Annotated in this window: 44 protein-coding genes and 2 CRISPR repeat arrays (1 of these 46 running past the window's edge); of the genes, 38 read left to right on the top strand and 6 right to left on the bottom strand. The window is 51.6% G+C overall.

Annotation, left to right across the window (positions count from 1 at the left end; genetic code table 11):
* The 6 genes from RW092_RS13690 to RW092_RS13665 all read left to right on the top strand — a co-directional run.
* A protein-coding gene (locus tag RW092_RS13690; RefSeq protein WP_016313886.1) for an ABC transporter permease crosses the window boundary here: on the top strand, positions 1-912 show its 3' portion. 33 nt of this gene lie to the left of the window's left edge; the window shows 912 of its 945 coding nt (coding positions 34-945); the start codon falls outside the window, past its left edge; the stop codon is at positions 910-912.
* Positions 913-924: 12 nt separating this feature from the next.
* Positions 925-1854 (top strand): carbohydrate ABC transporter permease, encoded by a 930-nt coding sequence (locus RW092_RS13685; RefSeq protein WP_016313885.1) that lies wholly within the window; start codon positions 925-927, stop codon positions 1852-1854.
* Positions 1855-1915: 61 nt separating this feature from the next.
* Positions 1916-3430 carry an ABC transporter substrate-binding protein gene (locus RW092_RS13680; protein WP_028538592.1) on the top strand — a complete coding sequence of 505 codons (1515 nt, stop codon included), beginning with the start codon at positions 1916-1918 and terminating at the stop codon, positions 3428-3430.
* A 134-nt stretch (positions 3431-3564) separates the two neighbouring features.
* Positions 3565-5292 (top strand): sensor histidine kinase, encoded by a 1728-nt coding sequence (locus RW092_RS13675; RefSeq protein WP_085169396.1) that lies wholly within the window; start codon positions 3565-3567, stop codon positions 5290-5292.
* Positions 5293-5299: 7 nt separating this feature from the next.
* The gene (locus RW092_RS13670; RefSeq protein ID WP_016313882.1) at positions 5300-6061 is read left to right on the top strand and encodes a response regulator transcription factor; all 762 of its coding nucleotides are present in this window, start codon (positions 5300-5302) and stop codon (positions 6059-6061) included.
* 27 nt (positions 6062-6088) lie between these two features.
* Positions 6089-7609 (top strand): ABC transporter substrate-binding protein, encoded by a 1521-nt coding sequence (locus RW092_RS13665; protein ID WP_316010469.1) that lies wholly within the window; start codon positions 6089-6091, stop codon positions 7607-7609.
* Between the two features lie 55 nt (positions 7610-7664).
* Here RW092_RS13665 and RW092_RS13660 read toward each other — a convergent pair whose 3' ends face one another.
* Positions 7665-10727 (bottom strand): endo-1,4-beta-xylanase, encoded by a 3063-nt coding sequence (locus RW092_RS13660; protein WP_316010468.1) that lies wholly within the window; start codon positions 10725-10727, stop codon positions 7665-7667.
* A gap of 382 nt (positions 10728-11109) precedes the next feature.
* Between RW092_RS13660 and RW092_RS13655 the strand changes: the two genes are divergently transcribed.
* From RW092_RS13655 to RW092_RS13635, 5 genes are all read left to right on the top strand, one after another.
* Positions 11110-11946 (top strand): YitT family protein, encoded by an 837-nt coding sequence (locus tag RW092_RS13655; protein WP_316010485.1) that lies wholly within the window; start codon positions 11110-11112, stop codon positions 11944-11946.
* 236 nt (positions 11947-12182) lie between these two features.
* On the top strand, positions 12183-13691 hold the full coding sequence (locus tag RW092_RS13650) for a sugar ABC transporter ATP-binding protein (RefSeq protein WP_316010467.1): 1509 nt from the start codon (positions 12183-12185) through the stop codon (positions 13689-13691).
* Positions 13692-14711 carry an ABC transporter permease gene (locus RW092_RS13645; protein WP_127575568.1) on the top strand — a complete coding sequence of 340 codons (1020 nt, stop codon included), beginning with the start codon at positions 13692-13694 and terminating at the stop codon, positions 14709-14711.
* Positions 14712-14754: 43 nt separating this feature from the next.
* Entirely contained in the window at positions 14755-15753 is a 999-nt protein-coding gene (locus tag RW092_RS13640; RefSeq protein WP_316010466.1) for a sugar ABC transporter substrate-binding protein, read from the top strand.
* Between the two features lie 38 nt (positions 15754-15791).
* Entirely contained in the window at positions 15792-16829 is a 1038-nt protein-coding gene (locus tag RW092_RS13635; RefSeq protein ID WP_316010465.1) for an NAD(P)-dependent alcohol dehydrogenase, read from the top strand.
* Positions 16830-16917: 88 nt separating this feature from the next.
* On the opposite strand, the gene RW092_RS13630 is transcribed toward RW092_RS13635, so the two are convergent.
* A complete protein-coding gene (locus RW092_RS13630; protein WP_316010464.1) occupies positions 16918-18045 on the bottom strand; it encodes an ROK family transcriptional regulator in 1128 nt (375 codons plus the stop codon).
* Positions 18046-18512: 467 nt separating this feature from the next.
* Positions 18513-21082: direct repeats of the CRISPR family, unit length 32 nt; unit sequence GTCGCACCTCATGTAGGTGCGTGGATTGAAAT.
* A gap of 315 nt (positions 21083-21397) precedes the next feature.
* On the opposite strand from RW092_RS13630, the gene cas3 reads away from it, so the two are divergent.
* The 9 genes from cas3 (at position 21398) to RW092_RS13585 (ending at position 33549) form a co-directional block, all read left to right on the top strand.
* On the top strand, positions 21398-23815 hold the full coding sequence (gene cas3 / locus RW092_RS13625; protein ID WP_316010463.1) for a CRISPR-associated helicase Cas3': 2418 nt from the start codon (positions 21398-21400) through the stop codon (positions 23813-23815).
* A gap of 97 nt (positions 23816-23912) precedes the next feature.
* Positions 23913-24626: a type I-C CRISPR-associated protein Cas5c gene (cas5c, locus tag RW092_RS13620; protein WP_316010462.1), complete on the top strand. Its 714-nt coding sequence runs from the start codon at positions 23913-23915 to the stop codon at positions 24624-24626.
* Position 24627: 1 nt separating this feature from the next.
* A complete protein-coding gene (gene cas8c / locus RW092_RS13615) occupies positions 24628-26508 on the top strand; it encodes a type I-C CRISPR-associated protein Cas8c/Csd1 (RefSeq protein ID WP_316010461.1) in 1881 nt (626 codons plus the stop codon).
* A complete protein-coding gene (gene cas7c, locus RW092_RS13610; RefSeq protein WP_316010460.1) occupies positions 26505-27356 on the top strand; it encodes a type I-C CRISPR-associated protein Cas7/Csd2 in 852 nt (283 codons plus the stop codon). The genes cas8c and cas7c overlap by 4 nt, the downstream gene beginning before the upstream one ends.
* On the top strand, positions 27346-28005 hold the full coding sequence (cas4, locus tag RW092_RS13605) for a CRISPR-associated protein Cas4 (RefSeq protein WP_316010459.1): 660 nt from the start codon (positions 27346-27348) through the stop codon (positions 28003-28005). The genes cas7c and cas4 overlap by 11 nt, the downstream gene beginning before the upstream one ends.
* The gene (gene cas1c, locus RW092_RS13600; protein WP_316010458.1) at positions 28002-29033 is read left to right on the top strand and encodes a type I-C CRISPR-associated endonuclease Cas1c; all 1032 of its coding nucleotides are present in this window, start codon (positions 28002-28004) and stop codon (positions 29031-29033) included. Before cas4 ends, cas1c begins: the two co-directional genes overlap by 4 nt.
* A gap of 10 nt (positions 29034-29043) precedes the next feature.
* A complete protein-coding gene (gene cas2, locus RW092_RS13595) occupies positions 29044-29334 on the top strand; it encodes a CRISPR-associated endonuclease Cas2 (protein ID WP_316010457.1) in 291 nt (96 codons plus the stop codon).
* A gap of 178 nt (positions 29335-29512) precedes the next feature.
* Positions 29513-30347: direct repeats of the CRISPR family, unit length 32 nt; unit sequence GTCGCACTCCTTGTGAGTGCGTGGATTGAAAT.
* Between the two features lie 224 nt (positions 30348-30571).
* Positions 30572-31168, top strand: a complete 597-nt coding sequence (locus RW092_RS13590; RefSeq protein WP_316010456.1) for a type II toxin-antitoxin system PemK/MazF family toxin — start codon at positions 30572-30574, stop codon at positions 31166-31168.
* Positions 31169-32428: 1260 nt separating this feature from the next.
* Positions 32429-33549 (top strand): IS3 family transposase gene (locus tag RW092_RS13585; protein WP_316010455.1). Its coding sequence is split into 2 segments (ribosomal slippage): positions 32429-32678 and positions 32678-33549, totalling 1122 coding nucleotides; the frame shifts between segments, so codons are not numbered across the junction.
* Positions 33550-33627: 78 nt separating this feature from the next.
* On the opposite strand, the gene RW092_RS13580 is transcribed toward RW092_RS13585, so the two are convergent.
* Both RW092_RS13580 and RW092_RS13575 read right to left on the bottom strand, forming a co-directional pair.
* Positions 33628-33918 carry a nucleotidyltransferase family protein gene (locus RW092_RS13580; protein ID WP_316010454.1) on the bottom strand — a complete coding sequence of 97 codons (291 nt, stop codon included), beginning with the start codon at positions 33916-33918 and terminating at the stop codon, positions 33628-33630.
* Between the two features lie 7 nt (positions 33919-33925).
* The gene (locus tag RW092_RS13575; protein WP_316010453.1) at positions 33926-34309 is read right to left on the bottom strand and encodes a hypothetical protein; all 384 of its coding nucleotides are present in this window, start codon (positions 34307-34309) and stop codon (positions 33926-33928) included.
* A 317-nt stretch (positions 34310-34626) separates the two neighbouring features.
* Here RW092_RS13575 and RW092_RS13570 point away from each other — a divergent pair, with 317 nt between their 5' ends.
* On the top strand, positions 34627-34902 hold the full coding sequence (locus tag RW092_RS13570; RefSeq protein WP_316010452.1) for a DUF6809 family protein: 276 nt from the start codon (positions 34627-34629) through the stop codon (positions 34900-34902).
* 89 nt (positions 34903-34991) lie between these two features.
* On the opposite strand, the gene RW092_RS13565 is transcribed toward RW092_RS13570, so the two are convergent.
* Complete coding sequence (locus tag RW092_RS13565; protein ID WP_316010484.1) at positions 34992-36290, bottom strand: arsenic transporter; 1299 nt, start codon at positions 36288-36290, stop codon at positions 34992-34994.
* Between the two features lie 430 nt (positions 36291-36720).
* On the opposite strand from RW092_RS13565, the gene RW092_RS13560 reads away from it, so the two are divergent.
* The 17 genes from RW092_RS13560 (at position 36721) to RW092_RS13480 (ending at position 56994) form a co-directional block, all read left to right on the top strand.
* A complete protein-coding gene (locus RW092_RS13560; RefSeq protein WP_260070114.1) occupies positions 36721-38397 on the top strand; it encodes a TIGR02677 family protein in 1677 nt (558 codons plus the stop codon).
* Positions 38398-39606: a TIGR02678 family protein gene (locus RW092_RS13555; RefSeq protein WP_009223784.1), complete on the top strand. Its 1209-nt coding sequence runs from the start codon at positions 38398-38400 to the stop codon at positions 39604-39606.
* Between the two features lie 38 nt (positions 39607-39644).
* Positions 39645-43850, top strand: a complete 4206-nt coding sequence (locus RW092_RS13550; protein ID WP_009223785.1) for a TIGR02680 family protein — start codon at positions 39645-39647, stop codon at positions 43848-43850.
* 11 nt (positions 43851-43861) lie between these two features.
* On the top strand, positions 43862-45298 hold the full coding sequence (locus tag RW092_RS13545) for a TIGR02679 domain-containing protein (protein WP_316010451.1): 1437 nt from the start codon (positions 43862-43864) through the stop codon (positions 45296-45298).
* A gap of 290 nt (positions 45299-45588) precedes the next feature.
* Positions 45589-45834: a hypothetical protein gene (locus tag RW092_RS13540; RefSeq protein ID WP_254899822.1), complete on the top strand. Its 246-nt coding sequence runs from the start codon at positions 45589-45591 to the stop codon at positions 45832-45834.
* A gap of 442 nt (positions 45835-46276) precedes the next feature.
* Positions 46277-47413: an ABC transporter substrate-binding protein gene (locus tag RW092_RS13535; RefSeq protein ID WP_028538576.1), complete on the top strand. Its 1137-nt coding sequence runs from the start codon at positions 46277-46279 to the stop codon at positions 47411-47413.
* Positions 47414-47509: 96 nt separating this feature from the next.
* Positions 47510-48430: an ABC transporter permease gene (locus RW092_RS13530; RefSeq protein WP_316010450.1), complete on the top strand. Its 921-nt coding sequence runs from the start codon at positions 47510-47512 to the stop codon at positions 48428-48430.
* Positions 48430-49239, top strand: coding sequence for an ABC transporter permease (locus tag RW092_RS13525; protein ID WP_316010449.1), 810 nt, complete (start codon positions 48430-48432; stop codon positions 49237-49239). The genes RW092_RS13530 and RW092_RS13525 overlap by 1 nt, the downstream gene beginning before the upstream one ends.
* The gene (locus tag RW092_RS13520; protein ID WP_316010448.1) at positions 49236-50279 is read left to right on the top strand and encodes an ABC transporter ATP-binding protein; all 1044 of its coding nucleotides are present in this window, start codon (positions 49236-49238) and stop codon (positions 50277-50279) included. Before RW092_RS13525 ends, RW092_RS13520 begins: the two co-directional genes overlap by 4 nt.
* Positions 50280-50284: 5 nt before the next feature.
* Positions 50285-51070: a DeoR/GlpR family DNA-binding transcription regulator gene (locus RW092_RS13515; protein WP_316010447.1), complete on the top strand. Its 786-nt coding sequence runs from the start codon at positions 50285-50287 to the stop codon at positions 51068-51070.
* Between the two features lie 20 nt (positions 51071-51090).
* Positions 51091-51927 carry an alkaline phosphatase family protein gene (locus tag RW092_RS13510; RefSeq protein WP_009223796.1) on the top strand — a complete coding sequence of 279 codons (837 nt, stop codon included), beginning with the start codon at positions 51091-51093 and terminating at the stop codon, positions 51925-51927.
* Between the two features lie 17 nt (positions 51928-51944).
* Complete coding sequence (locus tag RW092_RS13505) at positions 51945-52964, top strand: PHP domain-containing protein (RefSeq protein WP_316010446.1); 1020 nt, start codon at positions 51945-51947, stop codon at positions 52962-52964.
* A 77-nt stretch (positions 52965-53041) separates the two neighbouring features.
* Positions 53042-53191, top strand: a complete 150-nt coding sequence (locus tag RW092_RS13500) for a hypothetical protein (RefSeq protein ID WP_016313858.1) — start codon at positions 53042-53044, stop codon at positions 53189-53191.
* A gap of 185 nt (positions 53192-53376) precedes the next feature.
* Positions 53377-54066 carry a PspA/IM30 family protein gene (locus RW092_RS13495; protein WP_316010445.1) on the top strand — a complete coding sequence of 230 codons (690 nt, stop codon included), beginning with the start codon at positions 53377-53379 and terminating at the stop codon, positions 54064-54066.
* Positions 54067-54106: 40 nt separating this feature from the next.
* Positions 54107-55138, top strand: coding sequence for a TFIIB-type zinc ribbon-containing protein (locus RW092_RS13490; RefSeq protein ID WP_028538570.1), 1032 nt, complete (start codon positions 54107-54109; stop codon positions 55136-55138).
* Positions 55135-55938 (top strand): TPM domain-containing protein, encoded by an 804-nt coding sequence (locus RW092_RS13485; RefSeq protein WP_316010444.1) that lies wholly within the window; start codon positions 55135-55137, stop codon positions 55936-55938. The genes RW092_RS13490 and RW092_RS13485 overlap by 4 nt, the downstream gene beginning before the upstream one ends.
* Positions 55939-55959: 21 nt before the next feature.
* The gene (locus tag RW092_RS13480) at positions 55960-56994 is read left to right on the top strand and encodes an SPFH domain-containing protein (protein ID WP_316010443.1); all 1035 of its coding nucleotides are present in this window, start codon (positions 55960-55962) and stop codon (positions 56992-56994) included.
* A gap of 62 nt (positions 56995-57056) precedes the next feature.
* Here the strand turns inward: RW092_RS13480 and mscL are convergent, their stop codons facing one another.
* Positions 57057-57452 (bottom strand): large conductance mechanosensitive channel protein MscL, encoded by a 396-nt coding sequence (mscL, locus tag RW092_RS13475; RefSeq protein WP_009223803.1) that lies wholly within the window; start codon positions 57450-57452, stop codon positions 57057-57059.
* Positions 57453-57671 lie beyond the last annotated feature (219 nt).

The raw sequence follows: 57671 nt of genomic DNA, 5'->3' as shown, positions 1-57671 counted from the left end.
ACGCGTTGGCGCAAGCAAGACACGGAGCTGACCTTGTTGGCTTTGCCAACTACAATCTGGTACATCTTGTTCAGCTTCCTGCCGATGTTCGGTATCATCATTGCCTTCAAGAACTTCAAAATCACCGGCGGTTTTCTGAGCAATGTATTCAAGAGCCCATGGGCAGGTCTCAAGAACTTTGAGTTCCTATTCAAGTCCAACGATGCCTGGATCATTATCCGAAACACGATCGGCTACAACATTATTTTTATCGTTCTTGGAATTGTGATCCCTGTAGCCTTGGCATTGATGATCGGGATGCTTCACAACCGCAAGGCAGGCAAGGCGTATCAAACGATGATGTTCCTGCCGTACTTTCTCTCCTGGGTTGTCGTCTCGGCTGTGGGCTGGGCGTTCTTGAGCTTCGATAAAGGGATTTTGAATCAAATGCTGGCCGGTTGGGGAGTAGATCCCATTAACTGGTACATGGAACCGCAATATTGGCCTTACTTCTTGATTTTTATGAATGTGTGGAAGGGACTCGGCTACGGCATGGTTGTGTATTTGGCGACCATCGCGGGTATCGATAAAACTTACTACGAAGCGGCCGTCATCGACGGCGCCACCCTTTGGCAACAGACCCGGTTCATTACGCTTCCCCTGATGAAGCTGGTCATCGTCATGATGTTCATCCTGGCGGTGGGACGCATTTTCTATACCGATTTCGGGCTGTTCTTCCAGGTGCCGCGGGATTCCAACTCCCTGTTTAATGTGACCACAACCATTGATGTTATGGTTTACAAGCAGTTGAAAACCGCAACGGTGGGGATGGCCTCGGCAGCAGCCTTCGTACAGTCGGTTCTGGGCTGTCTGATGATTCTGGCCGCGAACTGGACGGTTCGCAAAATCGATCCTGACAGCGCGATGATTTAAGGAGGTGCAGATATGGCAGCAAGAACGGTGTATGAAAACGGCCTGGACCGATTTAATCGTCCAAGTAAAGGGGTGAACGTGCTCCTTCATCTCCTTTTCTTCTTCCTGGCTTTGATATGCGTCGTGCCGATGCTGGTGGTGTTGTCGATCTCGCTGTCCAGTGAGCAATCGATCCGGGAGAACGGGTATCACCTGATCCCAACGGCGTTCTCGGGAGAGGCTTACGGGTATATCGCCAAGCAAGGAACGGTCATTTTGCAGGCGTTAGGGATCTCGGTCTTCGTTACGATCGTCGGAACGGTGCTGGGCATTCTGCTCACCACCTCAATGGGGTACGTTCTGTCCCGGCCGAACTATAAGCTGAAGGGGTTCCTGACTTGGGTCGTTTTTATTCCGATGGTGTTTAACGGCGGTTTGGTCTCCAGCTACTATATCAATGCGAATATGCTGGGTTTGAAAGATACGGTATGGGCGTTGATTCTGCCTCTGGCGGTCTCCTCGTTTAATGTCATCATCTGTAAAACGTTCTTCAAAAGCACGATTCCGGATGGGTTAATTGAATCCGCGGAAATCGACGGGGCCGGCCAACTCCGGATCTTCTTCTCGATCATCCTGCCGATCTCGTTGCCGGTGATCGCTACGATTGGTTTGTTCCTATGCTTTGGTTACTGGAATGACTGGTTCCAATCGATGTTGTATATCAACAATCAGGACCTGTATTCCTTGCAGGCGCTGCTGAATAACTTGATGAGCAACGTTGACGCGCTGGCTCGAAATGCCTCGAGCCTGGGGATCAGCTACGCCGAGCTGGTGGCCACGATGCCTAAGGAATCGGCCCGGATGGCAGTAGCTATCGTTATCGTGCTTCCTGTCGCCTTTGCGTATCCGTTCTTCCAACGCTACTTCATTTCCGGGTTGACGGTAGGTGCGGTCAAAGGCTAATGCGAAATAAGCTGAGCTTGTCTCAGTTTATGAAATATATATTCAAAGGGAGGATATATCTATGAAAAGGTCTTTGAAGCTCATCTCTACTCTATGTGCTGTGATGCTTTTCTTGTCCGTTCTTGCGGCTTGCGGCGGCGGTTCAAACTCCAATTCTTCGTCGTCCAGCAATACGCCATCGGACACTTCTTCCAACACCTCTACAGATAACTCGACAACAACAGGTTCTGGGGAAATCCCGACCTTGGTGTGGTGGACGATTGGCGGACAAATTCCGGATAACTTCGAGAAAGCCGTCGAAGCGATGAATGAATACACTGCAGAGAAAATTGGCGTTAAAGTAGATATCAAGGTAGCCAGCTGGGGCGAGTGGGACACCAAAATCAATACGATTGTAAATACGGGTGAACCTTTCGACATTCTGTTTACCAACGTCTCCAAATACAATCAGCAAGTGACGATGGGCGCATTGGCGGACATCACCGAGCTGGTGCAAAGTGAGACGCCGGAGCTGTACAACTTCATTCCAGAGAAAGTATGGGATGGGACGAAGGTTGACGGCAAAATCTATGCTGTGCCAACCTATAAGGATTCTTCGATGACCCAATACTGGGTGTTCGACCACAAATATGTTGATAAATACGGCATCGACTTAAGCAACATCAAGACGTTGAAGGATCTGGATAAACCGTTCCACGATATGAAAGCAGGCGAAGGCAAGAGCTTCTATCCGTTGCCACTGACGCAAGGCGATGGGTTTAACGGATTCTTCAACCGGTACGATGATCTTGCACTGGGCTTCCCTCCGGTTGGCGTGAAGGTAGACGACGCTTCCCGTCAGGTCGTATCCGTACTGGAACAGCAAGATATCATGGATGAATTGAAGATTTTGCACCAATGGTACAAGGATGGCATTATCAATCCAGATGCTCCAACCAAGCCTGAAGCCGACAAAGGCCGTCCATTCTTCAGTGCGCAAGGCTTCCCAGGCGCGGATATCACTTGGCAAATTAACGAAGGTGTCGAAAAGTACGATATGACGCAAGTTTATGGTCCGCTCTATACGACGGCTACGATTCAAGGTTCGCTCAACGGAATCTCGGCGAACTCGAAGTATAAGAAGGAAGCTCTGAAATACCTGGAGCTGGTGAATACGGATCCGAAGCTGCGTAACATGCTGGCCTTTGGTGAAGAAGGCGTGGACTATGTGAAAGTAGATGGCGAGAAAGTGGTTGAACGGATTTCCGATACTTGGCCGCTGGCCGCTTATACGCAAGGCACATTCTTCAACATGGCAACAACCAAAGGGGCTCCAGAAGATCAATGGCAACAAGTTCAAAAGCTGAACGAACAAGCAACAGCTTCGGCCTTGCTGGGCTTCTCGCTCGACACAACGAATCTGCAAACGGAAGTGGCGAACGTAAAAGCAACATGGGATAAATACCGTTACGAGTTGCTGACGGGCGCATCCGATCCGGAGAAGATGGTACCGAAGATTGTTGAAGAACTTAAGAAAGCCGGGATGGATACGATCATGAAGGCAGCTCAAGAGCAAATCGATGCCTTCTTTCAATAAGAAATAAAGCCCGAGTAAGTGAGCCCGGACGGAGGAGGATTCCCCGTTCGGGCTTTCCCATATGATGATATAATGGGAATGAATGAGGGCAATGGAATCAGCGCCGCAAGACTAACGGTGAAGGAGGCGCGGGAGTGGGTTCCTTTTGGCAGATTAAAATCTATCGCAACAAATTCATTGCCTATACGGTGTTTGTCGTAGCCATCGGTCTCGTGCTGGGCCTTATGACCTGCGCGGTGCTCATCTATCAGTGGATCGAGGGGGCTCGTAACGAGGCGGTCAGCGCCTTCGGCCGGGTCGAGAGCGAACTGCAGTATGATACCGATCGTATTGAGGCTTATATGCAGCGGATCTATTCCAATGACCGCTTGATGACGGATGTCCGATATTTCTTGGGAAACACGGCGGAAGGGTATCTGACGAGCAGACTGGAATACAGCTTGTATAATGAGCCGTTGGTTTCCTTCCCTGAAGATATGAGGGCCTTCTTATACAGCTCGATGAAGGGGGATCTCACGCAAGTCAGTTTGCATACCGAGAACGGGGCCAACCTCGTGCGGTTTAGCAACAGCGGCAATGTCAGCTTTCGGTTTGGCGTTCCGAATACGGATGAGATTTTTCGCGAGAAATTGGAGAAAGGATTTGTGTACCGGAAGAAGCTGTCCGATCCAAACCAAATCTCTCGTCAGATTGGGGAATTTCGCTTCCTGATTGGCAGCGAACCGTTATTCCGAAAGATTCTTGGCTATAAATTGGATATCGCCGCTGCCGTCAGTGGTACGGGTGAAGTGTACATGATCACCGGGATGGATCACGGAACGCAGGAGATGATTCTGCGCGCCGCTGAAGAGACCCGCAACAGCGGATTTTCTTCCCTTGGCGGATTAAAAAATGTCTTCTTCATGAACTTCCATTCCACGAAGTTTGATTACCGTTTGATCATGCTTGTGGACTTGTCCCATCTGATGCGTGAGAAAGCGGGCATACTAGCCACCATCGTTGGCAGTGTCTTGCTGGCCATGATCAGCGTTCTGATGCTCATCAGCTACAACATGCGAGACGACGCCAGATTTTTGAAGCATATTATCAATTCCATTAAACGGGTCAAAACGGCCGATTTCACACCGAATTCCCCTGCCCGATATCGCCGTAACGAGTACGGGATGATTGCCCGGGAATTGGACGATATGGTTCATGAGCTGGACAAACATATCCGTACGGAATATTTGCTAAAGCTCAAGCAGCAGGAAACCGAGATGAAAGCGCTTCAGCATCAGATCAACCCGCATTTTCTCTATAATACGCTGGAGTCGATTCGATCTACCGCGTTGTTGCACAAGGACGTGGATACTGCGGATGCGATCGCGACCCTAGGCTCCTTGTACCGCGATATCGTCCACAAAGATAATATTATTACGATCGGCGAAGAACTGGAGCTGCTGCAGAAATTTTTAAGCATCATGGAGCTCAAATATCCGGGAAGATTCTATTATCAAATTGATGTGGAAGAGCCGCTGCTTGCCATATCCACGGTGAAATTTTGGATGCAACCGCTGGCTGAGAACTTCTTCGTGCATGGCTTTAATCCGAGCAGTGAATTTAATTTGCTCGTCGTGAATGGCTGGGAGGAGGAAGGGCGCTTCGTTCTGGAATTTGTGGATAATGGCAAAAGTATACCTGAAGCGCGCTTGGAGGAAGTGAGACGATGTCTTTACAGCAGAGAGGATGCCCCCGTTCGGAGCATTGGGCTAAGGAATGTGTATACTCGGCTGAGCTTTTTCTATGGGGACGCTTTTCGGATGGAAATTGAGAATAATGAGGAAGCAGGAGTCAAAATTACCGTAATCATCTCAAAGGGGTGACTGCAGGATGTACAAACTTCTGATCGTAGATGATGAACCGCAGATTCTGGAGGGGATGAAGCGAACCCTGAATTGGGAAGAGTACGGCTTCCACCTGATCGAGACGTGTGAAACGAGGGAAGATGCGATCGCTAAATCTGTGGAGATTATACCGGACATCGCTATCTTCGACGTACGTATCGGCCCGGATCTCGGTTATGAGATTATCCAAAAGCTCAATGAGCTGCGTCTTCCAACCCAATATATCATTATGAGCGGGTACAGCGAGTTTGAATATGCCCAAGCGGCGATCCGTTGCGGCGTGAAGGACTATCTGCTCAAGCCCGTCGATCGTTCCAAGCTGCAGACGGTGATTGAGAAGATCATTGTGGAGGACCTGAACGGGGACTTGGACGGGATTCACAAGCAAGATCTGAATATAGACCCGATCCTGGGCATTCCTTACGAGGAACTGTCCAAGCTTACGAACCGCATATTGCTGATGGTGAAGGCGGAATACGCTCAGAACATTACCCTGAAGTCGGTAGCTGAGCGGTTTCGCATGAACAGCACGTACCTGGGGCAGCTGTTTCTAAAGGAAACCCGCATGAAGTTTTCGGAGTATTTGATGGCTTACCGGATGCTGCAAGCGAAGGAACAGATCCTGACCACCAACGAGAAGATTTCCAGTATTGCGCATAGTGTCGGGTATCCGAATTTGAATTATTTTTATACCCAGTTTCAAGGATACTTTGGCATGTCCCCATCAGATTTACGGAAAAAAAGCTAGTCTCCTCGTAGCGGAAAGGAGGATGTTATGCAGCAGCCCTCTTGGTTCAGACACCTGACCCTATGCGCGGTGGTCGCCGGATTGTTGGCCTTGTTGGCCGTGGGTTGTTCCCTATTTTCGGATAAAGGGGCTACGGCGCCCCATGGGGACATGGTCAATCTGGTCTACTATACGATTGGAGAGCCGGATCCGGATCTGGAGTTGGTGAATGCCAAAATCAATGAAGTGTTGGCCAAGAAAATCGGCATCACGATCACCTATAACAAGGTCGGATGGCAGGAATACGAAAACCGCCTGAACGCCATGGTATCGGCAGGAACTCCCTTCGACATCGCATACGCCCCTGAGTTCACGACATATGTCAAACGCGGGGCCTGGCTGCGGCTGGATGACTATCTGTCCAATACGGGCAAGGATATGTATGATGTGATTGACCCGATCTTTTGGGAAGGGGTGCGCATGGACGACGGGGGGATCTACGGGGTGCCGACCAACAAGGAACTCGCGGTCCGCCAACAATGGATGTATCCGGAAGAGCTGGTGAGCAAGTATAACCTCGATATTACGAAGTACAACACGTTGGAATCCCTGGAGCCGTTGCTGCAGATGATCCAGCAGAAGGAACCTGAGTATCTGCCAATGGAGCTGGATAAAGACTCCCATAACTTCTTCGCTTTACATGGTTATGAGTATGTTATTGATAAGGAGCTCCCGCTGATGGTGCGGTCACTAGAGCCGGCCCCTCAGGTTGTGAACATCTTCGAAACGGCGGAAGCCCGGCAGGTGATGGATACGCTGCGGCATTATTATCAGGCCGGCTACATTAATGAGGATGCGGCTTTGCGGGAAAGCCAGGAGCTGGAGCGGGGCAAAAAGGTGTTCTGGAAGGCGTCGAGCGGCGGACCCTTGTCCGATCATAGCTGGAGTAAGGATCGCGGCTATAAAGTGGTGGCGCATCCCGTGACGACCGAGGTGGTCACGACCGAGGATGTGCGGGGAGGCGTTATGGCAGTGAGCGCCGATACGAAGTATCCGGTCGAATGTATCAAGTTCCTGAATCTGCTGAATACCGATCCTGAGGTGCGGAACCTGTTCAACTATGGGATCGAAGGCGTGCATTACACGATAGACAAGAACGGCCAAGTCGTGCTGATCCCAAGGAAGGATGCCGACGGTAACCCGATCCCGGACGCATTGCCGGGGTACACGGGCGTGACCTATACCCAAGGCAACTGGTTCATTCTGAAGACGCGAGGCGGAGACGATCCAGAGCCGTTAAACAAATGGGAGGAGTTCCGCGCCTCGAACGCCCGGGCCGTGAAGTCCAGCACGTTTGGGTTTACGCCAGATTTATCGATGATGCCGATCCAGATCCAGAACATTAAGATGGTATGGCAAAAATATTATCCCAGCCTCATGACCGGCAGCGTAGACGTCGACACGGAGCTGCCGAAGTTTAATGAGGAGCTGAAGCAGGCGGGGCTGGACGAGGTTCGGGCCGAGATCCAGAAGCAGCTGGATGCCTGGAGTGCCTCGAAGCAACAGTGAGTCTGAAAAAACGGCGGTGCAAGGAGTTGGAATCCCTGCACCGCCGTTTTTGGTATTATTTTTTCCCTTTCGGGACTTTGACTGTGGCTTGAGCCGTCGTCTTATTGCCCGCCTTGTCGGTTGCTTCGTAGGTGATGGTGTAGATTCTTCCGTTTCCATTGCCCGAACGTTCGGCTCGAAGCAAGAACTCTTGATCCGCCGTCCCATAGTCTGCGCCTTGAATGTCGTTGGCCGTGTTGCCATCGCCCACCCCGTTATCGCTCTCGTTGCTGGTGATGGATACCAGCTTGATCGTATCAATGCCGGATCCTTCGTCGCTGGCTTTCCAGGTAACCTTGATCGGAACCAGCTTGTGATTAGGCGTGGAGAGGACGGATGGGCTGACGGTCAGCTCCAAGACCGGCGGTGTTGTATCGACAGGGCCTTTGCCTGTCAGCGTCAGCACGCCGAAGACGGAAGGGTCCTGATACCCGTTGCCGGTGGTGTCGTTCCAGGCAGCTACACTTTGGCGCGCGCCGTCTTTGGCATCGTTGATCTGCGCGTCAAAGCCGATTTTGACATCGTTCGCCGGGGTGATAGTTTTGAGCGGGATCTTCATTTCGACCGTATAGTTTGTCCCGTTGACCCGGACTGCCGATACGAAGCCTTCGGCGATGGACTCCGGATTAAAGCTGGTCTCATTGGCGTAGTTCACGCGGTATTGTCCATCATCGCTTTGATAGAACGAGGTCTTGGCGTTGTTTTCGTCCAGGAACACCTCGACAGAGTCCTGCTCCCAAGGGTTGGGGTTGTTCTTATCCAACTGCGCGTCATTGACCTGGATCAGGACGTACAGGTTGTGGTCGTCCCAGAGCGCTTTGGCCGTACCGGTTGCGCCTTGCCAAGCGGTCTGGTACCGCTCGATCGGCATCGCCGGCGCTTGATTCCAAATCGCGTCGACGGCTCCGTCTACGGCAGGTGTGCCATAGAGGGCGGTGGATTGATTCGCCTCCGACACGTCCGGCTGGTGCTCTTCGATAAATTTGGCGGGGTCAATTACGCCGTAATAGGCTGGTTTGGCTTGCAGGTTCTTGTCGAACAGCAACGGGTTGGTCGAGGAGCGCCAGCTTGTGCCGTCATCCAATCCCCAGAAGGTCACGCGTGCAATATGATCCGCATGGGCTTTGAACAGCTGCATCAACTGCGCGTACAAATACCCCTGCGCATTAGCCAGCTTCTCCGACAGCTCATAGTTGCTGCCGGCTTGGATGTCCAGCTCGGTGATGCTGATTTCTACGCCCAAGGAGATGAAGCGCTCCAAGGAGAGCCGCACATTCTCCGGATTCGTGTTGACATTATAGTGACCTTGCATGCCGATGCCATCGATGAGGAGTTTGCCGGGATGGGTTAGTGCATATTTGTCGTTCAGCGCTTTGACCATGTGGTAGATGGCCTGGGCTTTGTTCTGGTTATCTTCGTTGTAATCGTTGTAATACAGCTTGATATTCCATTCCGGATGCTGGTCGAGCACTTCTCTGGCGGCGAGGAAGGCCTGCTCGACGTAATCTGCGCCGATCGCGGTTTTCCATGGGGTTTCCCGCAAGGAAGCTTGCCAATCGCTAGGGTTCCCCGGGTTATCGTTCATCGCTTCATTCACGACGTCCCAAGAAATCACGCGGTCGCCGAAATGCTCCATAACGGTTTGAATATGGGTGCGCAGGTTAGCCAAGGCTTCTGCCCGGCTTAAAGGCACCGTGTTACCTTGCGCATCCGTTGTTGTGTTCATCCAGGCTGGTGACTGCTGATGCCATACTAAGACGTGGCCATGCATCTGCATGCCTTCGGCAAGAACTTGATCCACCAAGGCATCCGCTGCGGTAAAGGTGAAATTGCCTTTTGTTGGCTGCAGGCCATCGGGCTTCATCGCATTACCGGCGGTAGCAACATTGTGGTGCATGTTAAGCAGCTCCAGACGTACGCCTTCCAGATCCTCCGCCGAGATGGCGCTGCCGATCAAGAAGTCGTCTTGGTATGCTGTTTTGATCGGGACGAGATCCTTCTGAATTTCGATCGGGCCGGATCCAGTGGGCTCGAAACGGATGTCGTCAATGTAAAAAGAAGCGGTGGCATTGTTCGAACTCTCCACATAGATCGTTAAAAACTCGCCGCCTACGCTGTTATAACGGTAGGTGCCTTCAAATTGAACCCAATCGTCCCCGGTGTTGATCGTTTTGGAGGAGAGTTGGACGTAATTGGCGCTGCTGCCATCACCGATTTGCGTGGACAGCTGGATTTGCGAGCTGGCAGGCTCAATCAGCTTCACCCAGGCTGAGATTTTGTATTCTGCACCTTGGTCGACGTACTTCTCAACACGCAGCGATGGCCCGTGCCAGGTGTTGGTGCGGCCTTCCACCTTCAGCGCATAGGCACCGCCCGGTGTATGATTCGCTTCGTTCGTTACCGTCAACGTTTCTGTACCCGCCCGGCCTGTGAAGCCTCCGGTGGTCTGGTCTTCAAAGGTGATCGTGGTGAAAGGAAGGGCCGGGTCTCGAGGCGGTTGTTCGCCGCCGCCGGAGCTGTCTGCTTCTGTGATGCGAATATCTCCAATGTAATAAGGAACCGCAGCGCCTGCGGCGTTGGAGTTAATGCGCAGCGCTCGATCCGCGCTCGTATCTACGGTGAATTCCTTCGTCAACGTCACCGCTTGCCCTGCGACATAATCTGTCTCGGCATAGTTGCCATAACTGTCTACGGTTTGGAGCGCGGCTTTCGCGTCGGCTGGCAAACTAACGTCAGCGTCTACGTAAATCGTCACGTGTGCCGTATAGGTCTTACCGTTCGTGAGGCCAATGTCGCTAAACCGAAAATCAGCAGCGTCCCAGTTGTTGACCCGATTGCTGATATACAGGGCGCCTCCGTCCTCATTCCCAGTAAACACTTTGCCGCTGACATACGTTAGGGTCGCGCCCCCCGATTGAACCGCTTGGCCAATTCCACTCGCGAAGTCCTCATGATACACCGTCACCGTGTCGTCCGAAGCTGCGGTTCCAGCCTTCGTTACGTTGACTGGCCATCCTGCAGGCAGCAGCAACATCGCGGCGATCAGCAGCATGAAGGCGCGCTTCATCGTTTGATTCATGGACTCACTCCCCTTAGACATGGAATAGTTTTGTTAAGCGCTTTCATTTTTTCTTATTAGAAGGCTCCTCCTTTCTTGCCACAAATCATACCATTCTGCTGTGAGCTTCGGCTTTCTCGAAATTAAAGAACTTTCCTTGGTTATTTTAGAAGGTGAAGGTGCGTTTAAGAGTTCTGTCTTCTTCAGCACAGAGGTTAGAAAATGGCCCCTATTTAGGCACTCATGGGTTTGACTGCTCTTAACCATCCTAACGCGTAAATCCAGCCCTGTATTAACGATCTAACTTGTTAAAGTCATCTTGACTTTCAAAATCCGAATCGCTACGATGTTCTGGTTGTGAAAGCAGAAACATGGTGGAGAGAGGTTTGAAGTTGGAATGAAGATGAGGAAGTATGCCGCGGATATTGCGGTCTTAATTGTAGGGGCCTTTTTGTTTGCGCTCGCCGTCAACTTGTTTATTATTCCGAACGACTTTGGTGAGGGGGGCGTTACGGGGGTCACGATCATTTTGTACTACCTGTTTCAGTGGTCGCCGTCGCTGGTCAATATCGTGATCAACGGGTTGCTGCTGATTGTGGGATACAGGTTCCTGGATCGGCGGACGACGATTTATACGGTGATTGCGGTGGCATTTAACTCGTTGTTCCTGCATTTGACGGAAAACTGGCGGATCGATTCGCACGAGCCCACCATCAATGCGGTGTTCGCCGGCGTGATCGTAGGGGTAGGCATTGGCCTGATCGTACGGGTCGGCGGGACGACGGCGGGAACTGTCATTCTGGCGCGGATCGCCAATAAATATCTCGATTGGAATATCAGCTATGCGCTGCTGTTTTTCGATCTGATCGTGGCGTTGTCTTCCTATTTCATCATTGGCGCGGAGAAGCTGATGCTGACAATCGTGATCCTATATGTAGGCACGAAGGTGATGGACTTCATGATCGAAGGACTCAATCCCAAGAAAGCCGTCACTATCATTTCCGAGAAGCAGGACGACATCGCCGAAATGGTCGTCACCGAAATGGAGCGAGGCGTTACCGTCCTCTCAGGTCATGGTTACTATACGAAGAACCCGAAGGAGGTCCTTTATATCGTGATCAGCAAGCAAGAGGTATCCACCTTGAAAAAGATCGTCCGCTCTATCGACCCCTCCGCCTTTCTGACGATCCACGATGTGCGGGATGTGTTTGGGGAAGGTTTTTTGGATATTTCGAAGTGAGAATTATAGTTAGATATTTGAAGTGGTTGAAATATATCCCTAAAATGAACCGTCAGGATAATCTTCCTGATGGTTTTTTTCTTAAAAACACAATTTTGATGTATTGACAACGAATAGATAATAAATATACTTTTATTAAAATCATTTAAAAAAGTATTATTTAAAATGAAGTTCAAAAGAACGAAGGATAGCGAACTTGGAGAAACCGCAAAAATGAAGAAGCGGGGAGGGAGAGTATGGGAGAACCCATCAAGCTTAGGGTATCTCAAATTGAAAAGTCATTTCCCGGGGTCAAAGCGCTGAATAAGATCGATTTTTCCGTCAAGAAGGGGACGGTGCATGTTCTTTGCGGCGAGAATGGAGCGGGGAAATCCACGTTAATGAAGATCATCAACGGTGTGTATCAGCCGGATGCGGGTGAGATTTATCTGGATGGGAAGCTTGTGAAAATTGGCAGTCCGCTGCAGGCGCGCCAACTAGGGATATCGATGATCTTCCAGGAGTTGAATTATGTGGCGGAGATGTCCGTGGAGGAAAATCTTTTCCTGGGTAGGCTGCCGGTCAATCGCTTAGGGAAGGTCAACTGGAAAGAAGTGACCCGTCAAACCCTTCAACTGCTGCAAGCAGAACAGCTGCCCTATGACCCGAAGACGTTGCTTAAGGACTTGACGGTTTCGGACATTCAGATGCTGGAAATTATGAAAGCGGTATCAAACCAGGCGGAGCTCATCATTATGGACGAACCAACATCGGCCATCACGCAGAAGGAGGTCGACCGGCTGTTTGCGAAGATTCGTGAGCTCAAAGCCAGAGGCGTCAGCATCATTTACATCTCGCATAAGCTGGACGAGATTTTTCAGATTGCCGATGAAATCACCGTGTTCCGTGACGGGACTGTCGTGGACAGCAGACCCAAGGAGGAGCTGGATATTGAGACCGTGATCAGCTTGATGGTCGGACGTCAGTTGAAGGATACGTACCCGAAGGTGAAGGCGGCGATCGGGGAGGAAATTCTCCGAGTCGATGGACTATCTCGCAACGGGGTATTTCGCGATGTCAGCTTCTATGCACGGAGAGGCGAAATCATTGGTTTCGCGGGGCTGATGGGAGCGGGACGGACCGAGGTGATGCGATCCCTGTTTGGTCTCGATCCGTTAACCTCCGGGACGATCCGGATTAAGGATGAGGATGTGACCAAGCCCACTGTACAAGGCAGTTTAGAGAAAGGGATGGTCATGCTGTCGGAGGATCGACGGCGCTACGGAATTATTCCGGTTCGTTCCGTACGGGAGAATACGACGTTGTCCGTATTGGGGCAGGTGTTCTACGGGTTACGGCACTGTCCGAAGAGGGAGCAGGAGCTGGTCAAGGGGATGTTCGACAAGATGAGAGTGAAAACCCCCTCTTTGGAAACGCCCATTGCGTCACTCAGCGGCGGGAATCAACAGAAGGTACTGCTTAGCAGGTGGATGCTGCTCCAACCGGATATTCTGATCTTGGACGAACCAACCCGGGGGATCGATGTCGGGGCGAAATATGAAATTTACAAGCTGATCGGCGAACTGGCCGAACAGGGGAAAGCGATTCTTATGATTTCCTCCGAACTGCCGGAATTGATCGGGATGTGTGACCGCATTTACGTGATGGCGCAGGGTCAGGTGACGGGGGAGCTCGGCCGCGAGGATTTTTCCCAGGAGACCATTATGAGATATGCAACTGGAATGATGACCAGCGAGGTGAAATAGATGGATGCCACTCTTCATATCTGGCAATTAATCAAGCGGAAATACAGTATCTACCTGGTGCTGCTCGTGCTGTTTCTGATCTGTACGTTCGCGAATCCCAACTTTCTCTCCGTTACGAACTTAACGAACGTATCGACTCAGTTGGCGGTGACGACCATACTTGCATTTGGTGCCACGATCCTGATCATCTGCGGTATGTTGGACCTGTCCGCGGGCTCTGTACTGGCATTATCCGGGGTTTTCGCTGTATCTGCCTATAAGTCGACCGGTTCGATGCTCCTGGCCGTGTTGGTTGGCATATTGACCGGCGTTATATGTAACGTAATCAACGCAGTGATGATCAGTACGTTCAAGGCGCCGCCGTTTATCGCAACTTTGGCGATGATGGCCATGGCTCGGGGCGTCGCCCTTCACTATACGAAAGGTCAAAATATTCTCCAGCTGGGAGACTTCGTCGTCCTTGGGCAAGGGAAGCTGCTGGGAATCCCGATTCCGGTGTTATTTCTAGCCGCAATTGGCGTGCTGACCTGGTATTTGCTCAGCCATACTCGATTTGGGCGATCCGTGTACGCCGTGGGAGGTAATGAGGAGGCGGCGGTTGCCTCCGGAATTAACGTACACAAGATTAAATACACCGCATTTATCATCAATGGTATTTTCGTCGGAATTGCCGGGGTGCTGTTCATGGCGCGGGTGAATGCAGGATTGCCCAATGGTGCAGTCAACTATGAATTCACCGCTCTAACCGCCGCTATTATCGGGGGGACCAGCTTCTCGGGAGGCGTTGGTACAGCCGGCGGAACCTTGGTGGGGGCCTTTATTGTAGGGTTCCTGGACAACATCATGAACCTCAGCGGTGTAAATTCCTACATGCAGCAAATTATTCGTGGCGCAATCATTGCCCTGGCGGTTATTTACGATATTCAAACGAAGAAACGGAAAACAAGAAGTCTGCTTGGCCGTGTGGAGGATAACCGCCAGACGATTCGGCAGAAGCAATCCAAAAACACTTCCGTTTAATGGTACCAAGGAAATCAAATATAAGATAAAGGATGGATGCAAAGTGAGAAAAATTAGATTTTCCACGGGAATGGTCTGCTTATTTGCTCTGATCTTGGCTGCCTGCAGCTCGAACAATGGGGCAGCTCCATCTAACGCTTCCTCCAGCGGCGAGACATCCGGTAAAACTTATAAGGTTGCCTATATTGCCCGGGCGCAATCCGATTCGTTCGCAGCGTGGCTGGCTAATGCGGTTAAGGATGAGGCTGAGAAATATGAAGATATCAAGCTGGATGTATTCGACGGCGAAGCGAATGACGAGAAAGAGAATTCGTTAATCGAAAATGCGATCACGAACAAATACGACCTGGTGACCGTTCAGCCCAACAATGGTGAGGCCCAGCGCCCTTATGTCGAGAAGGTCGTGCAGGCCGGGATATTTGCGATTACGACAAATGCCCGGATATCGGGGATCGAAGGGGCTTCATCTGTAGACGCTCAGCCTTATGAGCAAGCGGCCGTGAATGCCCGGGTTGCTGTGGAACAGGTGCCGCAGAACGCGAAAGTCGTGGTCCTTCAAGGTCCGTCCGGCAATTTCCATGCCGATGAGCGTCGCAAGAGCTGGCAGGCAGAGTTCTTCGATAAACGCCCTGATGTGCAGATTGTCGGTGAGCAGATCGCGAACTGGAACAAGGATGAGGCCATGCGGTACATGGAAGACTGGGTGCAAGCTAACGACAAAATTGATGCCGTCATCTCAATGAATGACAATATGGCTGCCGGAGCCATTGAAGTTGTGAAGGATAACCCGAAATACAAAGATATGCTGGTTTACGGTGTGGATGGGACGGCTGAGGCAGTGCTTCTGATCAAAGAAGGGAAAATGACTTCCACAACGCTGCAAAATGCCTTTGAACTCGCAGAGAAGCTCCTGGATACGAGCCATAAGCTACTCACCGGTGAAGAGAAGCAAATCGATACGGATATCGGCAATCCGCTCATTAACAAAGAGAATGTCGACGAGTACATTGAGTTGCTGAAGAAGGCCGGCGCAATTCAATGATGTACCCTATAACTTACACTCACTAGGAGGAGAGAACCATGCTGAATCGAGTTGCTTATATGACGGGACTACGAGATATGGAGCTTCGGACGAGAGATATCCCGGTACCGCAAGATCATGAGGTGCTTGTTAAACTGGAATACGTAGGGATTTGCGGCTCCGATGTTCACTATTATGAAAGCGGACGGATCGGCAGCTTCGTGGTTGAGGGGGATTTCATCCTCGGCCATGAATGTGCGGGGACCATCACTGCGGTCGGATCGGAAGTCCGGCATTTGAAGGTGGGCGACCGAGTTGCCCTGGAGCCAGGGCTCACTTGCGGGAAATGCGAATTCTGCAAAACCGGCAGATACAACTTGTGTCCGGATGTGCGCTTTCTGGCCACTCCGCCGATTGACGGGTGTCTGACCGACTATATCGCTTATCCAGCGGATATGGCTTTCAAGCTTCCCGATGGGGTCAGCACACGTGAAGGTGCACTTGTGGAACCGCTAGCCGTAGGATTACACGCTGCCAGCCAAGGGCATGTAAAGCTAGGCGACCGCGTCGTGATCTTGGGTGCCGGGGCTATCGGTTTTATGTCGCTGCTGGCCTGTCAAGCCTATGGAGCCTCGGAGACGATTGTGGTTGATGTGATCGAGAACCGGCTGGAATTTGCGAAGAAGTTGGGCGCTACCCGGGTCGTCCAAGCCAAACAGGAGGACGTCGTTGCTGTCGTCGCGGCATGCACGGAAGGACAGGGCGTAGATGTTGTGATCGAAACGGCAGGAAGCGAGATCACATTGAAGCAGACTCCTTACCTCGTCAAACGGGGGGGATCCATCGTGATTGTAGGATTCCCGCCTAAGGATATCGTCGAGTATGACTTCATGCAAATCCTGTTGAAGGAAGCCCGGATTGAATCGGTGTTCCGTTACCGCAACTTGTTCCCTCCAGCCATTGGAGCGATGGCGGAAGGGCGGATTGATGTGAAGCCGATGATTACCCACGAGTTTGCATTTGAAGACAGTAAGCAGGCGTTTGACTTCGTCATCGAGAACAAGAACGAGGTCGTGAAGGCATTGATAAAATTATAGCTTTTTATACGAATGAAAAGCGGACGCTTTCCTAATTCACTAGGGGAGCGTCCGCCTTTTCATTGTGCTGTGGCCCGCGAAGGTCGCATTAAATCTCTTCGATGAATTGCTTCACCAACTGCAGGGCGGCGCCTACAGCCGTGGCTTCCAGTTTATATTTGCAGCATTGCAAATAAGTTCCATCCGGCTCAAACGTATTCCTGCGGGCCAGAAGCTCCTGAAGCTGGTCGAGGTGCTCGTCCATATAGGCTCCTACATAGCCTCCGACAATGACGTTGCAGTCGTACAGCATTCTTAGATTATTTATCGTAATCGCTAAATAAGAGAGATACTCTTCCCAAAGCGCTTGTTGCACAGGGGCTTTCTCGCGGAGTAAACGGAAAAACTCCGCCATGCTCCCATTTGTACTGTCCGACAAAATCTTCGCAGAACAATAGGCGTCTACACAGCCGCGTTGTCCGCAGTAACAGGTTCGCCCGTCCGGCACGATCGTCATGTGCCCGAATTCGCTGCTTCGCTGATTTTGTCCAGGATAAGTGCTGTGGCCAATAATGACGGAACCGCCGACACTGTTGTTAAGGGACAAATAAACAACGTCCTCGATGCCTTCCTCATTCCAGAATTCGGCCATCCCTGCGGCATTGGCATCGTTAATCAACACACAAGGATAAGGAATGAACTCCTCAAAGCTGCGGACGCTGCCCCCTTGAAAGTCGATGACAGAGGCGTATTGAACCGTCTCATTCCCATGAGATAAAATCGCCGGCAATGCAATGCCAACGCCAAGCAGCTTCTCCCGGTCGGCTCCGGATTCATCCAGAAATCGCTCCACGTGCTGGCCAATTCCTTCGAAATAAGCACGTTGGTTTATGAACGGATACTTACGGCGTTCATGGTGAATCACGTTACCACCCAAGTCGATCAAAACGATGCCAATATGATTGCGCGTCACGTCTAGTCCCAGTGCATATTTGGCCAGGGGGTTATAGGAGATGGCCTTGGCTTTTCGACCGCCCGTCGATTCAAATAGACCGGTTTCGATGACGAGGTCCCGCTCTTGGAGTTCCTTCAGGTTCTGCGTCACTGTTGGCAGCGAGAGCTGTAAGGTATGAGCGATTTCCTGGATAGATATCGGATCGTGTCGGTATAAGAACTGGTAGATCGTTTTGCGATTGATCTTCTTAACTTCAATGCTGTTAGCACGTGGAGTCTTCATAGCGAGCAGGTTCACCAACTTTAATAAATGTCTTTTATTAATTACTTTATATTATACAGAACCGTCCAATCTTGCAAACCAATAAAGTCATAGCAGGAGCAAAACAAACAGCCCTATCTGACAGGGGGTCATGCTATAATTCACATATAGTAGGGGCTTCCCACAAGATGTGAGCACCTGATGGAAGCTGCTTATTGGTGTGTCATTATAAAATTCTTTTATTTTGCTACTGGGTGGCTTTAAGGGATTAGTCTTTTGGGATGATTTTCGAGTAAAGTCACAGTGACTGCGGGAGTTTGGTGCGAACCCCAAGCGAACATGATTTTCCTGGGGGGTTCGCACCACGCGCCCCGTGCGGGCTGATAGCATTTTGACCTCTTTTTTGCTATGCTTGAAACAGCCATTTTACAAGGTTCGCACTTTTGAGCCTCTGGGGCCTTGCTGGGCCTGGGCTCATTTCGGGTGCTGTCGCACCTCATGTAGGTGCGTGGATTGAAATAACCAGGCTTACGTGTGTACCTCTCACCTCACCAGCTGTCGCACCTCATGTAGGTGCGTGGATTGAAATCATAAAGTATCAACAGACTACATCCTAGGGATTGAGTCGCACCTCATGTAGGTGCGTGGATTGAAATTTCCGTCGCTTCGAAATCGCGCCACTCTTCCGCGTCGCACCTCATGTAGGTGCGTGGATTGAAATACTTCGGACAGGGGAGTCCAATCCGTTTTATGGGTCGCACCTCATGTAGGTGCGTGGATTGAAATATAGACTGAACTCCAATTGTCCCGCAGCCGGCTTGTACCGTCGCACCTCATGTAGGTGCGTGGATTGAAATAAATCTTTCCGCGCCGTATAAAATGCGTCCCATGTCGCACCTCATGTAGGTGCGTGGATTGAAATCTTCCCAATCAGTTAGTGTAAATTCATAAATTCCGTCGCACCTCATGTAGGTGCGTGGATTGAAATATAACACGGTCGCATGGAAATGCGCTTTTGCTGCTGGTCGCACCTCATGTAGGTGCGTGGATTGAAATTGGTAAGCGAATTGTTCCTGAGCAAACTGCTGATCGTCGCACCTCATGTAGGTGCGTGGATTGAAATGTGTTGCCGATGGGGCTCAATTACGCGAGCCACGTCGCACCTCATGTAGGTGCGTGGATTGAAATCGAGCGTTGAGCCGCGCCATCTCCGCCGTATCTCCGGTCGCACCTCATGTAGGTGCGTGGATTGAAATGTATCTCGTCGCGTCGATAACGTAGCCCGGCCGGTCGCACCTCATGTAGGTGCGTGGATTGAAATCTTGGGCGACCTCAATTATACGGCTGTGAGCCGGGTCGCACCTCATGTAGGTGCGTGGATTGAAATTTGACGCTAGTCTTTGAGAGCTCCTGGCGAATCTCAGTCGCACCTCATGTAGGTGCGTGGATTGAAATCTGCCTAGTCGACACAAAAAGTGCAGGAAGGTGGTAAGGTCGCACCTCATGTAGGTGCGTGGATTGAAATTTCAATTACTTGAGCCCATTCCACTTGCTCATCATCGTCGCACCTCATGTAGGTGCGTGGATTGAAATATGAAAGGAAGTGGTAAGCGTTGAAACTACACCGTGTCGCACCTCATGTAGGTGCGTGGATTGAAATAAAGAAGACATCAAGGCAATTATCATCGAACAACAGTCGCACCTCATGTAGGTGCGTGGATTGAAATGCCCAATCCCCGAAAAGCTGAACGTCCATTATGCGTCGCACCTCATGTAGGTGCGTGGATTGAAATTGCGCGAAGGTGGCGGTCCGATTGCCTTAGCGCGAAGTCGCACCTCATGTAGGTGCGTGGATTGAAATCGCTATACGACGTCAAGGATTGGGGGCGCACGAGTCGCACCTCATGTAGGTGCGTGGATTGAAATGTGCTTCCGATGGGGCTTAATTACGCCAATTACGCGTCGCACCTCATGTAGGTGCGTGGATTGAAATAAGACGCGCACAAAATACTTTGTTGTTGATGAAGTCGCACCTCATGTAGGTGCGTGGATTGAAATAGCGATAATGTCACGATTGATGAGCTGTTTGATGTCGCACCTCATGTAGGTGCGTGGATTGAAATTCCATTTTCGCATGAATCGGTATCACAAGTGGTATCAGTCGCACCTCATGTAGGTGCGTGGATTGAAATTTTTTTAACAATACGGAGCAATTACGCGAGGCTATCGTCGCACCTCATGTAGGTGCGTGGATTGAAATAGTGCGGATAGTATAAATTGGTTTGATAGGTCATGTCGCACCTCATGTAGGTGCGTGGATTGAAATCGCCCTGCGATCGGAACGTGATGTGATGTCCATCGTCGCACCTCATGTAGGTGCGTGGATTGAAATTTAGACCCTTATATGCCTTGGTTCCGGGGGATTGGTCGCACCTCATGTAGGTGCGTGGATTGAAATGGCGATATCCCGGATAGATACCTTATCACAATACGAGTCGCACCTCATGTAGGTGCGTGGATTGAAATATACAGTTCCTGCAATATACTCAGGTCCCGGTCTGGTCGCACCTCATGTAGGTGCGTGGATTGAAATCAACCCCAAAGCTGTAGCATGAAAATTTTTACCGTCGCACCTCATGTAGGTGCGTGGATTGAAATCATATGGGATCGGCGCGCTATGACCTCCACGTTGCGTCGCACCTCATGTAGGTGCGTGGATTGAAATGCTTCTGTGACCTGAACGGCTTTGACGGGTTTGTAGTCGCACCTCATGTAGGTGCGTGGATTGAAATTTGGGTTTGCGCGAAAATGCCGCTCGACCGAGTTGGTCGCACCTCATGTAGGTGCGTGGATTGAAATAGCCGTGATCCCAGCAGTTAAACAGTGTATCTGGCGTCGCACCTCATGGAGGTGCGTGGATTGAAATACCAAGACAACGCCGAGCATATAGAGAAAATAAAGTCGCACCTCATGTAGGTGCGGGGATTAAAATTTATAGTCATTACGAATCTGAATAACCTTATCTCGTCGCACCTTACTCAGGTGCGTGGGTTGAAACTGTAGTATGGTCATTTTATGTGGTTGTCTCAATGTTCGGGAAAAACATGTGGCCTTAAGTCGTCCCTATACCGGAAAATAAAAGGAGATACCAGAGATCAGTCACTAAGTTCCCACTAACTTTTCCTTCATGGAATACGAACATTCCTCTCCAAGGCGAACAGCTTCATTCTTATTTCTCCACTATCTATCCATTCAACTCCTCCTTTTTTGTAATCATAGTACTTTTTACCCGAATACTGGTGAAATATGACAAATAATGCGGTAAAATAGAACTAGATTGTATTGCTATGATCATGTGCGAGGAGATGTGCTTGTGTATATTGCTCATGTACGAGATCATGATAAAGAAATTCAACCGCTAAAAGCACATTTGCTTGGAGTGCAACGACTAGCGGAACAATTCGGAGCAAAGTTGGGTCTGAAGCACGTCGCCGGGCTAGCCGGGCTGCTTCATGATCTTGGGAAATATAGCGATCAGTTCCAGAAATATATAGACGTCGTTGCTTTTCACCCTGAATTACCTCAACCAAAGCGCGGTGAGGTTGATCACTCTACAGCGGGAGGCAGACTCCTGTTCTCGTTGCTCCATCATAAGGAAAGTACCTACCTAGAGAAGCTATTAGCTGAAATCGTCGGCAATGCTATCATCTCTCATCATTCCAACCTCCAAGATTATCTCTCACCTGAAATCAAGTCGGACTACTTAAGACGAGTTCAAGATACGAATCTTCCTGAATACGATTTGGCTGTTGAACGTTTTTTTCAGGACACGATGTCCAGAGAAGAGCTCAGTCATTACATTCAAGTTGCCGTAAATGAACTGAAACAATTTTGGAACCGTACGCCTGAACAAAGCTTTTTTGTTACAAAGTATGTTTTCAGTTGCTTAATTGATGCGGATCGGACCGACACACGTTGCTTTGAAGAACAGGCTGAGGTAGTGGAGTCCGCTCAGAATCTTCCGTTGTTTGAAATTTACTATCGTCGCTTAATGGATCATTTAACTCATCTCAAAGAAAAAAGTAATGCAAGCGACCCTATCAACGCACTGAGAGCCCAAATGTCGGAGCAGTGCGACGAATTTGCTGCTGAACGTCCGTCTGGCATTTACACGTTATCCATCCCTACGGGTGGAGGCAAGACACTGGCCAGTCTGCGATATGCTCTTCGTCATTCCTGTAAGTACGAGAAACAGCGGATCATTTATGTCGTACCATTTACCACAATCATAGAACAGAACGCGAATGAGGTCAGAAAAATTCTGCAGGACAACGAACATATTTTGGAACACCACTCCAATATTATCGAGGAAGGACAGAAAGATATGGAGGATGGCGATGAAGCCGATGACGGGCTGATTACGGACAAAGAGAAACTCCGGCTTGCTCGTGATAACTGGGATAGCCCGATCATTTTTACGACCCTTGTCCAATTTCTCAATGTCTTTTATGCCAAGGGCAACCGCAATACTCGTCGTTTGCATAATTTGAGTCGTTCGGTGATTGTTTTTGATGAAGTCCAGAAGGTCCCTATTCATTGCATCTCCTTGTTCAATGAGGCGTTGAATTTCTTGAAACAAGATGCCCATTGCAGCATTCTTCTTTGCACGGCGACTCAACCTACACTGGAGAATGTGAAGCATAGCCTCTTGAAGGATCGGGATGGGGAGATGGTGTCGAACTTAACTGAAGTTGTGAAGGCATTTAAGCGGGTCGAGCTGATTGACCGAACGGAAGAGCCTATGACGAATGAGACGTTAGCCGATTGGGTGAAGTCGGAAATTAACACATGGGGCAGTACACTGATCATTTTGAATACCAAAAAGGTAGTAAAGGATTTATACGAAAAGTTAAAGGATAGCCCTATGCCTGTCTATCACCTTAGCACGTCCATGTGCGCGGCACATCGAAAGGATCAGCTCAAGGAAATCCGAAGTATGCTGGACCAGCAAGTTCCTATCATATGTATCACTACACAACTGATAGAAGCCGGGGTTGATGTCAGCTTTAAATGTGTGATTCGTTCTCTGGCGGGGCTGGACTCGATTGCCCAGGCAGCTGGACGATGCAACCGACATGGAGAAGATGAATCGCAGAATGTATATATCATCGACCATGCGGAGGAAGCCGTTTCGAGGCTGCAGGAGATTAAAGTCGGAAAAGAAGTGTCCGGCCGCCTACTAGCCAGATTTAAGAAGAAAGCAGATCAGTATGAAGGAAACTTGCTTTTGCCCAAGGCGATGAGCGAGTATTTTCGCTATTACTACAATCGGATGGAGGCTAATTTAAACTATTACGTTAAGGAATTAGATAAAGAGATGACCAAGCTCCTGATGTCGCTCTCCCCGGAAAATGATTATGTGACGCACTACCGCAAGAAACAGGGGACAAGCTTTCCATTAATTTTAAATGGCAGCTACAAAACGGCAGCAGAATACTTCCGGGTTATTGATCAAAAAACAACTTCCGTTCTCGTGCCGTATGGAGGAGGCAAGGAACTGATTGCTCAATTAAATAGCGGGGCTTGGCTTGATGATGTGACCCGATTTTTGAAGCAAGCCCAGCAGTTTACGGTGAACCTGTACTCGCAAGAGATGGAACAGTTAAAACGGGACAACGCTATTGTCGAGCACCTGGACGGCATGATTTATGAACTGAAAGAGAACTGGTACAGCGATGAGTACGGTGTGGACTTGAAGGGGGAGGGAGGAATGGACTTTGTGGCTTGGTGAGATCATTCCTCTGCTGAAATACAAGATGATAAAATCTGCAGCCTGAGAGAAATAAAAATCTTATCAGGCTGCTCCTGTAAAGGAGGTGATTCAAACCATGAGGAACGAAGTCCAGTTTGAAGTTTTCGGCGACTACGCTTTATTTACCGACCCTCTAACCAAAATAGGCGGTGAGAAGCTGTCCTATAGTGTTCCTACCTATCAAGCGATTAAGGGAATTCTCGAGTCTGTCTACTGGAAGCCGACAATCATGTATATCATCGACGAACTGCGTGTCATGAAGCCGATCCAAATGGAATCCAAGGGAGTGCGCCCGATTGACTATGGGGGCGGGAACACGCTGGCAAATTATACGTATCTGAAGGATGTACATTACCAAGTAAAGGCCCACTTTGTCTTTAACGAACACCGGCCGGATCTCGCCTTCGACCGTAATGAAGGAAAGCATTACAGCATCCTTCAACGATCGTTGAAAGCGGGGGGGCGGAGAGATATTTTCCTGGGTACTCGAGAGTGTCAGGGGTATGTGCAGCCTTGCGAATTTGGCAGTGGAACAGGTTACTACGATACGGATGGAAGAACGCATTATTTAGGAACGATGGTTCACGGGTTCAATTATCCCGATGAGACAGGGAAGAATGAGCTTTCGGTTAGGCTTTGGAATGTTGAGATGAATCAAGGGTACATCCGGTTTCCAAAGCCAGAGGAATGCTCCATTGTCCGTACAGTCAGAGAAATGGAGCCCAAATCGTTCCATTCGGATACTATTGAGCCTGCGGAACAACTGCTCCGTACTTTAGGAGGTGAATGAGATGAGTTGGTTGCTTCACCTGTATGAAACGTATGAGGCAAATCTGGATCAGGTCGGGAAAACGGTGAAGAAACGCGACCGAGAATACACGCTGCTGCCGGTGTCACATACAACCCAGAATGCACATATTGAAGTTACGATCGATGAAGACGGGGACTTTCTCGAGGCCAGAGTATTGGATAAGGAGAGTACCTTAATTCCCTGTACAGAGGAATCCGCCAGTCGATCAGGCTCCAAGGTCGCTCCCTACCCGTTACACGACAAGCTTAGTTATGTCGCTGGCGACTTCGTGAAGTATGGCGGACAAATCAAAAATCCAGATGAAGTTCCTTTTGATAAATACATCCGCAATCTAGAGGAATGGGCTAATTCGCCCTACGCTACAGAGAAATTGAAATATATTTACACGTATTTGCGTAAGGGACGGTTAATTGAGGACTTGGTCGCCGCTAAAATCATCAAGCTTGATGAGAACCAGCATCTGATCGAGAAATGGGATGAGAAATATACGGCAAAGTTCGGGGACAAGCCGCCCATTTTCTCAAGCGGGGCGGCGGAGACCTCCAGTGCTTTTATCAGATTTAATGTCCTCACTCCTGATTCCCCTGAGGAAGTATGGAAAGACCAGGCGATGTTTGATTCATTTATTGCTTTTTATAATCAGAAGCTGGGAGAAACGGATGTTTGTTTCGTTACAGGCGAAATGCGTCCGAGTACGGAACGGCATGCGAACAAAATTCGTCATGCAGCGGATAAAGCTAAGTTAATATCTGCGAATGACAATTCGGGTTTCACTTTTAGAGGGCGCTTCAAAACAAGCAAGGAAGCCGTATCCATCAGTTATGAGGTGTCACAGAAAGCGCACAATGCCCTGAAGTGGTTGATTCACCGTCAAGGGAAAACGGTTGATGAACGTGTTTTTCTAGTGTGGGGTAACGATAATGCCCCCGTACCGAATACCGATGAGGATATTGTAGATATGATGCGTCATTCTGGCCGCGAAATCGAAAGAGAACCGGATACGGACAAGCCTTATGCTGAACAAGTAAAACGGGCGATAGACGGATTTCGGAATGATCTGACGTATCAATCAGAGGTGAACATTCTCATTCTGGACTCCGCAACGACCGGTCGGATGGCGGTACTTTACTATCGTCATCTGAATAAGGAATTGTATTTGAATCGTCTGGAAGAGTGGCATAACTCTTGCGCCTGGGAGCATCGGTACCGCAAGGAAGACGAACAGTTTATCACTTTTTATGGAGCACCGGCAACGAAGGATATTGCTTTTGCTGCTTACGGCCCCAGAGCAAGTGAGAAGATCATCAAAGGGACAATGGAACGGATAATTCCTTGCATTGTCGACCGACGTGCAGTCCCTCGTGATATAGTCAGAAGCGCCTTCCACCGGGCTTCCAACCCTGTATCAATGGAACGGTGGGAATGGGAGAAGACGTTAAGCATTTCATGCGCATTGATTCGAAAAATGCTGTTGGAAAAAGGGGAGGAATGGAACGTGCCGCTTAACACCGAATCCAGGGATCGGAGTTATCTGTTTGGCCGCTTGTTGGCTGTGGCGGATGTGCTTGAACGGGGAGCACTAGGCAAAGATGAGACAAGGTCTACTAATGCGATTCGTTATATGAACTCGTACGCCCAGAATCCGGGACGAACCTGGAAGACAATACAGGCCAGCCTTCAGCCTTATCAAGCCAAGCTGGGAACGAAAGCGACCTATTTATCTAAGTTGATTGATGAAATCGCCGATCAATTTGAGGATGGGGATTTCAATAATACTCCTTTAACCGAGCAATATTTACTTGGGTTCTATAGTCAACGCCGTGAACTTTATAAGAAAAAAGAGGAGGATACAAACGAATGAGCACGCTTGGTCATAAAATCGATTTTGCTGTTATTTTGTCCGTGACGAAAGCCAATCCCAACGGGGACCCGCTGAACGGTAACCGCCCACGTCAAAATTACGACGGCCATGGGGAAATCTCGGATGTGGCTATTAAACGTAAAATTCGCAATCGCTTGTTGGATATGGGAGAAAAGATTTTTGTTCAGTCGGATGACAGAAAAGTGGATGATTTCAAAAGTTTGCGTGAACGTGCGGATGCCCATCCGGAGCTGGCAAAGATGCTGAAAAGCAAAAATGCATCTGCGGATGAATTTGCTAAGCTGGCTTGCCAGGAGTGGATCGATGTACGTAGTTTTGGACAAGTTTTCGCCTTTAAAGGTTCCGAGCTGTCAGTAGGCGTCCGTGGTCCTGTCTCCGTTCATACGGCCACAAGTATTGATCCGATCGACATTGTCAGTACCCAGATTACCAAAAGCGTGAACTCCGTAACAGGGGACAAACGCAGCTCCGATACGATGGGGATGAAGCATCGCGTGGATTTTGGCCTATACCTGTTCAAGGGAAGCATTAATACGCAACTTGCGGAGAAGACAGGTTTTACCGAAGAAGATGCAGAGAAGATTAAACAGGCGCTGATTACACTGTTTGAAAATGACAGCTCTTCTGCTCGTCCGGACGGCAGTATGGAAGTCCATAAGGTATATTGGTGGAATCATTCCTCCAAGCTGGGGCAATATTCTTCGGCCAAAGTACACCGGTCTTTGAAAGTCTATTCTACAACGCCCGAACCTAAACGTTTTGAGGATTACACAATTGAACTTGAGGAACTCGATGGCTTGAATGTCGAGGTTTTGAATGGTCGTTAATGATGAGGATCGCTATTTGATGTTGTCAGGGCTCCAGCATTTCCAATTTTGTAAACGTCAGTGGGCCCTGATTCATATTGAACAGCAATGGGATGAAAATGCCAGAACTATCGAAGGTCAGCATTTACATCACAAGGCGGATCAGCCGTTTATCCGGGAAAAGCGAGGAGATAAGTTAATCGTTCGCGCGATGCCGATTCAGTCCAAGGAACTGCAGTTAAGCGGAATCTGTGATGTTGTCGAATTTGTCCAGGATCCTGAGGGGGTTGAAGTGTCGGGAGCGGAAGGCACCTATAAGGTCTATCCGGTTGAGTACAAGCGGGGGAAGCCGAAGAAAGGTGATGAAGACATCATCCAGCTTGCAGCCCAAGCGATGTGTCTGGAAGAGATGATGCTATGCAGTGTGGACAAAGGGGATATATTTTATAACGAAATCAAGCATCGTGTTGAAGTGCCGATTCATGACATGCTGCGAGAACAAGTAAGACAAATGGCCGCGGAAATGCATCATTATTACGATAAACGCCATACGCCGAAGGTAAAGACGGGACCCTTTTGCAAAAATTGCTCTTTGCAGCATATCTGTGTGCCCCATTTGATGCACAAACGCTCGGTCCAAAGCTACATCGAAGGGAGGCTGAGTGATTGAAGAAGCTGTTAAATACGTTATACGTTACTCAGCCGGATACGTACTTAGCGCTTGATGGTGATAATGTGTTGTTACTTAAAGGCGATGAAAAGATCGGTCGCTTACCGCTCCACAATCTGGAAGCGATCGTGAGCTTTGGATACACGGGGGCGAGTCCTGCATTAATGGGGTATTGTGCGGATCGGAATATTTCCATCACCTTCTTGACCCAAAGGGGAAGATTCCTGGCAAGAGTCATTGGAGAAAGCCGAGGAAATGTCATTTTAAGAAAAACACAGTACCGGATTTCGGATCATGAAGAGGATGCAGCGAAAATAGCACGAAACTTCATTACAGGGAAGATCTATAACCACAAGTGGATCTTAGAACGGATGACACGAGATTATCCGCTGCGCATTGATGTTGAACAATTCAAGTCGATTTCAGGCCAGCTTTCGGGTATTTTGCTGGAAGTCCGCAACAGTAATAGCCTGGAAAGTTTGCGGGGGTGGGAAGGCCACGCCGCGGTTCTCTATAACCAGGTGTTTGATCAGATGATTTTGCAGCAGAAGGAGAGCTTCTTTTTTCACGGGAGATCCAGAAGGCCCCCAAAGGACAACGTAAATGCCATGCTGTCGTTCGCTTACACTCTCTTGGCTAGAGATACGGCTGCGGCTTTGGAGACCGTGGGGCTCGACGCTTATGTCGGCTTTTTGCACCAGGACCGTCCTGGTCGAGCTTCCCTAGCCTTGGATCTGATGGAAGAGCTGCGAGGAATTTATGCTGATCGCTTTGTGCTTTCGCTGATTAATCGGAAAGAAGTGACAGCGACTGATTTTGTGACAAAGGAAAACGGGGCTGTGCTGATGACGGACGAGGCTCGCAAAAAGTTTTTGCAAGCATGGCAAACTAAGAAGCAAGAGAAGATTACCCATCCTTTCCTGGATGAAAAAATCGCCTGGGGGCTGGTTCCTTACGCTCAAGCTTTATTATTGGCACGTTTCTTGCGTGGTGATTTAGATGAATATCCCCCATTTTTATGGAAGTAGGTGAATTGGGATGCTTGTACTCATCACATACGATGTTCAAACCTCAGGCGTAGGTGGATCTGCTAGGCTTCGTAGAGTGGCTAAGGCATGTCAGAACTACGGACAACGGGTGCAGAATTCCGTGTTTGAATGTAATGTCGATGCATCCCAGTTCACCGCTCTGAAACTGGAGTTATCCGAACTCATTGATCATGAAAAAGACAGCCTTCGATTTTATCGGTTAGGCAATAACTACAAAACTAAAGTCGAGCATATTGGCGCAAAGCCGTCGATTGATTTAGAGGACCCGCTCATCTTCTAGAGGTTAGCGGTGCGAACCCCAAGCGCACATAAAATCCCCGGGACGTTCGCACTCCGCGTCATTAAAGGGTTCGTTCGAGTTTCTAGTTGAAAATAACCGTAACATTTCGCACTCACAAAACAGGTTCGCACTTCCGGCCATGTGAGGCCTTGTGGCTCAAGGCTTCCCAAGTGCCGCTGTCGCACTCCTTGTGAGTGCGTGGATTGAAATCCGGATCTCCTAGCGCAATTCCTGCGCGATAACGGTCGCACTCCTTGTGAGTGCGTGGATTGAAATCCTCCTCTGGTAGATTAATAGACGTCCATTCAGCCGTCGCACTCCTTGTGAGTGCGTGGATTGAAATTTTACGGTCTGCGGCGATAGGTTATCCGCAACGGGTCGCACTCCTTGTGAGTGCGTGGATTGAAATGAAGTTTAGACCAAGTTTTCGCATTGAAAAACTAAAGTCGCACTCCTTGTGAGTGCGTGGATTGAAATACATCAAAGCCAACAGCATCAAACACCGTCCTTAGTCGCACTCCTTGTGAGTGCGTGGATTGAAATGCTAAGGCTGGCGAGAAACCGTTCGACTTCGCGGGTCGCACTCCTTGTGAGTGCGTGGATTGAAATCTCAATTACGTAAATTTGTCCGCGTTGCTCGACGTCGCACTCCTTGTGAGTGCGTGGATTGAAATACTTAGCGTTCGCTTGCGCTTTTAATTGCGCGGATGGTCGCACTCCTTGTGAGTGCGTGGATTGAAATATATGACGCTCAATTAAACGCCCCGGACGTTAGGATGGTCGCACTCCTTGTGAGTGCGTGGATTGAAATATATGACGCTCAATTAAACGCCCCGGACGTTAGGATGGTCGCACTCCTTGTGAGTGCGTGGATTGAAATGATGAATTCAATGTCCTCTTCTAGTTCGTATATAGTCGCACTCCTTGTGAGTGCGTGGATTGAAATTGGGAAGGAGGTGGCGGTGGAATGGGGAACCAAGTGTCGCACTCCTTGTGAGTGCGTGGATTGAAATATACTGCTTTATCTTGTTGCCAAGAGCACGCATAGCGGTCGCACCTTACATAGGTGCGTGGATTGAAATAGCGCCTTATGGGTGTAATTCCAGCCACGCTTCGTCGCACCTTACATAGGTGCGTGGATTGAAATGGTGCCTTCTCGGCGAGAAGTTGGGGGGAGTTTATAGATCTGTTAATACAAAAAATCGGGAGTCAATAAAAGGATGGAGGGGCTAACTTGGTGAGAAAGGTAAAAGATAATGAAAATCTAATGAAAATAATGGAGATGAATTTAAAGCGATTGCAGAATACCATTGAAGAAATGGAAGAAAAAAGGGGAAGCATTTTTATTCGTTGGTTAGATCAGCAGAACAAATACCTGGAGTGGGAGTTTGATTTTGATCCAAAAAGGTTGAAAAGATACAAAAGAGGAGAAGTTGTTCATATACACTTTGGCTTTAATGCGGGATCCGAACATGGGGGGCCGCATTGGGCTGTGGTACTAGATGATAACAAAAGATCCAGTCCTACTGCAGTAGTGTTGCCCCTTGGTTCTCTTAGTGAGGATCAGTCATGCAGTGATGTACATACTGATGATGTATATTTAGGCGTAATTCCGGCCGTCAATGACAATAAAGTATTTGCTATACCCACTCAGATTAGAGCAATAAGCAAATTGAGAATAACTAAACCGAAGAAGACGAAAGATACCTCCTATTTTCTAACGAATGAGCAATTAGATGCTATAGATCGTAAAATTTTTGACTTGTTTTTCAAAAAATCAAAAGCAATTTATTCGCATATTTCAGAAGCAGCTTCAACTTCCGAAATAACATAAGTTGACTTTTTAAACTACACTCCTTATAATTTAATTATCGTTGGTTCACTAGGATGCAACATTAAATCATAAACAGCGCCCTTTGCGGCATTTAAAGAATTCAATTGATGCAAATTTAAAGAGAAGCCACTCCTTATGGGGTGGCTTCGGTCGTTAATCGCTGTATTTGAGTTGTGAGGTAATTCGGAGCAGATAAACCGTGCGTTTCGATCAAAAGCTGATCGCTGTCATATGGCGACTGCTCTTAAGTGGTCCGGGCTTCGTGAATCGTTTTGGAATCAAATTCGCTGTAGATCGCTTGGACAAGCGCCTTCATTGCACCTAATCCGCTTTGCGCCGAGGATGGCATAGCCCATCGCCCGCTTAAAAGTCGCACCCATGTAGGTGCGAGGATTGAAATACGATTGAGGAGGGGAGCGACACCTTCCTCCAAGACTTGTCGCACCTTACGCAGGTGCGTGGAATGAAAAGTCTAATCCTATAAAGAAATCTATGTCTTGATAGTCGCACCCTATATGAGTGTGTGAATTGAAATGGTGTCCTCTCGGCGAGAAGTTAGCGAAGTTTATAGATCTGTTGGATAATATTGAATGGACGGCGAAAAGTAAAAGAAAGCTCGCATGACAAGTTCCCAAATATGCAGAATGGTGTAAAGGAAAATCAATCTTGCAGGAGATGGAAGAAAACAACGATTTTATTATTTGGCTAATGGGTGGCTATAAGGGATTAACCTTGCCCAGGCAGCTTCTGATCATAGATGGAGTAAAAAGTACAATCAATGTGGACCATGTTGAAGGATCTTATTTGTCACATGTGTTGGTTAGAATTATTCTCGAGTAAAGTCACAGTGACTGCGGGAGTTTGGTGCGAACCCCAAGCGCACATGATTTTTCTGGGGGGTTCGCACCACGTGCCGTGCGCGGGCTGATAGCATTTTGACCTCTTTTTGCTATGCTTAAAACAGCCATTTTACAAGGTTCGCACTTTTGAGCCTCTGAGCCCTTGCTGGGCCTGGGCTCATTTCGGGCGCTGCGTCGCACCTTACATAGGTGCGTGGATTGAAATATTTGCGGCCGGTGCCGCCTTTTCCGCGCTATCTGCGTCGCACCTTACATAGGTGCGTGGATTGAAATCAGCCTGTAGTAACAGGCCGTGATCTTTACTCCATTGTCGCACCTTATGGATCGGCTACACTTAGTTGGACAATAAAAATAAGGGCTTGTAGAATAGACCTATCATGTTAAGGAGCGGATCTCAACAATGCCTAAACAACCACGACGCACGTTTACAACCGAGTTCAAAAAGCAAATGGTGCAGCTCTATGAAAACGGGAAATCCCGCGCAGCGATTGTGGAGGAATATGACCTCACTGCGTCTGCTTTAGACCGCTGGATCAAGCAAGCCCAGACCACAGGCTCCTTCAAGGAGAAGGACAATCGCTCTTTCGAAGAAAATGAACTCATCACTTTACGTAAAGAGATTCAACGACTTAAGATGGAGAACGATATTTTAAAGCAAGCCGCGCTGATCATGGGACGAAAGTAGCTATCATCCAGAACAACCGTGATAAATACTCGGTATCAGCAATGTGCGACGTCCTACAAATTGCAAAGAGTACGTTCTACTATGAAGCAAAGGAACGAGCGAAGGAAGATGAACTAACAGAAACGATTGTGGAGATCTTCCACAAGAACCGCAAAGCTTACGGCACGCGCAAGATTAAAGCCAAGCTAAAGGAACAAGGAATAGTTGTATCTAGACGTCGCATTGGCCGCATTATGAAGGAGCAGGGGCTGGTCTCCACCTACACGATCGCTCAGTATAAGCCCCACAAAGCGGCCTCCAATGAAGCAAAGACGGCAAATGTGCTGGCTCGTGAGTTTGAGCAGACAGAAGCAAAGCGCTTCGTCGTTAGCGATCTAACGTATGTAAAGGTTCAAAACAAGTGGCATTACATTTGTGTGCTGATCGACTTGTTCAATCGAGAAATCATCGGGCATAGTGCGGGCCCAAACAAGGATGCGGCTCTGATTTCCCGTGCCTTCTCTACCGTACAAGGTGATCTGCGTCAAATCCAGTGGTTTCATACGGACCGCGGTAGTGAGTTTAAAAACGAAAAGATGGACGAGCTATTGGAGACCTTTAAAATCGGTCGATCTCTCAGCATGAAAGGCTGTCCCTATGACAATGCCGTGGCTGAAGCTACCTATAAAATTATGAAAACGGAGTTCATTAACCAGATGAGCTTCCACAGCCTTCTTCATCTAGAGGTGGAACTGTACGATTACATCATCTGGTTCAACAAGCATCGGATTCACGGAACACTGGGATACCTGACACCTGTTCAGTATCGTCAAGAAGCCCTTAATAAAGTTGTCTGATTTACTGTTGACAATCCACTTACATAGGTGCGTGGATTGAAATTGGGCTAGATATATCACGACTCAATTCGCTCACCCTCACCGGTAATTTTCCATGATTTCCTTGCGTTCGTTAAGCAGGCATATTCCTTGAGGGCTCGCAAAAATGCGGGTCCTGCCTAAAGCGGCTATAAATAGTTCATAAGCGGAAGGGGTTGGCTCGTCGGATAGATAGGCAATATCTACATCACCATCTGGGCGCAGCTCCCCCCTTGCAGCCGACCCGAATAAAATCATGGTATGCGCATTAAAATGCTCGTTTAAAAATTGGATTATGGCGGATTTTTGATGTGTTTCAAGTCTTGGATTATTAGGCATAAGACCATCCATCCGCTAATTACTCATACACCAGTTCCTGATTTCTGTTATAGATTTGTACCGACGTTGTTCCTTGGGCTGCTTCGTCGTAGTCTCCTAAAACAATATAATCTCTTCTTGAAGGATCCAAACCTAGCTGATGCCAGTCATTTTGGTTGAATGTGGCCTGAATGATGCTGCCCTCCCGAAGAAGTTGATCATCATGAATACGAATCATGAGATAGGGATAACCAGTCTGAACGCCAAACACCTGAACAGGGTTGCGATCGTCTTCGTTTAGCATGAGATCCATATGATAATCCAGTTTTTGATTAATTACGTTAACGACACAAGCTCCGATTTTAGCACCCCTTTGATAAAAAACATAAGCAAACGGCTTGTCCACTTCGTTATTTATCTTCACGTCCAGTACTTCGAAGTGCTCCTTTTCTTGCAGTTGCTGAATATGGGAGTCGGTAATAGGGCTGTAGGATTCGCGTTGAGTTAGGAGAGTAAGCAATATAAGACAGACTAGGGTAAGTCCGCGGATAAGCCACCTCTTATTGATCATATGTATCCCTCATCAGCACTTTGTGCTCCATTTCATTTCCCACCTCAGTCACAAGATTCTTTCTATCTATTCTAAATATAAATCCAGAAATAGAAAAGATATGTTACGCATATACGTACCACATGCAGCCTCCAATTTTGCTATTCTTATCCCCAAAAGGAGGTTTTTTGATGCGCTCCTTTCTAGAATCCTTATACTACGACTACATCATCCCCGAGCAGCAGCTCATCCCCAAAGACCCGCAATACCGTCAACTCAGCAGAGAATTATCCGAAGCGACGATGGCTTGGAAAGAGAAACTATCGAGTGAGGAATTTGGCGAATTGGAGGCGCTAATCGACTTGCAGCAGCAGATTCAAGGGATGGAGATGGCGGCGGCGTTTGCGCGGGGGTTCAGATTGGGTGCGGGATTGATGATTGAGGTGTTTTCAAGGGACAGGGCGTAGCCTTCATAAAGTCCAGGCAACCGTTGGCTCAGCAACTTTACAGGATTTATCTTCTATAAGAATGAAAAAAAGGGAGCATCTGCCCCCTCCTAAAACACCACCAAAACCACCCACAACCCTACCAATGTCGCAAACAAAATCGGGATCGTTAGCACGATGCCGACTTTGAAATACGTGCCCCAGGAGATGCGGACGCCCTTCTTGGCGAGGACGTGGAGCCACACAAGGGTCGCAAGGGAGCCGATCGGCGTGATCTTCGGGCCGAGGTCGGCGCCGATGACGTTAGCGTAGATCAGCGATTCGCGGATCGGGCCGGAGGTAGCGGTTTCGGCGATGCCGAGTACGCCGGTCATGACGGCCGGCAGGTTGTTCATGATCGACGACATGAATGCCGAGATATAGCCCATGGCGATCGTGGATATGAACAGACCTTCATCTGCCGCTGCTTGGAGCAGCTTGGCCAAGATCTCGGTCAGCCCGGCATTGCCGAGGCCGTACACGACAAGGTACATCCCGATCGAGAAGACGACGATATTCCACGGCGCCCCCTTCATGACAGCCTTCGTGTCAACCGCTTGGCTGCGGTGGGCGATAGCCCAGAAGATCAAAGCCACGGTGTCGGCGAGCAAGGATACCGGAAGATGCAGAAGCTCACTCACAAGGTAGCCGATCAACAGAACACCCATCACGACCCAGGAGATGCGGAACAAGCGCTGGTCCTTGATCGCTTCAGCCGGTGCTTTCAGCTTGGAGGGGTCATAGTCGCGAGGAATGCTTTTGCGAAAATAAAGTAACAACACCGCCACCGTCGCCCCAAGCGAGAACAGGTTTGGAACAAACATTCGAGCGGCATACTGCGCGAACCCAATCCCGAAATAATCCGCTGACACGAGGTTCACCAGATTGCTGACCACCAGCGGCAAAGAAGTGGTGTCTGCGATAAACCCGCTCGCCATGATGAACGGAAAGATCATCTTTTCCTCAAAATTCAAATGTCGGACCATCGCCAACACAATTGGCGTGAGGATTAAGGCAGCCCCATCATTGGCAAAAAACGCCGAAACGACCGCCCCCAGCAAGCTGACGTAAATGAACATGCGGATGCCGCTGTTTTTGGCGGCCCGGGCCATGTGCAGCGCCGCCCACTCGAATAAGCCGATCTCGTCCAAGATCAGCGAAATGATGATAATCGCAATAAACGTCAAAGTGGCGTTCCACGTAATCTGTACGACTTCCCCGACATCGTCAAATCCGACGACTCCGGCCGCCAGGGCCAGTACCGCTCCGCCGCACGCAGACCACCCGATATTCAGCCCCTTCGGCTGCCAAATGACAAAGGTTAAAGTTATCGCAAAAATCAGTACGGCTGCAATGATGTCAAATCCCATCGGTTTCTCTTCTTCCCCCAAAAATCTCTCTCTGTAAACAAGCCGTTTATCATTGTCTCACTGCTTTCCTTTTTTGTACATAGGGTGGAGGGGACTAGCGTCCCAATTCGGAGGATTTCTGATGTCGAATCAAATGAAATTTGGGATCGGCTTGAAGAGCCGGCGGCTGTTTTCTTTTGCTATAGAAGCTCCATTCGATCGAAGACGGAGCATCATTCCCAGCCAAGCCAGGACTAGCCGATGGTTGCTGGCTCTGTTTTACTTGTTATACATCGCATTTCCAAGGTACCGTTTTTTTGTGGTTTCAGTTTGTCCCCGATCCATCAACGACAAGTAATAACATCGTATGACTTCCCCCCTCTCGGCTTGTCACAAGGTGGCGGGTATTTTAAGATGAAAGTAGTTTTCTGAAAGGAACGGGGGGGCGAGAATGGAGTCTCATTTGCCGGGGTTGCCGGTGCAATCGTTGCGCGGGATACCCGAGTTGAAGTATGTCAATGCTGACAACGTGGTTCGCTACCGGGCGATCATGCGTTTTTTCTATCAGGAGTATAAAAGACTGCGGTATTGGCTGAAGCCGGAAGACGTCTTTGAAGCGGTCAAGGCTTGGAACGTGTGGCCGGATTATACACTTGAACTGTGCCAAGGCGACCTGGATCAATTGGTGGAGTGGCAAAACCTGACTGCCCGTCACGACGGTGGACGCTCCTCCACGCTGGAAGAGTATCTCAAAAAGAAGATGCAGTATTTGCTCCGCCCGTATTCCATCGAAATCGAACGGCTGCTGGAGACGCTGGAGAAGGTAACGGGGTATGGCGGTTCGCTGGAAGCTTCCTTATTCGACACGATTGCGGATAAACTGTTTGACATTCGTAGCCAGGTCGGAGAACTGGAGCCGGACGCGGCGCTGGAGCTGTGGAACGTCTTGTACCGTTCGTTTGTTAACCTCCATGAAAATGCGGCGGACTATATCGCTAGCCTGCATACGGCTCGGGCGGAAGAGATGATGGTGACGGAAGCTTTCTTGATCTTTAAGGAAAAGTTGACCGATTACCTGCAAAATTTCGTACAGGCGCTACAGCGGAGCGCTTATAAAATCGAAGGTAATTTGCAGCGAATTAACGATTCGGTACGGGATCTGTTTTTAGAGCAGGTCGTGGAAGGTGAGCTCCGAAAGCCGCGGCTGGAGGACGAACCGGATCGGGAGGAACTGCTGGAAGAACTTCGTCAAGGCTGGACGAATATCCGGCGCTGGTTTGTGGGCGAGGGGGCTGCGCCCAGCGAGCTCACCTTGCTGGAGCGGGCGACGAAGGATGCGATTGCCCGTATTGTACGCAGCGCGATTCGTATTCAGGAACGGAAGCGTTCGGGACTAAGCCGCAAAAAGGAGCTAGAGCACTTGGCCCGCTGGTTTGCTTCGATCGAAACGGTCGAGGAGGCGCACAGGTTGTCCGCATACGCTTTCGGATTGTTCCCGACGAGGCACTTGCAGGGCGAGGATCTGCGCGACTCGGACCGGGCGGACATGTCGTCCTGGGAGGAGCGGCCGATGGTGCGCATGCTGCGTTCGCGCAGCCGCAAGCGCGGAGAGCGTCAGCCGGCGGACGCGGTGCGTGACAACGAGCGGCGGAAGCAGCGGGAGCGGGAAGCGTTCAAACTGCGGCAGGCAGAGGAATGGCGGATGATCGCGGCGTTACTAGAGCGGAGCTCCGTCAAAGTGTCGGAGCTCGGGCCGGTGACGGCCAGGGAGCGGCTACGGTTGCTGCAGTGGATCGGCCGGTGCATGACGACAGGAAATGGCCACTCGTTTGTTACGCCGGAAGGCGTGTTGATTCGGATGAGCAATCCGCGTACGGCGGAGCGGACAATCTTGCACGCGGAAGACGGCGAGTTGGAAATGGCAAACTACGAGCTGCATTTTAGGCTGACGGAAGCGGCGAATGGCTTGGCCGTGGGAACAGCCGCAAAGCAGGGGGCAAACGGGGCCGATATTGCCGCTGCGGAAGCGGCTGCGGCGGCCGATACGGCAGAAGTCGAGGGAGAAGCCGGATCAAGATTTGAATCGGAGGTCCGATCCGAAAACGAGGCGGAAAGGCAGGGGCGGTAGATGGCTGGAGGTGCGCTCAAAAGACTAAGCAAACGGGGAATAAACGCCGAGCAGGCGGCCGAACGAAAGCGCGCGTGCATGCACGCGCTCTTGAACCGTCCGTGGGTTGCAAAGGAGGAAGACCCGGACTTGTATTTTGCCATCCGGGACCATTACGAGGAGCTGCGCGACTGGTTTATGGATAAGGCAGGTTTTCCGCTGATTATGACCCGGACAATCGCCAAGCTGGACAAGACGCCTGTGAAGGCGCACCCGTGGATGGGTTTTCCTGAGTTTCGCGAAAAGCGGGACTACGTTTTTTTTACCTATGGACTGTGGTATTTGGAAGGAAAAACGGAGTTGGACCAGTTCCTGCTCACCGACATCGTGGAGGAAATCCGCGAGCAGATGCTGAGCGCGGGGCTGGAGGCCGACTGGCGGAATTACTATGACCGCTTGTCGATGGCCAGAGCGCTGAAGAAGCTGCGGGCGCTTGGCGTGCTGCACAGCGTCGACGGCGATGAGGGCCAGTGGGCGCAGGACGCGGAGCGCAATGCATTGTACGAGTGTTCGCCTTTGGCCCGATATGTGCTTCGGCGCTTTCCGCGCGATTTGACGGGCTGCTCGCGGCTGGAGGAGTTGGAAGACCCCATTCCGTACGCCGACACACAGGACGGGCAGTCGATGCGGCGGCGGCACCGGATATACCGCCGGCTGCTATTGGAGCCGGCGGTGGTGGACAGGCATTGGGATGAGGAAGATTTGAATTATGTGCTGTGGCAGCGGCGGGCGATCATCGATCAACTGGAAAATATGCTCGGCTGGACCGGGCGGCGTTACCGGGAAGGGCTGTGGTTTTTCCATCCCGAGCTGACCGGCGAGAGCGAGCTGTTTCCGACGATGTCGGCCGCTTCGGATTTGGCGCTGCTGCTTGCGAGCGAAATCCGCAAGGAACTGGCGGAGGGAGGCGTATTGTACGTGGAGGACAACGGCACGGTCCGGTTGACCAAGGCGGATATCGAGACGCTTCTGTACAGGCTACAGCTTAAACATAAAGAGTTTTGGAGCAAGGATCTTCGGGAAGCTGCCTCCCAGGAACTGGCGGAACTGTGTATGAACCATTTAGCCGAATGGGGGCTGGGAGAGTGGGAGGGCGAGACTTCGTTCCTGATCTCGCCCGTACTGGCTAGATGGAGTTCGGAATATGCAAATAACGATTTTGATACTTAGGTGTGGTGGATCAACATCCAAACGGGAGGATTTAACTGATGGAACAGCAAATGGTGGAGCAGGAAAGCGGTCTGAGAGCGGACGGGGCTTCCGGTCAAGGCGGCCGAGCGGCCGCAAGGTGGCAGATGCATCGCGTCGGGATTTTGAATTTCTGGTATTACGATGAAGAGGAATTTCAACTCGAGGAAGGCCGGCTGATCTTGCGCGGCGCCAACGGGTCGGGCAAGTCGGTTACAATGCAAAGCTTCCTGCCGCTCGTGCTGGATGGCGACAAGCGGGCGCACCGGCTTGACCCGTTCGGTTCGCGGGACCGCCGCATCGAGTATTATTTGCTTGGCGAGGAGGACGGCGGTAAGACGGATACGACGGGCTACTTATGGATGGAATTCAAGCATGGTGCGACCGGAGCGTACAGAACGGTAGGCATCGGGCTGCGGGCGAGAAGAAACGCGGCCCAGGTGCAGTTCTGGGGGTTTTTGCTGGAGGATGGGCGGCGCATCGGGCGTGACTTCTGGCTTTACGACCGTAATGGATGGCTGGAGGACGGCGTACGCATTCCTCTCGACCGCAAGGAACTGGAAGCGAAGGTGGGAACGGGCGGCCAGGTCGTTTTGGATCAGAAATCGTATCAGGATATGGTGAACAAGCATATTTTCGGGTTCGCGGATACGGATGCTTATCAGGACTTGCTCCAACTCATGATTCAGTTGCGGAGTCCAAAGCTGTCCAAGGACTTCAAGCCGTCGGCGATCTATGAGATTCTCCATCAGGCGCTGCCGCCGTTGATGGAGGAGGAGCTGCGGCCGTTGTCAGAGGTGCTGGAGGACATGGACCAAATGACCGACCGGCTGGACGAACTGAAGCGGCATCGCGCCGAGATGGTGAAGCTGCAGGAGCGGTACGATTTTTACAACAAGCATGTGTTGTATACGAAATCTGAGGACATGTTGGAGGCCAAAGCTGCTTATGATGAAGTCGCTGCCAGAGTAAGAAGGTCCGAAGAGACGCTGGCGCAAGCGGAGGCGGAAAAGGCGGGGGCTGTGACAGAGCGCAGCGGCATCCAGAACCGGTTGCAGGAGATTGCCGTCGAGCGCGAATTGTTGGAGAAGCATGAAGCTATCGGCAAGCAACGGGAGTATGAGGCGGCCGCGGCGGCTTTGGCGGACACGGAAAAGCAGTTGGAACGCGCAAAGGAAAAAGCGGGCAAGGCCCGCATAAAGCAAGAGCAACTTGAGCGCGGGCTGCAGGAGGCCGAAGCCAAGCGGGACACCGCCGAACGGGAGCAACGGGAACTCCTGAACGAGTTGGAGGCGATTGCGGGCGACATGGAGTTTGCCGGGCATGTCGTATATCACCGGTATTGGACAGCGAACGTGCCGGTGGATGATCTGTGGAAAGAGGCGTGGCGAAAAGATCTGCGCACGCATCGCGATGCTGTGGAACGGGGCCTGGCCAAGGCGGCGGAGGAAAAAATGGCGGCTGCGCTGGTCAAGGAAAGCGAAATCGAGTTGGGTGAAGCGAGCCGAGCGCGGGATGAGGCGGAGCGCGAGCGCGGCGAGCGGGATAAGCGGTTTGCTGACAGCAAGGAGGCGTTTAAGGACGAGATTGTCGCCTGGCAAAGCGGGCTACGGCAACTGCCTTTTAATGAGGAGGCGCTGCGCGAGACGTTTGGGGCGCTACGCGAGTACGGACTGGAGCAGACCTCGCTGGAGCCGGTGCGGGGGCCGCTGCTGGACCGGTACGAAGCGGCCCGGGATCGTTTGGTGGCCCGCCGGCTCGATATGGAGAAGCAGCGGAGGGATTTGTTGGCGGAGCGCTCGAGCTTGCAGGAAGAGAAGCGCGGCTGGGAGCAAAGTCGGGAGCCGGAACCCGGGCGCAGCACAGCACGTGCGAAATTCCGCGAAGCTAATGCAGAGCGAGGCGGGGCGCCGCTCTTCGCTGCGTGCGATTTCCGGCCGCACGTAGGCGATGACACCAAGGCGCGGATCGAGGAAGCGCTGGAGCGTTCGGGGTTGCTTGATGCCTGGCTGTCCCCGGACGGCCGGGTGCAGGAGTGTGGCAATGACGATGAAGAAGCCTGGATCGTACCTCGTCCGCAGGAATTTGGCTATACGCTGGCGGACATGTTGGTTGCCGATCCACCAGAGGGAAGCGGGCTCACGGCCGCGGCGATCGATGCGGTACTGCGCAGCTTTTTGTGGGACGAGGAAGGCGGCCTACTGGATGACGGCGACTGGAGCGGCATGATCGCAGCCGACGGCTCTTACCGGCTTGGCCCGCTCGCCGGGAAGGCGGCGGTGAAGGAGCGGGCGGAGTATATCGGCAAGGAGACGCGCCGCCGTACCCGCATGATGGAAATTGCCCGGCTGGGCGAGGCGATCGCCAGATTGGACGCCGTGCTGCGAGAGCTGGACGAACGGCTTGCCGGTCAGGAGGCAGCGGAAAGGCAGTTGGCGGTAGAGCGTGAGCTTTTTCCCGGCGGGGCGGACCTGGCTGGAGCCCTGCGCGAACTACAGGCAGCGGATTATCGGCTGCAGGCTGCGGCCCGGCAGGAAGCGCAGGCCAATGAGCGGTTCAAGGCGAAGTCGGCGCAGTGGCGCGAACTGCAGCGAGAGTTGGTAGAGCTGACCGCGAACTGGACCCGGTTGAAACGCGAGCCGGATCTTGCGGCGGCGGTTAACGCCTTGCGCGATTATGAAGCGTCGCTTTCGGACCTGCATTCCGCCTGGCGGCAGTACAGGGACGCTCACGCGTCTTGGGAGCGGTTCAAGGATGAGTTGGACGCTTTGATCCTGGAACTGGAGGATGAAGAAGCACTGGCGGAAGAGCTCGGCGAGCGGCAGCGGGATCAGCGCGCTCAGGTGGATACGTTGCGGAGGCTGATCGAGGAGTTAGGGTTGGCCGATGTTGCGCGGAGGCTGGAGGAACTGAAGCGCGAGCAATCTGCGTTACTTGTCCGCGTCAAAGAACAGGAGCGGCTGCTCGATGCGGCCAAAGACAAGGCATCCCGGGCGGAAGCACAGCTGGTGCTGCTGCGGGAGCAGGCAGAAGTGCTGCACGTCGAGTTGGAACGAACGCTGGAGCAACTGCTAGCAGAGCTGCGCCAAGGTCTGGTTGACGAGTGGCGGAGCGTAGCGACTGAGGCGGATACAGCGAACGCGGCGAACTCGGGCGCAGCCACAACTCGGGCAGTTTTCCTGCAGGCCTCTGCCAAAGAAATTCTGCGGCAATACGAACCCTTGTTTACCGGGCGTAATGCCGAAAACATCGTTAACCGTTTGTTGGAGCAGTTTAATGCCGCGCGCATGCTGCTGACGGAGTATGTGCTGGAGACGGTTGCGGATGAAACAACCGGACGTTTGTTGCTGCTTTCCATGCGTAACCCCCGCCAGCCGCTGCCGCCGCAGGCGTTGCTGGAAGAACTCGAACAGCAGGAAGCGGAGCAAAGCGCTTTGTTAAGTGAGAAAGACCGCGAACTGTATGAGGAAATCATTCTCCGCAGTGTTGGCAAAGCGATCCGGCAGCGAATTCACCGTGCGGAGCAATGGGTGCGGGAAATGAACAAGCTAATGGAGGAGCGAGACACATCAAGCGGTCTTCGCTTGAAGCTTGAGTGGCAACCTAAAGTCGCGGCGGGGGAACAGCAACTCGATGTCTCCGACCTGGTCGAACTGTTGAAGCGGGATTCTCATAGGCTGCGCGAGGACGAAATCGACGCGATGATCGAGCATTTTCGTGGGCAAATCGTCAGCGCAAAACAGGCAGCCCAGGAGGAGCAGGAATCGCTGCGTCAACATCTCTACCAAGTGCTAGATTATCGCAACTGGTTCCAGTTTGAACTGAAATACAAAAAAGGTGAGCAGATTGGTTACCGTCCGCTCACCGATGCGCGCTTCAACGTGCTGAGCGGGGGCGAAAAGGCAATGGCCATGTATATTCCGCTGTTCGCCGCCACATGGTCGCGGTATTCCGACGCGAGAACCGACGCGCCGCGGCTTATTTCTCTTGACGAAGCGTTCGCGGGCGTGGATGAGGAGAACATGCGGGATATGTTCAAGCTGCTGACGGATATGGGCTTTGACTATATGATGACCTCCCAGGTGCTGTGGGGTTGCTACGATACGGTTCCAAAGCTGGCGATTTATGAGATTTACCGGCCGAAGGACGTCGATTTCGTTACCTTGTTCCGCTACCGTTGGAATGGCAAAATCAAGGAATATATAGAAAGCGGTGCAGAAGAATGAGCGGCGGGCGGATGAACGATCGTTCAGATCAGGCGGCCAAAGCCCGGGACTATTTTTCTCGTCCCGGGTTCAAGAGAATGCTCGAAGCCGTCTGGAAGCGATACGCCAGTCTGGAGAAGGCGGGCGGGCACGCCGTCATCAGTAGATCTACTGCAGCGGAATGCGAGGCGATCAATACTTTTTTTGGCTGGTACAAAAAACCGGGGGACGATATCCGAGTACCACTTGCGGATTTTGAACAGGAATTGCTGGAATCGGCATTTACCTTCACGATTACCGAACTTCATGAAGTCCTGACCGGCGAGCCGCTGCGAACCAAATCGGATCGGGAATTGCTGGCGATGCAGGAGTGGGGGAGGTTGTTTGAGACCCTGGAAGCCCAGTTTGCGGAGCAAGGAACGCCACTCCAGCCGGCTGTGGCGGAATGGTTAAGTGGTTTGCGCCACGGCCGTGCAGCCGGTTACCGCACCTTGCGTGAGCTGTGGCGCGCTGCTCCCGAGACGGCGCAAAGAGAGCTGGCGAGTGCCACATGCGCGTGGAACCTGCTGCTTGCGGGGGATGCAACAGCAGGTTTGGGCGAGAACGGTAGCCCACCATCAGCTGTCCGCCTACCGGTGCTGGCCGCGCAAACTACCGGCGATCCGCATGCGCTGGACCGGAACGTCCCGGCAGGGCGGCTGCTGTTCCAGGCCTTACGCTCCAAGGAGCTTGGGAAGCAGTTTGCCGAAACGGATCAAACTGACCCATCAGATCCCGAGGCGATACCCGGCTTGTCATCCGGAGTGGATACCTTGGAGGCGCGGGAGATTTACCGCAGCGCGGGAATTTTTGATGACGACATATCTTCTCTCGTTCATATTTATTGCCCTTGGGACGGCGGTAACGGGCCATATGTTTTATCGTTAAGGCAAGTTGAGATAACCAGCGTGCTTTCTCCGATCACCGATTTTTATGTGGTAGAGAATCCAGCGGTATTTTCCACTTTGGTTGATTTGAATGAAGCCAATGAATCCGCCTATACTGCGGGACCGATGCTAGTTTGCACCAGTGGACCGGCAAGCGCAGCGGCATTGCGCCTGATCGATCGTTATATGGAGGAAAACCTGGTTTCCGGCCACCTATATTACTCTGGTGATTTTGATGTTAAAGGGATTTCGATCGGAAATGTTCTGGCTTCCCGTTATGGGGACCGATTTACCGCCTGGCGTTTTAACCGGGAAAGTTACATGGAGGGGTGTGCCTTGGCGCTTCCCAATGGCGTAACCTTATCAACAGAAGAGCGGCTTCGTTTGGCTAAGATGCAGGCCATTTGGGATAACTCGCTGTGCAACACGATGCGCGATGTAGGTCGTAAGCTATTTCAAGAGCAAATAATCGTAAATTTGATCAATGATTGGCGAAAAGCGGTCATAGGAGGGGAGATCGGCGGCCGTTTGCATTCCAAATGAAGTGCGCAATATCATGCAACGGATGTACAGAATTAAGCTGGACATTTATGAGCGATATGACGTTAAAGTGAAAGCTGTAAATGTATTCTTCTTAAGACCGGTGCTGTGGTTCTGTCTAGGAGCTGCCTCGTGCTGGTCTTATTTTTGTTTTCTGTTCTTTATTCCCATTTCTCGCGCCAACCCTGCATTCCTGTCCATATCGAGCACAAAGGACGTTCTCATTTCGGCACCGATCCCGTATGCTTAAAGTAACTTTGGTGTGGACAAGGACGGAAAGGAAGGTGATCTGCTTGGGGAAGAACAAGATCAATCTGCTGACCAAGCTGTTGATTTCCTATTGGCTTGTGCTGCTGTTTCCGGTGCTGATCATTTTGTTTTATTATTATCCGCAGTCGGCGACGGCGGTGAGAGCGAAGGAAATGGATTGGAACGCTCATATCACGGAGCAGTTCATGACGTCGATGGACACGTTCACGCGACCGTTCATTCAAAAATACTTCGAGAAAGGCGTGATGATCGGTTCGATCAAGGGGTGAGCGGCGGGTTGCCATGAGATTACGATTTGCAAGCCCGGGGGCGGAGGCCTTCCGGGCTTTTTTTGCATGAGCGTGCCGTAAGTAATAAAGGTAAAAAAGGGCCTTATTCGCTCCAAAGATAGAGTTTGGCTTGAAATAGCGGACATTTTTACCCTTATCTTTGAAAAATGGGCGGTGAAGAGGTGAGTTTGACGGGAGTTCAGGAAAATAAGGCCACAAAATTCCCTTATTCAACGCAAAAAGGGACCAAAAGGTGAAATAAGGCCATAAAAGTCCCTTATTTCCGCCTGGGGTGACAATGTGCATGATTATGATGATTTTAATAAACTTCGCCATCTCCATTAATCCAGCGTAAACAGTCAAAACCTATACTCTTCTTGGGTCGAAATCAACAGAAATACATAGCGAACCCATAATAATCCACAGGGAGTGCATAGAAACCATGAAATTCGGATTAAAGAGGCAGTTAGCGCTGGGTCTGGTTTTATCCTTGTTTGTATTGATGCTGGCCGCTTGTGGTGCAGGGGGCAACGGAGGCAACGGGAGTAACGCAACTGCAACGGATACAAGCGGGGCGGCGCAGGCGGAAGAGCTCTCGCTGGCCGATCTGGAAGCGAGGGCCAAAGAAGAAGGTTCCGTCGTGAGCGTTGGCATGCCGGACACATGGGCGAACTGGAAAGATACGTGGTCGGATCTGAAAACGAAGTATTCGTTGGATCACATGGATACGGATATGTCGAGCGCCGAAGAGATCGCCAAATTCGAAGCGGAGAAGGATAAGCCGACCGCGGACATCGGTGACGTCGGTATCGCATTTGGTCCGGTTGCGGTGGATAAGGGCGTAACTCAACCGTACAAAACCTCGTACTGGGACGAGATCCCGGATTGGGCCAAGGACAAGGACGGCCACTGGGTCGTAGGTTACCAAGGTTCCATCGCATTCTTCACGAACACGGACCTGGTCAAAAATCCGCCGCAAAGCTGGGAAGACCTGAAGAACGACGACTACAAAATCATTGTTGGCGATGTGACCAAAGCTGCGCAAGCGCAAATGGCCGTGCTGGCGGCCGCCATCGCCTACGGCGGGGACGAGACAAACATCGAGCCGGGGATTGCTTACTTCGAAGACTTGGCGAAAAAAGGCCGCTTGTCCAGTGCGGAAGCTTCGCTGGCCAACATCGAAAAGGGCGAAGTGCAAGTGACCCTGTTCTGGGACTTCAATGCCCTGAACTACCGCGATCAACTGGGCGGCGCGGACAAGTTTAACGTGGCGATTCCGAAGGAAGGCAGCGTGGTCAGCGGCTACGCCACGATCATCAACAAATACGCGCCGCATCCGAATGCCGCCAAGCTGACGCGGGAATACATCTTGAGCGATGCCGGCCAAATCAACCTGGCGAAGGGCTATGCCCGTCCGATCCGCGATAGCGTGCAGCTTCCGGAAGACGTTGCTGCCAAGCTGCTGCCGACTGAGGCCTATGCCAATGTGAAACCGGTCAGCGACTACAAGGCCTGGGAAGAGACGGCGAAGAAGTTGCCGCAGCTGTGGCAGGAGCGCGTGCTCGTTCATATGAACTAATCGGGGCAAATCACGGGCCCGTGTTCAACCATTTGAAGGGGTGCGTCAAACGTCTTGGACGGGAGGCGCCCCTTTTTTTAACAAGGAGGGTGTGGCGTGAAGCGGAAAAATCGCCGGTATTTGCTTGGGCTCGTTCCTTTCGTCGTCATGGTGGCCCTGTTCCAGCTGGTGCCAATCGTGTCGATGATTACGGGAAGCGTCAGCCTGGAGGACGGCGCCGGAATGACGTTGGGGTATTACACCCGAATTTTTCAAAGCGAGTATTATCTCAAAGCGATTCAGAACAGCTTGCTGATTTCGGTCTTTTCAAGCGTGATCGGGATTGTCGTTGGATTGGCCTGCGCTTACGCGGTGACGCGATTTGCACCGAGGATGCGGGACCGTCTGATCATGGTGTCCAATATGACATCGAATTTCGCCGGCGTACCGCTCGCCTTCGCGTACATTATTCTGCTGGGGAGTAACGGGGTATTTACTTTGCTCTTTAAGCAGTGGGGCTGGGACGTGCTTGCCGGTTTTAACTTATACAGCTGGTCGGGGCTGGTGCTGGTGTATGTCTATTTCCAGGTTCCCCTGGCTTTATTGCTGCTGTACCCTTCGTTTTACGGCATTCGTGAGCAATGGAAAGAGGCGGCATCGCTGCTGGGCGCAAGTCCTTGGCAGTTTTGGAGAACGATCGGGATTCCGGTACTGCTGCCAGCCGTGTTCGGTACGCTGGGGATTTTATTCGCGAATGCCATGGGTGCTTACGCGACTGCTTATGCCCTCGTCGGAAGTAACTTCAACCTGCTCGCCGTACGGATTGGCAACCTGGTTTCCGGTGACGTTGTAACCGAGCCGCAGCTGGGGAATGCGCTGGCAGTAATCCTAGGCCTGTCGACGCTATTGGCGGTGTACCTGAACCACAAGATGACTCAGCGGCTGCACCGGTTCCAACCCGGCTCGGCGGAACAGAAGGCACGCAACCATCGGAAATGGCCAAAGCTGAAGTCGCCTGCGCTGAAGGAGGAATTGTGATGCAGACCCCAAGCAAAAAAGCAGGGTGGGCACCGAGAACCCTGATGCTGCTGCTCATGATTTACTTGCTGCTTCCCTTGCTGGCAACGATGATCTACGCGTTTGCGAAAGAGTGGCAAGCAACCCTTCTGCCGGAAAGCTGGACGCTGGAATGGTTTGGTGAGATGTTTCAGGATGCGCGTTTTCTGGATGCGTTATGGAAGTCGCTGTACCTCTGCGCGATCAGCATCGTGCTTAGCCTAGCCGTCATGCTGCCGGCAGTGTTCATTATCACCGTCTATTTGCCCCGGATGGAGAGCTTCATGAAGGGAATTGTCGTGCTTCCTTATGCTGTTCCCGGCGTCGTTGCCGCAGTGGGGCTGATCCGAGCGTATTCCTCCGGCCCGATGAATATTTCGGGGACCGCTTATATTTTGATCGGCGCGTATTTCGTCATCGTCCTGCCTTATATGTATCAGGGTATCCGCAACAGCCTGCTCACCGTATCGGCACCAGAGCTGCTGAATGCCGCGGAGATGATGGGCGCCGGCCGCATAAAGGCGTTTGTGACCGTGATTTTGCCAAACATCTGGCCGGGGGTGGTGACGTCGACGCTGCTGTCTTTTTCCGTCCTCTTTGGGGAGTTTGTCATGACGAACATGCTGGTGGGCGGTCATATTCAGACGATCCAGGTGTATTTGTCGCGGCGGATGAATGAAAGCGGGCATTTGGCCAGCGCGATTGCGATTTCGTATTTTTTGTTTATTCTGGCGTTGTCCATGGTCTTGATGAAGCTCGGCAAACAAGTAAACAGGGGGATTTCGGAATGAAGCCATATCTGAAGCTGGAAGGGATCCGTAAGCAGTTCGGATCGGCGGCGGTGCTGAATCGTGTGAATTTAGATATCCGCGAAGGGGAGCTGGTTACGCTGCTCGGGCCTTCGGGTTGCGGAAAAAGCACGCTCTTGCGCTGCATCGCCGGCCTGACGGAGATCGACGAAGGGCAGATCTGGCTGGACGATAAGGACATCGTCAACCTGCCTCCCCGCAGTCGGGAGATCGGCATGGTGTTCCAATCGTACGCCTTGTTCCCGAATTTGACGGTCCGCGAAAATATCGAATACGGCATGCGAATGCGCGGCATGGCCAAGGAAGCACGCCGCCAGAGATCCAGCGAACTGCTCGAGCTCATCGATTTGACCGATAAGCGGGACGCTTATCCCGCACAGCTGTCGGGGGGACAGCAGCAGCGCGTAGCGCTCGCCCGTTCCCTGGCCGTCCGTCCGAAGGTGCTGCTGTTGGATGAGCCGCTCAGCGCGCTTGATGCGAAAAATCGCAAAAATCTGCGCACAGAAATCCGCGAGATTCAGAAGCAATTCAACATGACCACGATCTTCGTCACGCACGATCAGGAAGAAGCGTTAACCTTGTCCGACCGGGTCTGCCTGATGAACCAGGGGAATATCATACAGCAAGGGACCCCGGAGGAGTTGTACGCCAAGCCCGCAACGGAGTTCGTTGCGCGGTTCATGGGCAGCTATAACGTGCTGACGCGGGCCGAAGCGTTACGGCTATTCGGCACGGTGCCCGGCGATGCGGAGAGTTACGCCATCCGGCCGGAGGCGCTCTCGCTTATTGGACCGGAGCAAGCGGCTGACCCGGCCCATGCGGGCAAGCCCATCGTGGAGGGCAACGTTCACTCGGCATCGATCCTCGGCAACGTTATTCGTTACGCCATCGATGCCGCCGGCATCCGCCTGACGGTGGATGTGCTGAACGATGGACGCTCTCGGCGGTTCGAGGAGAACCGCCCTGTCACCCTCGTTATGGATCACGCGCAATTGCTGCAGCTAGAGAAGGAAGGGGCTTAGGCAAGTTGTCAATTTCATCTGAGGAGCGCAAGCGCGTCATTATGGAGCAGTTGAAGCAGGAGGGACAGGTGAAGGTCCCGGAGCTGTCGCATCGTTTTACCGTATCGGAGGAGACCGTGCGCCGCGATTTGATCCTGCTGGAGAAAGAAGGTTTGGCTAAAAGAGTCTACGGCGGTGCGGTCCTCCCCAAATTGACCAGCTACGAGCCGCCGTATTTGCAGCGCCAGAAGGACAAGGCGGAGGAGAAGGAGCGGATCGGCCGCGCTGCTGCCGAGCTGATCGAATCCGGGGACACCATCGCCATCGACATCGGGACGACAACGCTGGAGATGGCCAAGGCGATCGCCGGCCGGGAGCGGCTGACGATCCTGACGAACTCGCTGGCGGTGGCGTATCACCTGATGGAGTCGCTGAATGGCGGGAGGTTTTCCGGGAAGATTTTTGTGGTCGGCGGGGAATTAAATCCGGAGCAGCAGTCGTTATCGGGGACAATTGGCGAGCACATTCTGTCGCAATTCCGGGTCGACAAGGCGTTTATCTCCATTGGCGGAATATCCTTGGAGCGGGGGATCAGCGATTATGACGTCGATGAAACGGGCATGTCGCGCCGGATGATCGAGGCGGCATCCCGTACGATTGTGCTGGCTGATGCGTCAAAGCTGGGCAAGGAAGCATTCGTGGAGATCGCGCCGCTGAGCCAAGTACACGCCATTGTCAGCGACGTTGCCGCCCCGAAGGAATGGCTGCAGACGCTGCGCGGCCATCGCATTCAATGGATCGAGGCCACTTAACTGAAGGGAGAGAGAGATGGATGTCATTCGCAAAGGCAGAAGCAGAAGCCAAGAAGCTCGTTGTGGTTGTGCTGGATGGATTAAGATATGATGCGGCCCGCAAGTATCTCGGGTATATGGAGCATCTTGTAGAGCAAGGGGAGGCGGCCTGCTATCAAGTGCAGTCGCAGCTGCCGAGCCTATCGCGCCCGCTCTATGAAGTGCTGCTGACCGGTACGCCGGTGGCCCGAAACGGCATTACGGCGAACCATATCAGCAGGCTAAGCCGGGAGCAAAGCGTGTTTCACCTTGCCATCACCGCGGGATTACGAACGGCTGCCGCCGCGTACCACTGGGTTAGCGAGCTGTACAACCGTGCGCCGTTTAACCCGGTGACCGACCGGCATCAGCATGACGAGAAGCAGCCGATACAGCACGGGATTTTTTATTTCGAGGATCACTATCCGGACAGCCATCTGTTCCTTGATGCGGAGCATTTGCGCACAACGTACGACCCCAACTTCCTGTATATCCATTCGATGAACATCGACGATATGGGGCATAAGCACGGCGGGGAAAGCAAGCAGTATGAGGGCGCCGTCCGGACGGTGGATGGGATTCTGGCTACGCTGGTACCGCTGTGGAGATCGCAAGGGTATGAGATTATCGTCACATCCGATCACGGGATGAACGCGATGGGGCAACACGGCGGCACTCAGCCGGAGGAGCGCAACGTTCCGCTGTATGTGTTTGGTGAGCTGCCGATTCCTTCGCCGAAGCTCCAGGGCGATCAGGGGCTGTCACAGCTCTACTTGGCTCCGCTGATGTGCCATTATCTAGGAATCGAGCCTTCCGAGGCCATGGTGAAATGGGAGTAGACAGGAGGAGTTTGCGGGTGAAGGTTGATATGCATTTTCATCTGGAGGAAGGTCCGTATTCCTTGCGCTGGCTTTCGCGTACACTGCAAGGGTTGGCGGCGACCGAGCCGGGGCCGGATCCGGCCTTGGGGCATCATACGATCGAATATGCCGAGGAAATGACAAAGCTGTTGTCCCGGCGGATGGAGAAGGGATGTTATAGCGAAGAGTGGTTGGATCGCTACTTGATCCGGGGACGCGAACGCGGAATTCAGGAGTTTGGCGTCGTTGATCATTTATACCGGTTCCGGGAGTGTCGGCCATATTACGAAAAACACATGCTGCTGGACGACAGCCGGGTTGGCAAGCTGCAACGGGCCTGGTTGGATCAGGTGTGCGTAGCTTCCATCCAGGATTTCGTTGACTTTGTGACGGAAGCGAAGAAGACGCGGCCCGATCTCGCGCTTGGCATCGAGGCGGATTTCTTCCCCGGCGGCGAAGTGGAGTTGGACGAAATTTTGGCGGGTTATGATTGGGATTACGTGATTGGCTCGGTGCATTTCCTGGAAGGATGGGGGTTCGACAATCCGGAGGCCAAGACAGGCTTCGACGGCCGGGACCCCGTGCAAACGTACGCAGATTATTATGAATTGCTGCGGCAGGCCTGCGTCTCAGGGTTGTTTCACATCATCGCGCACCCGGATAACTTGAAGGTGTTTGGGTTCCGGCCGGCCGATGAGAAGAAGCTGCTGCCGTATTACCGGAGCATCGCCAAGGAAATGGCGCGAAGCGGCGTAGCTACGGAGATCAATACCGGTCTCGCATACCGCTATCCTATCGCGGAGAGTTGCCCAAGCCCATTGTTCCTGTCCGTATTAGCCCATTACGGGGTCCCGCTGACGTTATCCTCGGACGCTCATTTTCCGGACGATATCGGTACGCTGCTTGATACGGCCTTGGCCGATGCGATCGATCAGGGATACAAGGAGCTGGCAGTGTTTCGAGACGGGAAGCGGCGGATGGTGCCGATCTTCGCAAATCACACAGCGGCCAAGTAGGGGGCTTGCCAACCTCGCCTGCATAGAACCACGCTTTTCCGCGCAAGTTACCTAAAAAACAGGGAGGAGCGTGCATCATGCAGCAAGATTACGTATTCACGGATCTGGAAGGCCGGGAGTCGTTAGTTCAGGAGATTCGGAAGCTGGAAGAAAAAATCGAGCAGTCCATAGGAGAGAAGGTCAATCTGATCGCATATTCCGAGAAAAAAGATCATCCCCAACACTAGCACGTCATTAGTGCAGTTGTGGATCGGTTGATCCCATGTCTTTTTGCGGTCTGCGATAGCCGCTTGTACGGGAAGAACGCCCTTCGGGGCGTTCTTTTTTGCCCGGTCTCGGGAGCCGCCATGAAACCAAATGGTTGTTTCTACTGTATTATTAAGTAAGTGACCAACTGAAGGAGGGACGGGAAGTGGGGATGTTGTCGAGGTTTAAAGATGTGATGCGGTCGAATCTTTCCGCTAGGCTGGAGCGTTCACAGGATCCGGCGGCGACGGTGGATGAATACCTGCGTCAATTACGGCTGGATTTGGGACAGGTCAAGGCCGAGTCGGCTGCGATACAGACAGCGGAAGACCGAGCCAAGCGTGCGCTGGATGAGTGCGCTGAGGAAGTTCGGAAGTTGCAAAGGTATGCGGAGAAGGCGGTGGAATCTGGCGACGAATCTGCTGCATTAAAATTCCTGGAGCGGAAGGCGAAGCAGGCGGAACGGCTGCAGGAGCTGCAGACGGCCTATGAGCAGGCAGCGAGTCAGGCCGACCAAATCAAGCAGATAGAGGAGAAGCTGGTCTCCGATCTGCAGAAGCTGGAAGCGCGGCAAGCGACGCTGAAGAGCAAGCTGGCAGAGGCCGCTGCGTTGAACAAGGCCCAGGCTGCTGGAGGAACCGAAGCAGCGCTTCGCGAACTGGAGGCGAAGGCGGATCAAGCGTTGAATGAAGCGCTGGCTCTGGCGGAGCTTCGGGCGGGATCGCAGGAAGACGATCTGGACGCGATCTTCGCGGAGCTGGAGAAGAGCAATGCGGCGGGAGCGAAAGCGGAGGGAGCCACAGCATCGACTCCTGAAGATGAACTAGCGGCGCTCAAGGCGAAATTAAATAAATGAGCTACCTGAACTTGATTTTGGATGGATTGAGGTGAACGATTTGCCGGTCATTGAATACAAATGTCCGAGCTGCGGCAGCGGCATGACGTTTGACAGCACAACAGGTATGCTGTCCTGTCCAAGCTGCGGTCGCAAGGACAACATCGAGCAACTTCCCGACCCATTGAAGCAACAGGTGTTCACGGAGGACGAGGTTCGGGAATACCACTGCGAAAGCTGCGGGGCGGTCATCGTAACGGAGCCGGAAACCAGCGCAACGACGTGCAGCTTTTGCGGTTCCGCTGTGGTGCTTAGCGATCGCCTGACCGGGAAGCTGGCGCCGCAGCAGGTGATCCCTTTTGCGATCAGCAAGGAAGAAGCGATGGCGGCTTTCAAGAAATGGTGCCGAAAAGGGCTGCTTACGCCCCGCGGCTTCATGACCGCGAACCGCATCCAGGGGATTACCGGAATGTACGTGCCGTTCTGGCTGTACGATTTGCTGAACAATATCGATGTTCGCGGCCGAGGAACGAAGGTAAGAAGCTATCGCCGAGGCGATTATCAATATACCGAAACCGATCATTACGAGTTTTACCGGAGAATTCGGCTGAATTATGTCCGGCTGCCGATCGATGCCTCGGCGAAGATGGACGATGAGCTGATGGATAAGCTGGAGCCTTTTCCCTACGACCAATTAAAGACGTTTAAGACGCCATATCTTGCGGGATACATTGCTGAAAAATACAACTATACCAGCGAGCAGCTTACCCCGAGAGCTCGGGAAAAAACGATGCCTTATATCGAATCCTATATTTCTTCAACCGTTTCCGAATACACGACGGTAAGCTACGCGGACAAACAGATCGATACGACGGTCAAACGAGCGAATTATGTGCTGCTTCCGGTCTGGATGGTCTATTACAACTACAAGGGGAAGCAGTACACGTTCGCGATGAACGGCCAAACAGGCAAAGTGGTCGGAAAGCCGCCGCTAAGCAAAGGGAAAATGGCGGCATGGTTTGCCGGCGTTTCGGCCCTCTCTTTTGTTGGACTTAAAATATTGGCCTGGCTGTGGGGAGGCGTATTCTTATGAACAAGCGATGGGTCGTGGTGTACTCGTTGCTGCTCTTGATCATGCTAAATATGCTGACCCCGTTAACGGCTCAGGCGGAATCGCCGCTTGCGAATAAGCAGCTGATTTATGACGAGGCCGAACTTCTCTCTCCGGGAGAAATTGAAGACCTAAACGCGTTGGCGAATGAATATGGGCCCAAAAGAGAGCTCGACATCATCATCTATACCACGGACAATCCTGAAGGCGAGGATGTTGTGAAGCTGACGGAGAATTTCTACGATGAACGGGCTCCGGGTTACGACAAACCGCATGGCAACGCCGTGATTTTGACGTTGGATATGCTGAACCGGGATCTATATCTGGCAGGGTTCTATAAAGGGGAGAAATACCTGGACGACAGCCGTTTGGACAAAATCCGCAACAAGATTACCCCGATGCTGTCCGCAGGCGATTATCACGGTGCGTTTGCAGAATACATACGCACGGCCTACCGGTACGCGGAGTTTCGGCCGGGGGTGAATCCGGATAACCCGCTGTTCAACACCGGCATTCAGCTTGTGATTGCACTGGTGATCGGGGCGGGGGTCGTCTTCATGATGGCGTTCCGAAGCGGCGGTCGGATCACGGTGAGCGGTCGTACCTATGAGGATTCGGCCAATTCTGGCGTCATTTGGCGACAAGACAATTATCTGCATACCACGGTAACGAAGACGAAGATTGAGAGCAGCAACAGCGGCGGCGGTGGCAGCAGTGGAGGTGGCGGCGGCGGTACAACCAGCGGCGGACACTCCCATAGCGGAAGCCGAGGATCATTTTAAAGGAAGGGGCAGGAAGAGCTGATGAGTTTTTTTAAGAGCCAATTTGCCAATGTCGTGGAGTGGGAAGAATTCCGGGACGACATGATTTTCTGGAAATGGAGCAACCGTGAAATTAAAAAAGGGAGTAAGCTGATCATCCGCTCGGGGCAGGACGCGATTTTTATGAATAACGGGAAAATCGAGGGGATTTTTAAGGAGGAAGGCGAATATAACATTGCCTCGGAGATCGTGCCGTTCCTGTCCACGCTGAAGGGGTTTAAGTTCGGCTTCAACAGCGGGATGCGGGTTGAGGTGTTGTTCGTCAATACGAAGGAGTTCACCGTCCGGTGGGGCACGCAAAATCCGGTGTTAATCCCTACGCCGCAGCTCCCCGGCGGAATGCCGATTCGTGCGAACGGCACGTTTAACTTCAAGGTCAATGACTATGTGACTCTAATTGATAAGGTTGCAGGCATTAAACAAAGCTATTTGGTGGAGGACGTCAAGCTTCGGATCACCTCCGTGCTCGATCAACTGCTGATGAAGTGGATTAGCCGGGAAGGCAAAGATATGTTTAATCTGCAGGCTAACGCCGCGGAGATCGCACGAGGCATTCGGGAAGACCTCGATATGCAGGTCATGGACGACGGGTTGGCCATCACAGGCTTCCAGGTGATGAGCTTCAGTTATCCGAAGGAAATTCAGGAGATGATCACGAAGACGGCGTCGCATGAAATGATCGGCAATTTAGCGAAATACCAGCAGGTCAGCATGACGGACGGCATCGCCTCAGGCAAGGTGCAAGGCGGCGGGGCCGCTTCGGATATGGCGGGGATGATGATGGGGATGAACCTGGCCAAGGAAATGATGAAAAACCTGAATCCGGAACCGGGTCAGGGGAAAGATCATCCGCAGCCGCAGTCCCAGTCGCAAAACTCGGGGGCGAGCCAACCGTCGCAACCTGCAGCGCCTTCCGCCTCGGAAGCGGACTCTAAGCGGCCGAACTTCTGTCCCAACTGCGGGAATAAGAACGAAGGCGCGAACTTCTGTCCGAATTGCGGGCAGAAGCTGGTGTAGGCGCATACGAGAAAACCCGCCTAAGCATAAACGGCTCGGGCGGGTTTTTGGCTTCAAAGGAGTCACTTCTCCTCCAACGCTCTTTGCTTTAACAAATCACGGATTTCGGCCAGCAGCACCTCTTCTTTGGAAGGGGCGGGCGGCGCTTCGGACTTGGGCTCCTCTTTCTCTTTGCGTCTCAGTTTGTTGATACCCTTGACGAAGAGGAAGATGGAGAAGGAGACAATAAAGAAATCGATGACGGTTTGCAGGAAAGCTCCGTACTTCAACACCGTGTCTCCGTATTGAAACTGTAACTCTTTCAAGTTAATACCGCCTACCAGCAGCCCGATCACCGGCATCAGCATGTCGTTAACCAGGGAAGTCACGATATTCCCGAAAGCGGCACCGATAATGACCCCGATAGCTAGATCTAGCACGTTCCCTTTGAGTGCAAAGGCTTTAAATTCCTTCCACATGATGGAGCACCTCTCTTTTTTGGCATATTATTAGCAGTATACCATAAGCGAACCGGCATAGGAGGAAAGGCGGGGGTGGGAGTTCTAGCTAAGATGAACGTAAAACAAAGACAGCCCTCCAAATTGCTACATCTCGTAGGTTAAAATGGATAGTGTAGTATAAACCAAACCATTTCAGAGCTACATAGCAAAGGAGAGCTGATACTATGCAGTCTACCA

Origin of the sequence: Paenibacillus sp. 3LSP (assembly GCF_032465655.1) — a bacterium.
In the GTDB taxonomy this organism is placed as follows: Bacteria; Bacillota; Bacilli; order Paenibacillales; family Paenibacillaceae; genus Fontibacillus; species Fontibacillus barengoltzii.
Note: the sequence above shows the minus strand (reverse complement) of the source record. Positions and strands in the feature narration are given on the sequence as shown.

What these genes read in the sequence shown, in the direction of transcription:
- RW092_RS13685 (WP_016313885.1), top strand. Translation starts at nt 925, where the DNA reads ATGGCAGCAAGAACGGTGTATGAAAACGGCCTGGACCGATTTAATCGT.
- cas7c (WP_316010460.1), top strand. Translation starts at nt 26,505, where the DNA reads ATGAGCACGCTTGGTCATAAAATCGATTTTGCTGTTATTTTGTCCGTG.
- RW092_RS13660 (WP_316010468.1), bottom strand. Translation starts at nt 10,727, where the DNA reads ATGAATCAAACGATGAAGCGCGCCTTCATGCTGCTGATCGCCGCGATG.
- RW092_RS13560 (WP_260070114.1), top strand. Translation starts at nt 36,721, where the DNA reads ATGGAGTCTCATTTGCCGGGGTTGCCGGTGCAATCGTTGCGCGGGATA.
- RW092_RS13535 (WP_028538576.1), top strand. Translation starts at nt 46,277, where the DNA reads ATGAAATTCGGATTAAAGAGGCAGTTAGCGCTGGGTCTGGTTTTATCC.
- RW092_RS13645 (WP_127575568.1), top strand. Translation starts at nt 13,692, where the DNA reads ATGGATGCCACTCTTCATATCTGGCAATTAATCAAGCGGAAATACAGT.
- RW092_RS13485 (WP_316010444.1), top strand. Translation starts at nt 55,135, where the DNA reads ATGAACAAGCGATGGGTCGTGGTGTACTCGTTGCTGCTCTTGATCATG.
- RW092_RS13565 (WP_316010484.1), bottom strand. Translation starts at nt 36,290, where the DNA reads ATGGGATTTGACATCATTGCAGCCGTACTGATTTTTGCGATAACTTTA.
- mscL (WP_009223803.1), bottom strand. Translation starts at nt 57,452, where the DNA reads ATGTGGAAGGAATTTAAAGCCTTTGCACTCAAAGGGAACGTGCTAGAT.
- RW092_RS13580 (WP_316010454.1), bottom strand. Translation starts at nt 33,918, where the DNA reads ATGGATGGTCTTATGCCTAATAATCCAAGACTTGAAACACATCAAAAA.
- RW092_RS13500 (WP_016313858.1), top strand. Translation starts at nt 53,042, where the DNA reads ATGCAGCAAGATTACGTATTCACGGATCTGGAAGGCCGGGAGTCGTTA.
- RW092_RS13650 (WP_316010467.1), top strand. Translation starts at nt 12,183, where the DNA reads ATGGGAGAACCCATCAAGCTTAGGGTATCTCAAATTGAAAAGTCATTT.
- RW092_RS13630 (WP_316010464.1), bottom strand. Translation starts at nt 18,045, where the DNA reads ATGAAGACTCCACGTGCTAACAGCATTGAAGTTAAGAAGATCAATCGC.
- RW092_RS13570 (WP_316010452.1), top strand. Translation starts at nt 34,627, where the DNA reads ATGCGCTCCTTTCTAGAATCCTTATACTACGACTACATCATCCCCGAG.
- RW092_RS13525 (WP_316010449.1), top strand. Translation starts at nt 48,430, where the DNA reads ATGCAGACCCCAAGCAAAAAAGCAGGGTGGGCACCGAGAACCCTGATG.
- RW092_RS13680 (WP_028538592.1), top strand. Translation starts at nt 1,916, where the DNA reads ATGAAAAGGTCTTTGAAGCTCATCTCTACTCTATGTGCTGTGATGCTT.
- RW092_RS13520 (WP_316010448.1), top strand. Translation starts at nt 49,236, where the DNA reads ATGAAGCCATATCTGAAGCTGGAAGGGATCCGTAAGCAGTTCGGATCG.
- RW092_RS13545 (WP_316010451.1), top strand. Translation starts at nt 43,862, where the DNA reads ATGAACGATCGTTCAGATCAGGCGGCCAAAGCCCGGGACTATTTTTCT.
- cas2 (WP_316010457.1), top strand. Translation starts at nt 29,044, where the DNA reads ATGCTTGTACTCATCACATACGATGTTCAAACCTCAGGCGTAGGTGGA.
- RW092_RS13635 (WP_316010465.1), top strand. Translation starts at nt 15,792, where the DNA reads ATGCTGAATCGAGTTGCTTATATGACGGGACTACGAGATATGGAGCTT.
- RW092_RS13510 (WP_009223796.1), top strand. Translation starts at nt 51,091, where the DNA reads ATGTCATTCGCAAAGGCAGAAGCAGAAGCCAAGAAGCTCGTTGTGGTT.
- RW092_RS13670 (WP_016313882.1), top strand. Translation starts at nt 5,300, where the DNA reads ATGTACAAACTTCTGATCGTAGATGATGAACCGCAGATTCTGGAGGGG.
- RW092_RS13550 (WP_009223785.1), top strand. Translation starts at nt 39,645, where the DNA reads ATGGAACAGCAAATGGTGGAGCAGGAAAGCGGTCTGAGAGCGGACGGG.
- RW092_RS13555 (WP_009223784.1), top strand. Translation starts at nt 38,398, where the DNA reads ATGGCTGGAGGTGCGCTCAAAAGACTAAGCAAACGGGGAATAAACGCC.
- cas4 (WP_316010459.1), top strand. Translation starts at nt 27,346, where the DNA reads ATGGTCGTTAATGATGAGGATCGCTATTTGATGTTGTCAGGGCTCCAG.
- RW092_RS13665 (WP_316010469.1), top strand. Translation starts at nt 6,089, where the DNA reads ATGCAGCAGCCCTCTTGGTTCAGACACCTGACCCTATGCGCGGTGGTC.
- cas8c (WP_316010461.1), top strand. Translation starts at nt 24,628, where the DNA reads ATGAGTTGGTTGCTTCACCTGTATGAAACGTATGAGGCAAATCTGGAT.
- RW092_RS13655 (WP_316010485.1), top strand. Translation starts at nt 11,110, where the DNA reads ATGAGGAAGTATGCCGCGGATATTGCGGTCTTAATTGTAGGGGCCTTT.
- RW092_RS13480 (WP_316010443.1), top strand. Translation starts at nt 55,960, where the DNA reads ATGAGTTTTTTTAAGAGCCAATTTGCCAATGTCGTGGAGTGGGAAGAA.
- cas5c (WP_316010462.1), top strand. Translation starts at nt 23,913, where the DNA reads ATGAGGAACGAAGTCCAGTTTGAAGTTTTCGGCGACTACGCTTTATTT.